This window comes from Streptomyces sp. NPDC047917 (assembly GCF_043204345.1).
GTDB lineage: Bacteria > Actinomycetota > Actinomycetes > Streptomycetales > Streptomycetaceae > Streptomyces > Streptomyces sanglieri.
In genome coordinates this window covers 459,664-517,334 of record NZ_JBIDCA010000003.1, presented here as the reverse complement: position 1 = coordinate 517,334, position 57,671 = coordinate 459,664, and the positions used below count along the sequence as shown (strand labels likewise).

At 71.1% G+C, this 57,671-nt stretch carries 46 protein-coding genes (2 of these 46 only partly in view); 13 read left to right on the top strand and 33 right to left on the bottom strand.

Going from position 1 to position 57,671, the window contains the following annotated elements; translation table 11 throughout:
• The 9 genes from ACGF8B_RS09110 to ACGF8B_RS09070 form a co-directional block, all read right to left on the bottom strand.
• A protein-coding gene (locus ACGF8B_RS09110) for an urease subunit alpha (protein ID WP_392736187.1) crosses the window boundary here: on the bottom strand, nt 1-1,111 show its 5' portion. Its footprint begins 593 nt before the window's first position; only the first 1,111 of its 1,704 coding nucleotides appear in the window; it begins with the start codon at nt 1,109-1,111; its stop codon lies off the left edge, out of view.
• A 1-nt stretch (nt 1,112) separates the two neighbouring features.
• Nucleotides 1,113-1,433, bottom strand: a complete 321-nt coding sequence (locus ACGF8B_RS09105) for an urease subunit beta (protein WP_392736185.1) — start codon at nt 1,431-1,433, stop codon at nt 1,113-1,115.
• A complete protein-coding gene (locus ACGF8B_RS09100) occupies nt 1,430-1,732 on the bottom strand; it encodes an urease subunit gamma (RefSeq protein WP_392736183.1) in 303 nt (100 codons plus the stop codon). Before ACGF8B_RS09100 ends, ACGF8B_RS09105 begins: the two co-directional genes overlap by 4 nt.
• Nucleotides 1,733-1,975: 243 nt before the next feature.
• Nucleotides 1,976-5,734 (bottom strand): S8 family serine peptidase, encoded by a 3,759-nt coding sequence (locus ACGF8B_RS09095; protein WP_392736181.1) that lies wholly within the window; start codon nt 5,732-5,734, stop codon nt 1,976-1,978.
• Between the two features lie 103 nt (nt 5,735-5,837).
• Nucleotides 5,838-6,989: an XdhC family protein gene (locus ACGF8B_RS09090; RefSeq protein WP_392736179.1), complete on the bottom strand. Its 1,152-nt coding sequence runs from the start codon at nt 6,987-6,989 to the stop codon at nt 5,838-5,840.
• 70 nt (nt 6,990-7,059) lie between these two features.
• Complete coding sequence (locus ACGF8B_RS09085; RefSeq protein ID WP_392736177.1) at nt 7,060-8,511, bottom strand: NCS2 family permease; 1,452 nt, start codon at nt 8,509-8,511, stop codon at nt 7,060-7,062.
• Between the two features lie 450 nt (nt 8,512-8,961).
• Complete coding sequence (pucD, locus tag ACGF8B_RS09080; RefSeq protein ID WP_392736175.1) at nt 8,962-11,346, bottom strand: xanthine dehydrogenase subunit D; 2,385 nt, start codon at nt 11,344-11,346, stop codon at nt 8,962-8,964.
• 2 nt (nt 11,347-11,348) lie between these two features.
• A complete protein-coding gene (locus ACGF8B_RS09075; protein WP_392736173.1) occupies nt 11,349-11,942 on the bottom strand; it encodes a (2Fe-2S)-binding protein in 594 nt (197 codons plus the stop codon).
• 2 nt (nt 11,943-11,944) lie between these two features.
• Nucleotides 11,945-12,835 (bottom strand): FAD binding domain-containing protein, encoded by an 891-nt coding sequence (locus ACGF8B_RS09070; RefSeq protein WP_392736172.1) that lies wholly within the window; start codon nt 12,833-12,835, stop codon nt 11,945-11,947.
• 270 nt (nt 12,836-13,105) lie between these two features.
• Between ACGF8B_RS09070 and ACGF8B_RS09065 the strand changes: the two genes are divergently transcribed.
• Complete coding sequence (locus tag ACGF8B_RS09065) at nt 13,106-14,857, top strand: PucR family transcriptional regulator (protein ID WP_392736171.1); 1,752 nt, start codon at nt 13,106-13,108, stop codon at nt 14,855-14,857.
• 162 nt (nt 14,858-15,019) lie between these two features.
• A complete protein-coding gene (locus ACGF8B_RS09060) occupies nt 15,020-15,805 on the top strand; it encodes a hypothetical protein (RefSeq protein WP_392736169.1) in 786 nt (261 codons plus the stop codon).
• Nucleotides 15,806-15,869: 64 nt separating this feature from the next.
• Here ACGF8B_RS09060 and ACGF8B_RS09055 read toward each other — a convergent pair whose 3' ends face one another.
• Nucleotides 15,870-16,613, bottom strand: coding sequence for a GntR family transcriptional regulator (locus tag ACGF8B_RS09055; protein WP_392736167.1), 744 nt, complete (start codon nt 16,611-16,613; stop codon nt 15,870-15,872).
• A 146-nt stretch (nt 16,614-16,759) separates the two neighbouring features.
• On the opposite strand from ACGF8B_RS09055, the gene ACGF8B_RS09050 reads away from it, so the two are divergent.
• Nucleotides 16,760-17,608, top strand: coding sequence for a (2Fe-2S)-binding protein (locus ACGF8B_RS09050; RefSeq protein ID WP_392736165.1), 849 nt, complete (start codon nt 16,760-16,762; stop codon nt 17,606-17,608).
• A 192-nt stretch (nt 17,609-17,800) separates the two neighbouring features.
• A complete protein-coding gene (locus ACGF8B_RS09045; protein ID WP_392736163.1) occupies nt 17,801-18,877 on the top strand; it encodes a DUF2637 domain-containing protein in 1,077 nt (358 codons plus the stop codon).
• Nucleotides 18,878-18,956: 79 nt separating this feature from the next.
• Here ACGF8B_RS09045 and ACGF8B_RS09040 read toward each other — a convergent pair whose 3' ends face one another.
• Nucleotides 18,957-19,400 (bottom strand): ATP-binding protein, encoded by a 444-nt coding sequence (locus tag ACGF8B_RS09040; protein WP_392736487.1) that lies wholly within the window; start codon nt 19,398-19,400, stop codon nt 18,957-18,959.
• Nucleotides 19,401-19,713: 313 nt separating this feature from the next.
• On the opposite strand from ACGF8B_RS09040, the gene ACGF8B_RS09035 reads away from it, so the two are divergent.
• Complete coding sequence (locus tag ACGF8B_RS09035) at nt 19,714-20,112, top strand: ribonuclease domain-containing protein (RefSeq protein ID WP_392736161.1); 399 nt, start codon at nt 19,714-19,716, stop codon at nt 20,110-20,112.
• Nucleotides 20,113-20,207: 95 nt separating this feature from the next.
• Nucleotides 20,208-20,597 (top strand): barstar family protein, encoded by a 390-nt coding sequence (locus tag ACGF8B_RS09030; RefSeq protein WP_392736159.1) that lies wholly within the window; start codon nt 20,208-20,210, stop codon nt 20,595-20,597.
• 99 nt (nt 20,598-20,696) lie between these two features.
• On the opposite strand, the gene ACGF8B_RS09025 is transcribed toward ACGF8B_RS09030, so the two are convergent.
• Complete coding sequence (locus tag ACGF8B_RS09025; RefSeq protein WP_392736157.1) at nt 20,697-23,081, bottom strand: M9 family metallopeptidase; 2,385 nt, start codon at nt 23,079-23,081, stop codon at nt 20,697-20,699.
• A gap of 341 nt (nt 23,082-23,422) precedes the next feature.
• Here ACGF8B_RS09025 and ACGF8B_RS09020 point away from each other — a divergent pair, with 341 nt between their 5' ends.
• On the top strand, nt 23,423-24,901 hold the full coding sequence (locus ACGF8B_RS09020; protein WP_392736155.1) for an aminopeptidase P family protein: 1,479 nt from the start codon (nt 23,423-23,425) through the stop codon (nt 24,899-24,901).
• A 223-nt stretch (nt 24,902-25,124) separates the two neighbouring features.
• Here the strand turns inward: ACGF8B_RS09020 and ACGF8B_RS09015 are convergent, their stop codons facing one another.
• From ACGF8B_RS09015 to ACGF8B_RS08985, 7 genes are all read right to left on the bottom strand, one after another.
• Nucleotides 25,125-25,853, bottom strand: coding sequence for a GntR family transcriptional regulator (locus ACGF8B_RS09015; protein ID WP_392736153.1), 729 nt, complete (start codon nt 25,851-25,853; stop codon nt 25,125-25,127).
• 88 nt (nt 25,854-25,941) lie between these two features.
• Nucleotides 25,942-26,886 carry an ornithine cyclodeaminase family protein gene (locus tag ACGF8B_RS09010; RefSeq protein ID WP_392736150.1) on the bottom strand — a complete coding sequence of 315 codons (945 nt, stop codon included), beginning with the start codon at nt 26,884-26,886 and terminating at the stop codon, nt 25,942-25,944.
• The gene (locus ACGF8B_RS09005; RefSeq protein WP_392736149.1) at nt 26,883-27,884 is read right to left on the bottom strand and encodes a proline racemase family protein; all 1,002 of its coding nucleotides are present in this window, start codon (nt 27,882-27,884) and stop codon (nt 26,883-26,885) included. The genes ACGF8B_RS09010 and ACGF8B_RS09005 overlap by 4 nt, the downstream gene beginning before the upstream one ends.
• A gap of 155 nt (nt 27,885-28,039) precedes the next feature.
• The gene (locus ACGF8B_RS09000) at nt 28,040-28,948 is read right to left on the bottom strand and encodes a dihydrodipicolinate synthase family protein (protein ID WP_342286460.1); all 909 of its coding nucleotides are present in this window, start codon (nt 28,946-28,948) and stop codon (nt 28,040-28,042) included.
• Nucleotides 28,949-29,177: 229 nt separating this feature from the next.
• Nucleotides 29,178-30,644, bottom strand: coding sequence for an NAD(P)/FAD-dependent oxidoreductase (locus tag ACGF8B_RS08995; RefSeq protein WP_392736147.1), 1,467 nt, complete (start codon nt 30,642-30,644; stop codon nt 29,178-29,180).
• Nucleotides 30,625-30,951 carry a (2Fe-2S)-binding protein gene (locus ACGF8B_RS08990; RefSeq protein ID WP_392736145.1) on the bottom strand — a complete coding sequence of 109 codons (327 nt, stop codon included), beginning with the start codon at nt 30,949-30,951 and terminating at the stop codon, nt 30,625-30,627. Before ACGF8B_RS08990 ends, ACGF8B_RS08995 begins: the two co-directional genes overlap by 20 nt.
• Nucleotides 30,948-32,156: an NAD(P)/FAD-dependent oxidoreductase gene (locus ACGF8B_RS08985; RefSeq protein ID WP_392736144.1), complete on the bottom strand. Its 1,209-nt coding sequence runs from the start codon at nt 32,154-32,156 to the stop codon at nt 30,948-30,950. Before ACGF8B_RS08985 ends, ACGF8B_RS08990 begins: the two co-directional genes overlap by 4 nt.
• Nucleotides 32,157-32,311: 155 nt before the next feature.
• Between ACGF8B_RS08985 and ACGF8B_RS08980 the strand changes: the two genes are divergently transcribed.
• On the top strand, nt 32,312-35,431 hold the full coding sequence (locus tag ACGF8B_RS08980; protein ID WP_392736142.1) for an alpha-mannosidase: 3,120 nt from the start codon (nt 32,312-32,314) through the stop codon (nt 35,429-35,431).
• Nucleotides 35,432-35,520: 89 nt separating this feature from the next.
• Here the strand turns inward: ACGF8B_RS08980 and ACGF8B_RS08975 are convergent, their stop codons facing one another.
• From ACGF8B_RS08975 to ACGF8B_RS08965, 3 genes are all read right to left on the bottom strand, one after another.
• On the bottom strand, nt 35,521-37,263 hold the full coding sequence (locus tag ACGF8B_RS08975; RefSeq protein ID WP_392736141.1) for a pyruvate dehydrogenase: 1,743 nt from the start codon (nt 37,261-37,263) through the stop codon (nt 35,521-35,523).
• Between the two features lie 65 nt (nt 37,264-37,328).
• Nucleotides 37,329-39,101, bottom strand: a complete 1,773-nt coding sequence (locus ACGF8B_RS08970) for a protein phosphatase 2C domain-containing protein (protein WP_392736139.1) — start codon at nt 39,099-39,101, stop codon at nt 37,329-37,331.
• 127 nt (nt 39,102-39,228) lie between these two features.
• The gene (locus ACGF8B_RS08965; RefSeq protein ID WP_392736136.1) at nt 39,229-42,996 is read right to left on the bottom strand and encodes a S8 family serine peptidase; all 3,768 of its coding nucleotides are present in this window, start codon (nt 42,994-42,996) and stop codon (nt 39,229-39,231) included.
• Nucleotides 42,997-43,206: 210 nt separating this feature from the next.
• Here ACGF8B_RS08965 and ACGF8B_RS08960 point away from each other — a divergent pair, with 210 nt between their 5' ends.
• The 3 genes from ACGF8B_RS08960 to ACGF8B_RS08950 all read left to right on the top strand — a co-directional run bounded on the left by ACGF8B_RS08960 (nt 43,207) and on the right by ACGF8B_RS08950 (nt 47,382).
• Nucleotides 43,207-44,196, top strand: a complete 990-nt coding sequence (locus ACGF8B_RS08960) for a helix-turn-helix domain-containing protein (RefSeq protein ID WP_392736134.1) — start codon at nt 43,207-43,209, stop codon at nt 44,194-44,196.
• 128 nt (nt 44,197-44,324) lie between these two features.
• Nucleotides 44,325-44,807, top strand: a complete 483-nt coding sequence (locus tag ACGF8B_RS08955) for a DUF456 domain-containing protein (RefSeq protein ID WP_392736131.1) — start codon at nt 44,325-44,327, stop codon at nt 44,805-44,807.
• Nucleotides 44,808-45,051: 244 nt separating this feature from the next.
• Nucleotides 45,052-47,382 (top strand): glycoside hydrolase family 95-like protein, encoded by a 2,331-nt coding sequence (locus ACGF8B_RS08950; protein ID WP_392736485.1) that lies wholly within the window; start codon nt 45,052-45,054, stop codon nt 47,380-47,382.
• A gap of 6 nt (nt 47,383-47,388) precedes the next feature.
• On the opposite strand, the gene ACGF8B_RS08945 is transcribed toward ACGF8B_RS08950, so the two are convergent.
• Together ACGF8B_RS08945 and rsgA are read right to left on the bottom strand one after the other, a co-directional pair.
• A complete protein-coding gene (locus tag ACGF8B_RS08945) occupies nt 47,389-48,741 on the bottom strand; it encodes a DNA-3-methyladenine glycosylase 2 family protein (RefSeq protein WP_392736484.1) in 1,353 nt (450 codons plus the stop codon).
• Nucleotides 48,742-48,845: 104 nt separating this feature from the next.
• Nucleotides 48,846-50,021, bottom strand: a complete 1,176-nt coding sequence (rsgA, locus tag ACGF8B_RS08940) for a ribosome small subunit-dependent GTPase A (RefSeq protein ID WP_392736128.1) — start codon at nt 50,019-50,021, stop codon at nt 48,846-48,848.
• A gap of 387 nt (nt 50,022-50,408) precedes the next feature.
• On the opposite strand from rsgA, the gene ACGF8B_RS08935 reads away from it, so the two are divergent.
• Entirely contained in the window at nt 50,409-50,909 is a 501-nt protein-coding gene (locus ACGF8B_RS08935) for a DUF5949 family protein (RefSeq protein WP_392736126.1), read from the top strand.
• A gap of 155 nt (nt 50,910-51,064) precedes the next feature.
• Here the strand turns inward: ACGF8B_RS08935 and ACGF8B_RS08930 are convergent, their stop codons facing one another.
• From ACGF8B_RS08930 to ACGF8B_RS08905, 6 genes are all read right to left on the bottom strand, one after another.
• A complete protein-coding gene (locus ACGF8B_RS08930) occupies nt 51,065-51,475 on the bottom strand; it encodes a rodlin (protein ID WP_384753860.1) in 411 nt (136 codons plus the stop codon).
• Nucleotides 51,476-51,594: 119 nt separating this feature from the next.
• Nucleotides 51,595-51,795 carry a hypothetical protein gene (locus tag ACGF8B_RS08925; protein WP_392736123.1) on the bottom strand — a complete coding sequence of 67 codons (201 nt, stop codon included), beginning with the start codon at nt 51,793-51,795 and terminating at the stop codon, nt 51,595-51,597.
• A gap of 265 nt (nt 51,796-52,060) precedes the next feature.
• On the bottom strand, nt 52,061-52,471 hold the full coding sequence (locus tag ACGF8B_RS08920; RefSeq protein WP_392736120.1) for a rodlin: 411 nt from the start codon (nt 52,469-52,471) through the stop codon (nt 52,061-52,063).
• 185 nt (nt 52,472-52,656) lie between these two features.
• On the bottom strand, nt 52,657-52,947 hold the full coding sequence (locus tag ACGF8B_RS08915) for a hypothetical protein (protein ID WP_342281341.1): 291 nt from the start codon (nt 52,945-52,947) through the stop codon (nt 52,657-52,659).
• A 250-nt stretch (nt 52,948-53,197) separates the two neighbouring features.
• Nucleotides 53,198-53,431: a chaplin gene (locus tag ACGF8B_RS08910; RefSeq protein ID WP_392736117.1), complete on the bottom strand. Its 234-nt coding sequence runs from the start codon at nt 53,429-53,431 to the stop codon at nt 53,198-53,200.
• Nucleotides 53,432-53,736: 305 nt separating this feature from the next.
• A complete protein-coding gene (locus tag ACGF8B_RS08905) occupies nt 53,737-54,138 on the bottom strand; it encodes a rodlin (protein ID WP_392736115.1) in 402 nt (133 codons plus the stop codon).
• Between the two features lie 530 nt (nt 54,139-54,668).
• Here ACGF8B_RS08905 and ACGF8B_RS08900 point away from each other — a divergent pair.
• Complete coding sequence (locus ACGF8B_RS08900) at nt 54,669-55,550, top strand: chaplin (RefSeq protein ID WP_392736112.1); 882 nt, start codon at nt 54,669-54,671, stop codon at nt 55,548-55,550.
• A 101-nt stretch (nt 55,551-55,651) separates the two neighbouring features.
• Here ACGF8B_RS08900 and ACGF8B_RS08895 read toward each other — a convergent pair whose 3' ends face one another.
• The 3 genes in view from ACGF8B_RS08895 to ACGF8B_RS08885 are tightly spaced (each overlapping or abutting the next) and all read right to left on the bottom strand, a layout consistent with a single transcriptional unit that may run on beyond the window.
• Nucleotides 55,652-56,587, bottom strand: a complete 936-nt coding sequence (locus tag ACGF8B_RS08895) for a dihydrodipicolinate synthase family protein (RefSeq protein ID WP_392736109.1) — start codon at nt 56,585-56,587, stop codon at nt 55,652-55,654.
• A complete protein-coding gene (locus ACGF8B_RS08890) occupies nt 56,584-57,573 on the bottom strand; it encodes an ABC transporter ATP-binding protein (RefSeq protein ID WP_392736107.1) in 990 nt (329 codons plus the stop codon). The genes ACGF8B_RS08895 and ACGF8B_RS08890 overlap by 4 nt, the downstream gene beginning before the upstream one ends.
• A protein-coding gene (locus ACGF8B_RS08885) for a dipeptide/oligopeptide/nickel ABC transporter permease/ATP-binding protein (RefSeq protein WP_392736105.1) crosses the window boundary here: on the bottom strand, nt 57,570-57,671 show its end. 1,866 nt of this gene lie beyond the right edge of the window; only the last 102 of its 1,968 coding nucleotides appear in the window; the start codon falls outside the window, past its right edge — the gene reads right to left on this strand; its stop codon occupies nt 57,570-57,572. The genes ACGF8B_RS08890 and ACGF8B_RS08885 overlap by 4 nt, the downstream gene beginning before the upstream one ends.

The following is a 57,671-nucleotide window of genomic DNA, read 5'->3' as shown; positions in this document are numbered from 1 at the left end:
CGATGCGGCCCATGGCCTGGGCGTCCGAGGAGGTGATGGAGAGTGCGCCGATGTCGTGCAGGACGTCCTCGGCCGCGATGGTGGTGGCGCGGATGCGGGACTCGGCGAAGGCGAGGTCCTCGGGGACGCGCGGGTTGAGGTGGTGGCAGACCATCAGCATGTCGAGGTGTTCGGCGACGGTGTTGACGGTGTGCGGCAGCGTCGGATTGGTGGACGCCGGAAGGATGTTGGGGTGCGAGGCGACGGTGATGATGTCGGGTGCGTGGCCGCCGCCCGCGCCCTCGGCGTGGAAGACGTGGATGCCGCGTCCGGCGATGGCGTCGAGGGTCCCTTCGACGTAGCCGGCCTCGTTGAGGCTGTCGGCGTGCAGGGCGACCTGGAGGCCGTGTGCGTCGGCGGCCTTCAGCGCCGCGTCGATGGCGGCGGGGGTGGCGCCCCAGTCCTCGTGGACCTTGTAGCCGCCGGCCCCGCCGAGCGCCGCCTCGCGCAGGGCCTCCTCGCCGACGGTGGAGCCCTTGGCGAAGAGCATGACGTTGAGCGGGACCCGGTCCAGGGACCGGTGCATCATCGCGAGGTTCCAGGCGCCGGGGGTGACGGTGGTGGCCTTGGAGCCCTCGGTGGCGCCGGTGCCGCCGCCGATGACGGTGGTGGTGCCGGTGGCGAGGGCCTCGTGCAGGGTCTGCGGCATGAGGAAGTGGACGTGGGTGTCGACGGCTCCGGCGGTGAGGACACGGCCCTCGCCGGAGACCACGTCGGTGCCGGGTCCGATGACCAGGTCGGGGTGGACGCCGTCGCTGATGTCCGGGTTCCCGGAGCGGCCGAGCGCGACGATGCGGCCGGCCCGGACGCCCACGTCGGTCTTGACGATGCCCCAGTGGTCGAGGACGACGACATTGGTGATGACGAGGTCGAGGGCGCCGTCGGCGCGTGCGGCGGTGGACTGGGCCATGGATTCGCGGATGGACTTGCCGCCGCCGAACACGGCCTCGTCTCCGCCGAAGCAGCGGTCCTCCTCGACCTCGATCCAGAGGTCGGTGTCGGCGAGACGGACGCGGTCGCCGGTGGTGGGTCCGTAGAGCGACGCGTAGGCGGCGCGGGTCATTTGTGCCATGTCACATGCCATCTATTCGGGCGGCGCGGGTGCCCGGCACGACGATGCCGGGCACCTTCCGGCGGCCCCCCAGCTCGACGAGGGTGACCTCGGCACCCACTCCGGGCTCGAAGCGCAGAGAAGTACCGGAGGGAATGTCGAGCCGGAATCCTTCGGTCAGGGACCGGTCGAAAGAAAGTGCCGGATTCGCGTCGGAGAAATGCAGATGCGAGCCGATCTGAATAGGACGATCACCGTCGTTCACCACGGTCACATGCAATTGAGTACGAGTGTCGTTGATTTTCAGTTCACCGGGACCGGTCCGGATCTCACCGGGGATCACGGGATCGGCGAGGTGATCGTGACGAGCTTGCGCCCGTCCGGGAAGGTCGCCTCGACCTGGACGTCATGCAGCATCTCAGGAACACCTTCCAGCACGTCAGCGCGGGTGAGGACATTCCGTCCCGCGACCATCAGGTCGCTCACGAGGGCACCCTCGCGAGCACGTTCCACGGCCCAGCAGGAGAGCAGCGCGACGGCCTCGGGGTAGTTGAGCCGAACGCCACGATCCCGTCTGTCACGAGCGACCATTCCGGCGACGCTCAGCAGCAATTTCTCCGTGTCGGACGGAGTGAGAAACATTGGGAAACCTCCATGGCGGCAGTCCCCGGAATTCCCGGAATCGCCCTGGCCACGTTCCTCTTATAAGCCTCCCGACCACGCCGTGGCAACTTGCACCGCTCCGCGATAAGTCCCTTTCTGCCCTTATCGCCCACCATATACGGGCAAAGTAGACAAATTTTGTCCATCAAGAAACAGTAAAGAGAGGCGGCCGTGCACCCCGGCGCGGGGTTCACGGCCGCCTCAAGAGCAAAGCTCAGCAGGTCACTTCAGGCCGAAGGCCCGGATGATCTCCTGGTCCACGCCCAGGCCGTCGGCCGCCTCGGCGTGCGCCTTCAGCGAGACGAACGAGCCCGCCTTCTTCGGGGTCTTGAACCGGGCGGTCCAGGAGCCGGCCGCGTCCTTGCGGAGCTGCACCGCCTCCCAGGTGTCCCCGTCGTCGTAGCTGACCGACAGCGAGGCCCCGGAGGCCTTCACCGCACCGTCCAGCCACTCCTGCGTACCGGAGGAGAGACCGACCTCGGTCCACTTGCCGGCCCTGACGTCCCCGGCCAGGTCGGTGTCGACCTCGTAGTCCAGCTGGAGCATCGGGATGTCGGCCTGGAACGGGCCGTTCTCGTCCATGGCACCCGAGACGAAGTTCCACTCGGTGTGGGTGCGGGTGGACGTCCGCCACCGGTCGCTGTCGCGGGCGGAGTCGAGGACGAAGCGGTACGGCAGCTTCTCGGGCGAGACGTCCCAGGCGAAGCCGGCTCGCCCCGCGGCCTTCTTGATCAGGGTGTCGCCCTGGAAGAAGGCCGTGGTGGTGGTGTCGTACTCGTCCTCCGGCATGGCGCCCGAGTGGCCCGCTCCGGAGTCCGTCCACGGGGTGAAGTTGTACTGGATGTCGTTGTAGACGGACCGGAACGGACCCCAGTAGCCGGTGCCCAGGCGCGGCCGGGTGATCGGGGCGAACCACTGGGCCGGGTAGGTGCGGCCCGCCGTGTAGTCCAGCTCGCCGCTGCGCATCTCCTGCGCGGAACCCGACTCGTCGGCGTTCAGGACCGAGTGGTTCTCGTACCAGAACGAGGCGCCCGGCAGCGGGGTGACCCACTCCTCGCGGGTGCCGGGGAACTTCTCGTACTCCTCGAAGCCGATCCCCGGTCCGTAGTCCGGGATGTCGTAGCGGTAGCCGCCGCCGAGCACGTCCTTGTGGCCGTAGAAGGTGTTCTTCACCTTCGCCAGCCGGCCGGCCGACGGGGCGTACGCCAGTGAGCGGTCCGGGACGACGCCGTCGTGGCGGTCGACCAGGTCGTACACGTAGCGGGCGAACCTGCGCTGCTCGATCGTCACCTTCGAGCCGTGCCGGGCCGTCTCGATCAGCTTCTCGCCGGCCAGGCGCTGGACCGAGGCGACCGGGACGGCGGTCTCGGTGCCGTAGGGGGCGTACGTCTCCATCGCGACGCCGTCGCCGTCGTTGACGACGAAGAGCGCCTCGGCGCCCGCGGCCACCGCGTTCGCGGCCCGGTCCTCGGGGGCGACCGCGTCGCTGCGGCGGACGACGACCGCCTTGCCCTTGGCGTCCAGGCCCTTGTAGTCGGCCGCCGCGCCGTTGCCCGCGAAGACGGCGGCGAGCTTCTTCCTGCCGCTCTCCGCGACCGGCGAACCGCCCTGCACGGTCACCGGGACATCACGGCCGCCGGCCGTCAGGTCGATCAGCTTCTCGCCCTGCCGCCAGCGGGTCAGGAACGAGAAGCTGCCCTGGGTGACCTTCTCGGTGGGGCTCGCCCACAGCTGGTCGTACGTCAGCGGGATCTGGTACGCGTCGCGCTGGACGGTGCCGTCCGGTGCGGTACGTGCCATGTCGTAGCGCAGCTGCCGGGTCTCGGTCTCCTTGGGCGTCCGCACGCTGACCTTGCGGGCCTCGGAGGCGTCCAGGGTCACCGTGGACGGCTTGTCCAGGATGATCTCGGGGGCCGCGAGGAAGGCGAGGGCCCTGGAGTCCGCGCGGTCACCGGCGATGTCGGCGGCCGTCCACGCGGTGTAGTTGCCCGGCGGGAGCCGGAGCGTGGTCTCGCCCGACACCTGGACCGGCATCAGCTGGGGGTCGCCGAGGGCACCGAGGACGACGACGCCGTCCATCGGCTTGCCGCCCCGGTCACGGAGCTGGAGTTTCAGGTCGTACAGCTCCTGCTCCTTGTTCAGGGCGAAGCCGGTGTGGGCGACGGTGGTGCCCGCCGCGTCCTTGGCGACGACCTGGCCGGAGAACTGGGTGTTGTTCGCGACCTTCGACGGGTCCAGCGAGAGCACGGCCTCGGCGGTGGAGCCGGCCGGGACGGTGAGCTGCTTCGCCGAGAGGGTGTACGCGTCGGCGTCCGTGTCCGTCGCCAGAGCGAGCGTGACGTCCTTCGCACCCGTGTTGCGGTACGTGATGGTCCGCTCGGCGACCGGGTCGGACGGGGAGTGCGGCCAGTCGTAGGAGGCGACCGCGACGGAGCCGGTGGCCTCGATCGTGGTGTCGACCGCCGCCTTCACATCGAGCCGGCCGGTGCCCTGCTCGTACGGGGTGTGGTCCGTCAGCTGCTTGGACGAGCTCATCAGCGCGTCCTTGATCCGCTGACCGGACCAGTCGGGGTGACGCTGCTTCAGGATCGCCGCCGCGCCCGCGACGTGCGGGGTCGCCATCGACGTACCGGACATCGACTGGTACATGCCCTCGATGCCCGGGACCGACTGCGAGGCGGCCGCGTTGATGTCCACGCCCGGTGCGGACAGGTCGGGCTTGAGCCCGTACGACCTGACCAGCGGGCCCATCGAGGAGAAGTCCGCGCGGTTGTCCTGCTTGTCTACGGCGGCGATGGTGAGCGCCTTCTGCGCCGAGCCGGGCGAGCCGATGGTGCCCGCGCCGTAGGCGTTGCCCGCGGCGATCACGAACAGCGGACCGCCGTCGGCGGAAAGCGCGTCGACGGCCTGGGACATGGGGTCGGAGCCGTCGTCCGGAATGCTGGAGCCGAGGCTCATGGAGACGACGTCGGCGCCCTCGGCCTTCGCCCACTCCATGGCTTCGATGATGCCGGAGTCGGCACCGGAGCCCTCGTCGCTGAGCACCTTGCCGACGATCAGGCCGGCGCCCGGGGCGACGCCCTTGTTGACGCCCTCGGAGGCCGCGCCGGAGCCCGCGATCGTGGAGGCGACGTGGGTGCCGTGGCCGTTGCGGTCGACGACCTCCTCGCCCGGCACGAAGCTCCTGGTCTCCAGGATGCGGTCCTTGACGTCCGGGTGCGTCGCGTCGATGCCGGTGTCCAGGACGGCGACCTTGGAGCCCTTGCCGTCGTACCCCTCGGCCCAGGCCTGCGGGGCGTTGACCTGCGGCACCGAGTCCTTGAGCGCCGCCTCGGCCCGGCCGTCGAGCCAGAGCCTGGTGATGCCGCCGTCCAGCGAACGGGCCGCGGGGGTGGTGGTTATGCCGTTCCAGAAGGTACGGGCGGTGTCCTTGTCCGCCTTCAGCGCGGCGCCGTGGATGCTTTCGAGGGTACGGACCTTCTCGGCGCCTCGCGGGGCGGCGGGCAGCGAACGGCCCTTGCCCGCCGGGTAGGTGGCGATCATCGGGATGCCGCCCGACCGCTTGTCGTCGTACCCCATCTTCGCGAGCGCGGAGACGTTGAACAGTCTGCGGTCCAGCTTCCCGGCCGCGAGCAGTGCGGTGGCCTCGTCGGGCAGTACGTAGATGTCGTCGCCGGCCTGCTGGACGTGCACTCCGCCGAACGCGCCGTCGGGGCGGTCCACGGTGACGGTGTCCTGCTTGCCGGCGCCGTCGGTGTAGTGCACGACATCGCCCGTGAGCAGGGTGATGTCGTACTCCTGGACGGAGGGGACTCGGCGGTCGGCGGGTCGGGGCGTGTCCGCGCCCGCGGCGGAGGCGGCACCGGCTGCGGGGACCAGAGCGCCGCTCATGAGGGCGACCGCGGTCGCCAGCAGCAGCGCCCTGCGCCCGGTACGGGCGGATCTCGCCCGGCCGGAGGCGGAGGAAGGTGAAGGAGTCATGCTGCTGATCTACCGGCAAATGCGCGGCTACGGCCGAGTTGGCACTGGCGTGAAGCCGCCGTGGCGGCAACCCGCCCTGGGCGGACGGGTTCCGGGGGCCGGTTCAGGCCACCGAAGTGATCACTCCGGTGGGCGGCTGACCGGCCTCGTGATGGATCGGCGTGTGCGCGCCCTTGAGCGGTACGCCACTGCCGCCGCGCCGGTCGGCGACGATTTCCGCGGCGATCGAGAGCGCGGTCTCCTCGGGGGTGCGCGCTCCGAGATCGAGACCGATCGGCGAGTGCAGCCTGGCCAGTTCCAGCTCCGTGACTCCGACGTCGCGCAGCCGGTCGTTGCGCTCCAGATGGGTGCGGCGCGAGCCCATCGCCCCGACATAGGCGACCGGCAGCTTCAACGCGAGTTCCAGCAGCGGGACATCGAACTTGGCGTCGTGGGTGAGGACGCACAGGACGGTGCGCGCGTCGACCTCGGTCTCCGAGAGATAGCGGTGCGGCCAGTCGACGACCAGTTCGTCGGCCTCGGGGAAGCGGGCCTTCGTCGCGAAGACCGGGCGGGCGTCGCACAATGTCACGTGGTACCCGAGGAACTTGCCCGCGCGGACCAGCGCCGAGGCGAAGTCGATGGCCCCGAAGACGATCATCCGGGGCGGCGGAACGCTGGATTCGACGAGCAGGGTGATCGGCCGGCCGCAGCGCGAGCCGTCGGTGCCGATGGTGACGGGGCCGGTGCGGCCCGTGTCCAGCATGGCGCGGGCGTCGGCCGCGGCGGTGCGGTCCAGCTCCGGATGCCCGCCGAGCCCGCCCTCGTACGAGCCGTCGGAACGGACGAGCAGGGGGCGGCCGAGGAGTTCGGCCGGCCCGTCGGTGATCCTGGCGAGCGCCGCCGCCGTCCCCCGGGCGGCGGCGGCGAGCGCGGCGGCCAACACCGCCCGTGCGGGGTCGTCCGCACGGACCGGTGTCACCAGGATGTCGATGACGCCGCCGCAGGTCAGTCCGACCGCGAAGGCGTCCTCGTCGCTGTAGCCGAACCGTTCGCGCACCGCGGTGCCGTCGGCCAGCGCCTGCTCGCACAGTTCGTAGACCGCGCCCTCCACACACCCGCCGGAGACGGAACCGATCGCCGTGCCGTCGCGGTCGACGGCGAGCGCGGCTCCGGGCTGCCGGGGCGCACTGCCGCCGACCGCCACGACGGTGGCCACGGCGAATTCGCGTCCCTGCTCGACCCACCGGTCCAGCTCCTCGGCGATGTCCAGCATGGCGTCTCTCCTTCTACGGGTGTGCGGAGGGGCGGGCGGGGGCCCGGCACGGGCCGCTACCGCTCGGCTGCTACTTGGCGCCGATCCAGCTCTCGATCGGGCTGAGCGCGAAGTACACGACGAACACGGCGGTCAGTACCCACATGAAGACGCCCACCTCACGGAACTTGCCCTGCGCCGCCTTGATCGCGGCGAAGGAGATCACTCCGGCGCCGACACCGGCGGTGATCGAGTAGGTGAACGGCATCAGTGCCACGGTCAGGAAGACCGGCACGGCGACGGCGCGGTCGCTCCAGTCGACGTGGCGGGCGTTCTGCATCATCATCGCGCCGATGACGACGAGCGCCGCGGCGGCGATCGGTCCCGGCACGATCTGGGCGAGCGGGGTGAAGAACAGTCCGGCGGCGAAGAGCACACCGGTGACAACGGAGGACAGGCCGGTACGGGCGCCTTCACCGACACCGGTCGCGGACTCGATGAAGACGGTCTGGCCGGACGCCCCGGAGACGCCGCCGATCGCGCCGCCCGCGCCATCGATGAACAGGGCCTTGGACAGGCCCGGCATCCGGCCCTTGCTGTCGGCGAGTCCGGCCTCGGTGCCGACCCCGATGATGGTCGCCATCGCGTCGAAGAAGCCGGCCAGCACCAGGGTGAAGACGATCATGCCGACGGTCATCACGCCGATGTCGCCCCAGCCGCCGAACTCGACATGGCCGAAGAGCCCGAAGTCGGGCATCGAGACCGCGCTGCCCTGCAGTTCGGGTGCGCTGCCGCCCCAGGCCTTGGGGCTGATGTCGGTGACCGCGTTGACGATGACGGCGAGGACCGTGCCGACGACGATGCCGATCAGGATCGCGCCGGGCACATTGCGGGCCTGGAGCATGAAGATGAGCAGCAGGGTGACGCAGAAGAGGAGTACCGGCCAGCCGGTGAGCTGCCCGCCGGTACCGAGCGTGACGGGGGCGCCCTTGCCGACGAAGCCGGCGTTGACCAGGCCGATCAGCGCGATGAACATGCCGATGCCGATGGTGATGCCGTGCTTCAGGGCCAGCGGTATCGCGTTCATGATGATCTCGCGCAGCCCGGTGACGACCAGCAGAACGATCACGGCGCCGTACATCACGCACATGCCCATGGCCTGCGGCCACGTCATGTGGGGTGCCACCTGGGTGGCGAGCACGCCGGAGACGGAGAGTCCCGCGGCGAGGGCGAGGGGCACCTTGCCGATGAAGCCCATCAGCAGGGTGGAGACGGCCGCGGCCAGGGCGGTCGCGGTGATCAGTCCGGCGTGGCTGAGCCGGTCGCCCGCCGCGTCGGGCCCGGACAGCAGGAGCGGGTTGAGCAGGAGGATGTAACACATCGCCATGAAGGTGGTGATGCCGCCGCGCACTTCGCGTGCGACGGTGGAGCCACGGTCGGAGATGTGGAAGTACCGGTCGAGCCAGGATCTTCCGGCGGGGACGCGCGAGCCTGAGGCCGCGTCTTCCGCACTTGTCCTGGGCTCCACTGACTGCTGGGTCATGATGCCTGACTCCCAAGGTTCACAGGGGCACCCGCGATGAAGAATCGATATGCGGGATTTGGGATGACTGCGCTGGCGGCACGACCCGGGGGACGGCCCGAGGCGAACTGTTCATGCAGAGTGGAATGTGACGTGTGACGTGGTGTTAGCGGTGTGACGTGGTGTTGGCGATGTGACGTCGTACTGACGGTGCGACGTGGCACTGGCGATGTGACGTCGTACTGACGGCGTGACGTGTTGCCGGTGGTGCGACGCGACACGCACGATGTGGTGTGACGTGCTACATGTGCGGCGTCACCCTCCCTGCGGCTGCTGCCGCGCTGCGGGTACTGCCGTGTGTCGCGGTACTGCGGTGCTGCGGTATTGCGGAACTCCGGGCGGTGCGGGCGACGGAAGTGTGACGTTCCTGGGAGGCACGCACCGCCCGGAGAGTTCGGTCGGAGCCGCGGCTCAGGCGCCGGTGAGGTGCTCGGGGCGTACCGGCGTCCGGTTGAGCTCCAGGCCCGTCGCGTTCCGGATCGCCGCGAGGACGGCCGGGGTCGACGACAGGGTGGGGGCCTCGCCGATGCCACGCAGCCCGTACGGGGCGTGCTCGTCGGCGAGTTCGAGCACGTCGACGGGGATGGTCGGCGTGTCGAGGATCGTGGGAAGCAGGTAGTCCGTGAAGGACGGGTTCCTGACCTTCGCGGTCGTGGGATCGACGATGATCTCCTCCATCACCGCGATGCCCATGCCCTGGATCGTGCCGCCCTGGATCTGGCCGACGACGGAGAGCGGGTTGAGCGCCTTGCCGACGTCCTGGGCGCAGGCCAGTTCGATGACCTTGACCAGGCCGAGTTCGGTGTCGACCTCGACGACCGCGCGGTGGGCGGCGAAGGAGTACTGGACATGGCCGTTGCCCTGTCCGGTGCGCAGGTCGAACGCCTCGGTGGGCCGGTGGCGCCACTCCAGCTCGATGTCGACCGCCTCGTCCTCCAGCACATCGACCAGGTCGGCCAGCACCTCGCCGCCGTCGGTGACGACCTTGCCGCCCTCCAGGAGCAGTTCGGCGGTGGCCCAGGCGGGGTGGTACGTACCGAACTTGCGGCGCCCCATCTCCAGGACCTTCTCGCGGACGGCCTCGCAGGAGTGCTTCACGGCGCCGCCGGTGACGTAGGTCTGGCGGGACGCGGAGGTGGAACCGGCCGAGCCGACCCGGGTGTCGGCCGGGTTGATGGTGACCTGCGAGACGCCGAGTTCGGTTCGGGCGATCTGGGCGTGCACGGTGACACCGCCCTGCCCGACCTCCGCCATGGCGGTGTGCACGGTGGCGACCGGTTCACCGGCGACGACCTCCATGCGTACCCGGGCGGTGGAGTAGTCGTCGAAGCCCTCGGAGAAGCCGACGTTCTTGAGACCGACCGCGTAGCCGATGCCGCGCACCACGCCTTCGCCGTGGGTGGTGTTGGAGAGTCCGCCGGGCAGCGCGCGTACGTCGGCCGGCTCCCCGGCCACCTCCCACTGCCGCTCGGGCGGCAGCGGCCTGGCCTTGACCCGTCGCAGCAGCTCGGCGACCGGGGCGGGCGAGTCGACGACCTGTCCGGTCGGCAGCAGGGTGCCCTGCTCCATGGCGTTGAGCTGCCTGAACTCGACCGGGTCCATGCCCAGTCCGGCCGCGAGCTTGTCCATCTGCGCCTCGTAGGCGAAGCATGCCTGTACCGCGCCGAAGCCGCGCATGGCGCCGCACGGCGGGTTGTTGGTGTAGAGCGCGATGGCCTCGATGTCGACGTCGTCGATGACGTACGGGCCGACGGAGAGCGAGGAGGCGTTGCCGACGACGGCCGGGGAGGCGGACGCGTAGGCGCCGCCGTCCAGCACAATGCGACATTTCATATGTGTCAGCTTGCCGTCGCGGGTGGCACCGTGCTCGTACCAGAGCTTCGCCGGGTGCCGGTGGACGTGGCCGAAGAAGGACTCGAACCGGTTGTAGACGATCTTGACCGGCTTGCCGGTGCGCAGGGCGAGCAGGCAGGCGTGGATCTGCATCGACAGGTCCTCGCGGCCGCCGAAGGCCCCGCCGACACCGGAGAGGGTCATGCGGACCTTGTCCTCGGGCAGGCCCAGGACCGGTGCGATCTGGCGCAGGTCGGAGTGGAGCCACTGGGTGGCGACGTACAGGTCGACGCCGCCGTCCTCGGCGGGCACGGCCAGTCCGGACTCGGGGCCGAGGAATGCCTGGTCCTGCATGCCGAAGACGTACTCACCGCTCACGACGACATCGGCGCGGGCCGCCGCCGCGTCCGCGTCGCCGCGGACGATGGGCTGGCGGTGGACGATGTTGGGGTGCGGTACGTGCCCCGCGTGGTGGTCGTCGCGGCCCTCGTGGACGAGGATCGCGTCGGGGGCGGTCGCGGAGGCCTCGTCGGTGATGACGGGCAGTTCGCGGTAGTCGATCCTGATCTTCGCGGCGGCACGGCGGGCCGTCTCCGGGTGGTCGGCGGCGACGAGCGCCACCGGTTCGCCGTGGTGGCGGACCTTGCCGTGGGCGAGGACCGGGGTGTCCTGGATCTCCAGGCCGTAGTTCTTCACCGTGCTCGGCAGGTCGTCGTAGGTGAGTACGGCGTAGACGCCGGACGTGGCGAGCGCCTCCGAGGTGTCGATGGAGACGATCTCGGCGTGCGCGACCGTGGAGCGCAGGGTGTGGCCCCAGAGCATGTCCTCGTGCCACATGTCGGAGGAGTACGCGAACTCGCCGGTGACCTTGAGGATGCCGTCGGGGCGGAGCGTGGACTCGCCGATGCCGCCCTTGGTGCGGGTGCCCTGGTTGATGCTGGTGGGGTTGCCGGTTACGCCCATCGTCAGACCGTTTCTTCCGCGCGGGCGGCCGCGAGGCGGACCGCGTCGAGGATCTTCTCGTAGCCGGTGCAGCGGCAGAGGTTGCCGGAGAGCGCCTCGCGGATGTCCGCGTCGGACGGTTCCGGGTTGCGCTCCAGCAGCTCGTCGGCGGCGACCAGCAGGCCGGGGGTGCAGAATCCGCACTGGACGGCTCCGGCGTCGATGAACGCCTGCTGGATCGGGGAGAGCTCACCGGTCTCCCGGGTCTCCTCGCCGGCCGGCCGGGCCTCCCACCGCCGGGCCCTGTCGAGCGCCGTGCCGCACGCGCCGGAGGCGCAGCCGCTGCCGGGGTGCTGCTCGGAGCGGTGGGCGGCGAAGTCCGCGAGGCCCTCCACCGTGACGACCTCGCGGCCCTCCACCTGGCCGGCCGCGACCAGGCAGGAGCAGACCGGGACACCGTCGAGGCGGACCGTGCAGGAGCCGCACTCGCCCTGCTCGCAGGCGTTCTTCGAGCCGGGCAGGCCCATCCGCTCGCGCAGCACGTAGAGGAGGGACTCGCCCTCCCAGACGTCGTCCGCCTCGTGCCTGCGACCGTTGACCGTGAAATTGACGCGCATGATCAGGCAGCTCCTTCGGTGCTGCGGCCGTTGCCGCGGTACGACTCCCAGGTCCAGCCGAGGGTGCGGCGGGCCATGATCCCGACCGCGTGCCGGCGATAGCTCGCGGTACCGCGCACGTCGTCGATCGGGTTGCAGGCGCCCGCGGCGAGCGCGGCGAACTGCTTGGCGACGGACGGCGTGATGATCGCGCGGCTGTCCCAGAACCCGCCCTCCTCCAGCGCGGCGTTCAGGAAGTCCTCGGCCTCCTTCGCCCGTACGGGCGTGGGAGCGGCCGATCCGATTCCGGTGCGCACCGTGCGGGTCCCGGGGTGCAGGGCCAGGCCGAAGGCGCAGACGGCGATGACCATCGCGTTGCGGGTGCCGACCTTGGAGTACTGCTGCGGACCGTCGGCCTTCTTGATGTGCACGGCCCGGATCAGCTCGTCCGGCGCGAGGGCGTTGCGCTTGACGCCGGTGTAGAAGGCGTCGATCGGGATCATCCTGGTTCCGCGCACGGACTCGGCCTCGACCTCCGCGCCCGCGGCGAGCAGTGCCGGGTGGGCGTCCCCGGCGGGCGAGGCGGTGCCCAGGTTGCCCCCGACGCCGCCGCGGTTGCGGATCTGCGGCGAGGCGACGGTGTGCGAGGCGAGCGCCAGTCCGGGCAGCTCGGCGCGCAGGTGCTCCATGATGTGGCTGTACGGGACGGAGGCGCCGAGCCGTACGTTCTCCTGGCCCACCTCCCACTCGGACAGCTCTCCGATGCGGTTCAGGTCCAGGAGGTACTCGGGCCGCCGGTGGTCGAAGTTGATCTCGACCATCACATCGGTGCCACCCGCGATGGGCACAGCCGTCGGGTGCTCGGCCTTGGCGGCGAGCGCCTCCTCCCAGCTGGCGGGGCGAAGGAAGTCCATGAGTGGCTCTCTTCTTCTCAATCGGGTCGTTCGCTGGGGGCTGGGGACGGCCGGCCCTCGACTGGTCTTTCGGTTCGTTCATGTTGTTGTTGACGCGGTGTGGGGCCAAGTACACAAGCCGTGCTCCACCCGGTGCAGTCACCGAAACCATGAAGGAGTTGGCTGGTCGATCTCCGCGTCTTGTAGATTCGAACGAATGGCGGGGATCGGTGACCTCACCGCAATACCCAGTTTTCACCCGCACCAACGAAAGAGATCGGCGGCGACGAGATGCGGCTGCGCGCACTGCTGGAGACCGACGCGCTGGGCCTGCGGCTGCTCGGCGGCGAGGACGAGCTGGACCGTTCGGTCCGCGGCGTGATGACCACCGACCTGCGGGATCCCAGCCGCTACCTGTCGGGCGGCGAGCTGGTCCTCACGGGTCTGGCCTGGCGCCGGGACGCGGCGGACTCGGAGCCGTTCGTACGGATCCTGGCGGGTGCCGGTGTCGCCGGGCTCGCGGCGGGCGAGGCGGAGCTCGGCGACATCCCCGCCGATCTGGTGGAGGCCTGTGCCCGGCACCGGCTGCCACTCTTCGCCGTCCATGAGACCGTCGCGTTCGCAACGATCACCGAGCATGTGGTGCGCCAGGTGTCCGGGGAGCGGGCGGGCGATCTGGCTGCGGTCGTGGACCGGCACCGCAGGCTGATGACCTCGGGGCCGGCGGGTGGCGGTCCCGAGGTGGTGCTCGATCTGCTCGGGACCGACCTCGACCTGCACGCCTGGGTGCTCTCCCCCACCGGCCGGCAGATCGCGGGCGCCGGTGAAACGTCACTGCCCGGCCCGGTCGGCGCGGCGCTCGCCGGCCACCATCTGGCAGCCACCCGCACCGGCCGCCGCGCCCCGCACCGGGCCACGGTCGACGGCACCGCGTATTCGCTCTTCCCGATCCGGAACACCGGCCGCGGCGCCCTTCCGGCCTCCCGCGATGTCCGCGAGTCGGTGCTCTCGGACTGGCTGCTGGCGGTCGAGGCGGACGCGAGCGACTGGCCGCCGGCCCGGCTGGACCTGCTCCAGGGTGTCACCCAGCTGATCGCCGTCGAGCGGGACCGCCGCGACGCGGCGCGCACGGTACGCCGCAGGCTCGCCCAGGAGGTCCTGGAGCTGGTCCAGACGGGTGCCCCGCCGGCCGAGATCGCCGCCAGGCTGCGGGTGGCGGCCCCGGTGCTGCTGCCGGGGCTCGGGAGCGCGCCGCACTGGCAGGTGGTGGTGGCGCGGGTCGAGTGGAGCGACGCGGAGGGCCGGGCCGCCGGCGGCGCCCAGGCGGGCTCCGGGACCTCCGGTTCCGAGATCGCGGGCGGCCCGGTCGCCCAGGCGCTCCTGGAGGAGATCCTGGTCGACCCCGCGGTCTCCGGCCCCGACTCGGCGGACCGGATCGCGGTCGCCCACACGGGCGAGGAGGCCGTCGCCCTCGTACCGCTGCCCGCCGTCGCCGCGCCCGTACCGGACCGGGACGGCGAGCGCGCCGAGGGGCCGGACCGGGATCCGGCGCTCCACGCCGATGTGCTGCTGGCCGCCGTCCGCGAACCGCTCTCCGCGGGCCTCGCCGACGACGGGCGGCTGACCCTGGGTGTCAGCGCGGCCGTCCATTCGCCCGAGGGGCTGCGCGGCGCCCTGGAGGAGGCCCGGCACGCCCGCCGGGTGGCGGCGGCCCGCCCCGGCCGGGTCTGCGCGGCCGGCCACCACGAACTGGCCTCGCACGTGCTGCTGCTGCCGTTCGTGCCGGACGACGTGCGCCGCGCGTTCACCGCACGCCTGCTCGATCCGCTGCGTGACTACGACCGGCGCCACCGCGCGGAGCTGATCCCCACGCTGGAGACGTTCCTGGACTGCGACGGTTCGTGGACCCGCTGCGCCGCCCGGCTCCACCTGCACGTCAACACGCTGCGCTACCGGGTCGGACGAATCGAGCAGTTGACGGGACGCGATCTTTCGCGGCTGGAGGACAAGCTCGATTTCTTCCTCGCCCTGCGTATGAGCTGATTTCCCGGGCCTGTCACGGCTGTTGGCCGCCCTGTTCGTTTGTGAAAACTTTCACCTGAGATTGAACGAACCCTTGGCCCGGCATGCGGATCCGTGCTGAGATGCCGCCAGACTCAACAGCTCGATGGCGCGCTCGGGGAGGGCAATGTGGCGCATACCGCCATGTCTGGTTCCGGAACGACAGCAGATGACGATCCGCCGCTCCAGACAGCGGTATGGCGGCTTCGGTCGCGCGCCTGCTGGACGGACGCCGCCGCGCTGCTCGAACCCGGCGCCGCCACCGATCCGGCCGCCGCGCTCCAGCGGACCGCCCTGCTGACCGAACGGTGCCTGTACACCGGAAAGGGCTGGACCGACGCGGAGGACGCGCTGCGCACCGCGGAGGCGCTGGCCCACGACGACGCCGAACGCGGCGCGGCCGCCTGTGAACGCGGCCATCTGGCCTACGCGTCGACACTCCTCGGGGTACGGGACCGGGCCGACGAGGCCAGCGTCGCCCTGAGCCGGGCCGCGGCACTGCTCGCCCCGTCCGCACCGGGCCGCCCGCTGCTGGACTTCCGGCGGGGCCTGATCGCGCAGAACATCGCCGATTCGCCGCAGGCGGCGCGCGCCGCGTACCGCAGGGCCCACGCCGGGGCCACCGCCCAGGGCGACGCGCTGCTGCTCTCCTCCACCTGGCGCCACCTCGCCCTGCTGTCCCTGCGCGAGGGCGAACTGGCGGAGGCCCGGCACGGCTTCGCGGAGTCCCTGCGGATCAGGGAGGAGCTGGGCTATCTGATCGGTACGGCCCCGGCCCTCATCGCCCTCGCGGACTCCGAGCCGGAGCCGGAGCTGGCGACCCGGCTGCGCGCCGAGGCGGGCCGGCTGTTCCGGCTGCTCGGCGGCGTACCGACGTGGCTGGCCCCGCATCTGGACCCGCCGCCCGCGGAGGCCGTCGGGGCGAACTGAGCCCGGGGTCCGGCCGGTCATCGCCCGGCCGGACCCGGACCGCGGCCGGCACCCGGCCGGGCGGTCAGGCGCCGGCGAAGTGCTCGCGCACGAGCGACTGGACGACGGGCAGGTCCTGGGCGATCAGCGCGTCGAGCAGCGCGGTGTGTTCGGCGGCGTCGGCGAGGAGATCGGCGCGGCGGGCGGCGGGGTTGTTCTCCAGTGGCCACTGGGAGCGGCGGTGCAGCTCGTCGGCGACCGTCACCAGTTGCTCGTTGCCGCAGAGCCCGAGAACCGCGCCGTGGAAGGCCCGGTCGGACTCGGCGTAGCTCGCCCGGTCGCCGACGGCCGCGGCGGCCACCGTGGCATCGGCCAGCGGGCGCAGGGAGCACCAGGTGCCGGGCGGGACGGTACGGGCCAGCCGCAGCATCACGGGGACCTCGATCAGGGCCCGCACCTCGGCCAGCTCGGCGAGTTCGCGCGGGCCCCGCTCGGACACCCTGAACCCCCGGTTCGGCACGACCTCGACGGCGCCCTCGACGGCCAGCTGCTGCATCGCCTCGCGGACCGGGGTGGCCGAGACCCCGAACCGGGCGCCGAGGGCCGGAGCGGAGTAGACCTGGCCCGGCACCAGCCGGCCGTCGACCAGCGCGGCGCGCAGCGCCTCCAGGACCTGGCCGCGAACGGAGTGCCGCTGCACCGCCGGCCGCGGGGCGGGCGGCTCGCTGTGGGTGTGCTCGCCGCGCGCCTGTTCGGGCACCCGGACGACCGCCGGGGCGGTCGCGGGGGCGGCGGTCCCGTACGCCTCACGCGCTCTGCCCTGCTCCACTCGGACCTCCTCGGCCTGCCGTGGGCGCGGCTCGCGTGCGCCATGCCCCTTGTGCACGATAGGCGCAGGACGCCGCAGTTCAAACATCGATCCGTTCGGGTAAGGTAAGGCTAACCTGCAAACGGTCGCGATTCGGTGGTCCCTGCATGACACTCCCCGCCCTGCTCCCCGGCACCACGGCGTCCGCCGTGACGGACGCGTACGCGCGCCTCGCGGAGGTCTTTCCCGGCCTGCGTGCCCAGGTGCTGACGGACGGCGAGACCGCCCCCGGCGGTGCCGGCTGGGTGGGCGCGGCCGAGCTCGCGGCCGGGGGCGCGGCGCTCGACGCCTTCCTCGACTGGGACCACGCCCAGGTGGTCCGGGACTACGGGCAGCAGCCCCGCCCCGACGTGGTCGCCAGCTTCGGACTGCACCGCTACGCCTGGCCCGCCTGTCTGCTGGTGACGGTGCCCTGGTTCCTGCACCGGCGGGTGCCCCGGGTCCCCGTCGCGGATGTGTCGTTCCAGCGGGCACTGGGCCATCTGACCCTCCGGGTGAAGGAGTTCGCCTGCCTGCCGGACGATCCCGCCGCGGTACTGCCGGGCGCCCGGGTGGTGCCCGACGAGGCCGCGCTGCGGGCCGAGGTGCTGGCGGCGGTGGCCGACCACATCGGGCCGGTGCTCGACGGCTTCGGACCGCGGATGCGGCGCGGCCGGCGCGCGCTGTGGGGCATGGCGACGGACGAGATCGTCGAGGGCCTCTGGTACGTCGCCCATCTGCTCGGCGAGGAGCGGCGGGCGATGGCGGAGCTGGAGGCGCTGCTGCCGGGCACCACGAAGCCGTACGTCGGGAACGCGGGCTTCCGTGAACTGACCGGGCCGAACGGCGAGTCGCTGCCCACCCGCGACCGGGCGAGCTGCTGCCTCTTCTACACGCTGCGCCCCGAGGACACCTGCGTCACGTGCCCTCGTACCTGCGACGCCGACCGCGTGCGGAAGCTGACACCCGCTCACTGATCAACACCACTCGCGCGAGTAGTACAATTCGAACGCAACTCATCGGCCGCGTACAGTCATTCGACCGGATCCCCGTCATCCGTACGCCGTGCCGACCCAATGGCGTTCTCTTGCCCCGAAACCCCCGTGCGCATGAGGGGGTTTCGGCAATCATGGCGCCCGAAATGCCCTACGCAATGCAAGGGACCGCGCATGAGACTGACCGACATATCGCTGAATTGGCTGCTTCCGGGCGCCGTGCTGCTCGTGGGAGTCCTGGCGGCGGTGGCGGTGGTCGCACGCGGCAAGCGTGCCGCTGACACATCCGCGGCCGACGACAGCTGGGAACGCAGCGAGGAGCGCCGCAGACGCAAGGAGGCCATGTACGCCACCGCCTCGTACGTCCTGCTGTTCTGCTGCGCGGCGGTCGCCGCCGCGCTCTCCTTCCACGGGCTCGTCGGCTTCGGCGAGCAGAACCTCGGCCTCTCCGGGGGCTGGGAGTACCTCGTCCCGTTCGGCCTCGACGGGGCGGCCATGTTCTGTTCCGTACTGGCGGTGCGCGAGGCCAGCCACGGTGACGCGGCGCTCGGCTCGCGCCTGCTCGTATGGACGTTCGCCGGTGCCGCCGCCTGGTTCAACTGGGTGCACGCGCCGCGCGGGATCGACCACGCGGGCGCCCCGCACTTCTTCGCGGGGATGTCGCTCTCGGCGGCCGTGCTCTTCGACCGGGCGCTGAAGCAGACCCGCCGGGCCGCGCTGCGCGAGCAGGGCCTGGTGCCCCGCCCGCTGCCGCAGATCCGGATCGTACGGTGGCTGCGCGCCCCCCGGGAGACCTTCGGCGCCTGGTCGCTGATGCTGCTGGAGGGCGTACGCACCCTGGACGAGGCGGTCGACGAGGTACGTGAGGACAGGCGGGAGAAGGAGCAGAACCGCCTCCGCAGGAAGGACCAGGAGAAGCTGGACCGGGCCCACATCAAGGCGCTGAACCGGCAGAACCGGGCCTGGCGCCGGGTCGGCCGGGGCGGCACCCAGGTGGACGTCCAGGCCCTCCCCGCCTCGCCGGGCTCCGCGCAGTCCGTCGTGGAGCCCGCCATATCCGAGCCGGGACAACTGCCTCTGCGCCCCCGGCCATCCCTGCAAGCCGTGACGGGTCCGAGCACCGGCGGCTCGGACCGGAGCACCGGTGATCCGGTCACCGTCGACCTGACCGCCGAGGACGACACCCAGGCGCTGCCCCGGCTCGATTCGCTGGAGCAGAAACTGAAGGATCTGGAGCAGCAGTTCGGCTGAAGCCGGCAAGCCCTGACGGCCCGGTACCTTCCGGTCCGTCAGGGCTTTTCGCTGTCCCGGTGCCGCTCTTGACGCCGGGTCAGGCTCCTTCGCCGTCCAGTTCGAACCAGACGACCTTGCCCAGTGCGTGAGCACCGACGCCCCAGGCGTCCGCCAGGCTCCGTACCAGGAGCAGCCCCCGGCCGTGCGTACCGTCGTCGGCGTCCGGTACGTACGACAGCGGCAGTCCGGACACGAAGTCCCGCACTTCCACCCGCAACCTGGCGGGCGCCATGCTGACCGTGACGACCGCGCCGTGCGGGGTGTGGATCAGTGCGTTGGTCACCAGCTCGCTGAGCAGGAGCTCCGCCACCTGAGCCGGCTCCTCCTTCCACCGGTAGCGCAGGAACTCCCGTAACGCGCCTCTGACTTCGCTCACGGACGCCAGGTCGGTGCGGGCCAGTCTGCGGTGCAGCCGGACCGGCCGCCGGTCCCGCGACCCCCGCTCGTGTGCCCCCGGCTCGTGCGCGGCCTCGCCCTTCATGGAATCGGCATCTCCCTGACGCTCCATCGTCTCCCCCGCCCGCACAGTGCATCGCCCCCTGCTCGTGGTCCCGGCTTCCCCGGGTGTGTGCTGCTCGTCGGACTCCTTCGCGGAAACACGTTCACCGGGATGCATGCCCCACAGACGGGCCGCCACGCTTGTCGACTCATCAATAAGTGAACAGAGGAGCGGATCCGGCCCGCGGACCTCCGGACATCTGCACGTCACATTTCCTACCCCCGGGTTAACTTCCAAAAAATTCACATCGGTTGGCGTTGACGGGACCATGTCTACGCGCGTCATCATGGTGGCTATGCGAATCCCCCCACGGATCACCACGCTCGGTGGCGCAGCCGCCCTCCTGTCCGCCCTGCTCGTCGGCGGCCCGGTCACCGCGGCCACCGCCTCGACCCCGTCCACCGATTCGGTGGGCAGCATCTGCTATTCGGCGCTGCCCTCCCAGGCCCACGACACCCTCGATCTGATCGACGCGGGCGGACCGTTCCCGTACTCCCAGGACGGCACCGTCTTCCAGAACCGGGAAGGCGTCCTGCCCGGCCAGAGCACCGGCTACTACCACGAGTACACGGTCATCACGCCCAACTCCCCCACCCGTGGCGCACGTCGGGTCGTCACGGGCGAGCGGTCGCAGGAGGACTACTACACCAGTGACCACTACGCCACCTTCGACCTGATCGACCAGGGCTGCTGAAGCCCGGCCCCTCCGGACCGATCCGCGCCGTAGCCCCCCACCTGCGGCGCGGATCAACGGACCCGGAGAAGTGGATGGACTTGTACCCTCCACCCATGACCGTGACCTATGTGATCGAAGGCTCCCGGGTCACCGGCCTGGAGCAGTTCTGGACAGTGATCGGCGAGGCGGTGAACGGACCGGGCGGGTATTTCGGCCGCAACCTCGACGCGCTCGCGGACTGTCTCGGCGGTGGCATGGGCACGCCTGACGACGGCGACTTCACCTTCGAGTGGCGGGACCACGCCGCCTCCGCGCGGGCCCTGGGCCACGAGGAGACAGCACGGCATCTGCGGCAGAGCCTGGACCGGACTCACCCCACGAACCGGGCGGCGGTCCAGCAGCGGCTGGACGAGGCCCTGGCGGGCCGGGGCCCGACCCTCTTCGATCTGATCGTGGCGGTCCTGACCGACGGTGCGGCCCCGGACAGGCTGCTGCTCTCGTGAGTCCCGCGCCGTGACCGGTGGACGCCGGCCGGCGTGACGGCGCCGGCCGGCCGAGCGGCATCACCACTCGGCCGGCCGACACCATGGGGGTCGTAGGGATCAGAACTCGGTGGTGACCTTGGCGCCGTCGAACGCCTCGTTGCCGTAGAGGCTGATGAAGTGGTAGCCCGGCGCCGGGTTGTTGATGGTCAGGGTGTGCTCGTTGCCCGCCCCGGCCGACTTGTCGGTGTTGACCTCGGTGGTCGCCCAGTCCTGCGAGCTGTAGTAGAGGTCGGCGTCACCCGTGCCTCCGGACGAGGTGATCTTCAGCTGGGTGGTGCCGGCCGGGATGACGACGGCCAGGTAGGCGTAGTCGCCCTTGACGGCCTTCAGCCCGCTGCGCATGCAGTTCCGGTCCAGCATCCTGGTGTCGGCGGCCTTGCACTCGGTGATCTCGCCGGGCGGGTTGGTGGACCCGCCGCCGCAGGCACCGGCCGCGCAGGCGGCCAGCCAGGTGTTCCAGTCGGCGTCGTAACGGTTGCCGATGGTCGACGTGAGCAGGGTGCGGGCACCGTCCCAGTCACCCTTGCGGTAGAGACCGAGCAGGGTGTCGACGTCCGAGCGGTGGGACTCAAGCATGTAACGGACGGCCAGGTAGCCCCAGTTGTACACGCGGGTCTGGTCGGCGTTCTCATAGGTGGTGTCGAACAGGGTACTCAGGGGGTAGGTGCGGTTCGCGGCCTGGGCGATGGCATCGTCGTAGGTGACCTTGCGGTACGAGTAGGAGACGAACTCCGCGAAGCCCTCGACCCACCACACGGTCGGCGTGGTCATTCCGGCCTCGAAGTCGCCGTACATGTCGAAGCGGCCGTCGAGGTAGTGCGTGTACTCGTGGTTGAGGTTCCAGATCTGGAAGTCGGGACGGGCCCACTCGGCCTCGTAGGCGATGAACCGGGGCTGGTTGCCCTCGGCCTTGGGGTCGCCCTCCAGGTACATGCCGCCGTTGTTGGTGTCGATACCGAAGATCACGCCGGCGTAGGTCTGGTAGTCAGCGCTGGAGTCGAAGGCGATGACCTCGATGGTCTTGTTGTTGTCATCGGCGACCGCGCCGTTGTCCCGGGCCACCTCGTGGAAGTAGGAGTCCTGGTTGTTCAGACTGGTACAGCTGGCCTCCAGCTCCGCCGCAGCCATGTCCTGCGCCCGGATGGTGATGCTGTCGCTACAGGTGTGCTTGACCGGCAGGACGGTCTTCTCAAGACGCTCCGCGAGGTTGCAGGCGTCGTACTTCGCGCAGTTGTCCTTGTCGTAGGCGTCGACCATCTTGGCCAGGTTGACCCAGAGCGGGGCGGTGGGACCGTCGATGGAACTCTTGCCCATCAGGTCGATCGCCGGCGGGCTCGCCTTGTCGCGCAGCGAGTCCTCCTTGAGGAAACGACCGAGCTCCAGCCCCGCGTTGGCGGCCAGGAACGAATTCTTGGTGCCCAGCAGATCGAGGTGGTTCGCCGCGAAGTCGTGCAGCGAGGTCAGCACGCTGGGGTCGGCCTCGACGGCGGTGATGAACTCCGGCACCTGGTGACCGCGGAACATCACCGTGTACACGCTGTTCACGGCGTTGAGCATGTACCACGAGTCGTTGTACGACTCGTCGTAGCCGGCCAGCATCTTCTTGACGATGTTCAGGTAGCGGGCGTTCTGCTCGGCGCTGTCGACGAGGATGATCGCCTCGGACAGGCTCTCGCCGTTGGCGTCGGTGACGTCGAAGGCGTGCGAGGAGCCGAAGAAGCCGTCGAGCGCGCCCTGGATGGCCGTGCGCAGGCGCGGCCCGTACTCCCCGACGGTGTCGGGGTCGTAGTACTGGACGAAGTAGCCGGCCCGGAGGAACAGAATCAGTTGGGGCATGCCGGTGCTGTCGTCACCCGGGTAGGAGGCCGACGCGTCGCGCATCGCATCGGCGACGGTGACCATCTGGTCCTCGCGGAAGGCGTTGTAGCCGTCCTGGCCCTGGATGCGGAACAGCGTGTTGACGCAGTCGGTGGTCGCCGCCTTGACCTTCTCGACCAGGGCGCTTCCGGTGTTGTTGGTGAAATCGGTGATGTTGCACTCGGCCGCGGCCCTGCCGAGCTTCTTGGCGCGGCGCTTCTCGGCCTTCATCGAAGGTGCCTGGTGGCTCGGAAGCGCGGTGGCCTGGTCGTCGTAGTCCCGCTTGAGCGCGTCCTTCGACGCGGACAGCGGCGGCTGGTCGGCGGCTTCGAGCGGCTTGCGCCGGACGTGAGCGGCATCGTCGGCGGGTGCCGTCAGCGACTCGGCGGTGGGGCCGCCGGGCTCCTCGGTCCGGGGTTGTGCCCCCTTCTTGGCGGTGTCCGAGGAGTGGGGGGTCACGGTCGACACGGCGGGGTGTCGCTCGACGGCCTGGCTCGGTGCCGTGAACAGTCCCACGCCCAGGCATGCCGCCAGGACCACAGTGGACAATCCGGTTATCTTCTCTCGAACCCTCGGGTTCTTCACGTGCCGCCTCCCAGCGGAGTGGTGACCGCGCGACAGGGCGCGGCTGTGGGGGAATGCAAGGGGCCGGAACGGGACGGGTCCGACTGCACTCACGTCGTGACATGAACACGCGTCCTGCCCTCTTGCGCGCTGTACAATGGCACATGTCACATGTTCTTTGGAACCCCTCTCGCGCACATTCATCCGCGCGACAACTTCTCGTCGCAGCACGGGACATGACACGTGGCCCGAGCGCACCGGCCGCCATCACCGGCTTTCGACCATCGCGCCACCCACCACCGCGTCCCCGGAGAGCCGGAATCCCGGCCCCGGTCCCGGCCCCACAGAGCCCCCGAGGAGCAATGCCCGTGTCCCGTTCCTTCTCCGCGCCCCGCACCGGCAGCCACGACCTGCCGGTGTCACCCGCCCTGGACGCCTTCATGGGCACCGGGTGGGCCGAGTCCCCGCTGCCGGAGGACCTTCGCGTCCCCTCCATCGGCGCCACCCCCGCCCGCCGCGCCCGGCTGGCCGCCCGCTTCCCCGGTGAGCGCCTGATCATCCCGGCCGGTGCGCTCGCGGTCCGCTCCAACGACACTGACCACCGCTTCCGGCCGCACACCGGATACGCCTGGCTCACCGGCCTCACCGGCGAGGACCAGGCCGGTCACGTGCTCGTCCTGGAACCGGACGGCGACGAGCGGCACGAGGCGGTGCTGTACCTGCGGCCCCGGTCGCCGCGCACCGGCCAGGAGTTCTACCGTGACCGCAGATACGGCGAGTTCTGGGTCGGGCGCAGGCCCGACCTGGCGGAGGCGGCCCGGCTGACCGGCATCCGCTGCGCGCATCCGGATGCCTGGGAGAAGCTGCTCACCGGGCCGCAGCCGCCGGTCCGGGTGCTGTCCGGGGTCGACCCGTCCGTCGATGAACTCCTGCGTACCTGCCGCGCGTTCCCGCTCGGGCGCTCGGCACCGGCCGGGCTCGAAGCGGTGCTCAGCGAGCTCCGGCTCGTCAAGGACCCCTGGGAGGCCGGACAGTTGCAGCAGGCCGTCGACGCGACGGCGGTCGGTTTCGAGGACGTGGTACGAAGCCTGCCGCAGGCGCTGCGCCACCCGCGGGGCGAGCGCTGGATCGAGGGCGTCTTCGATCTCCGGGCCCGGTCGGAGGGGAACGGACCGGGCTACGCCACGATCGCCGCCGCCGGAGCGCACGCCTGCGTGCTGCACTGGACCCGCAATGACGGCCCGCTGGAACAGGGGCAGTTGCTGCTCCTGGACGCCGGGGTGGAGACCGACTCGCTCTACACCGCCGACATCACCCGCACCCTGCCGTTGTCCGGCCGCTTCTCCCCGGTGCAGCGAACGGTCTACGAGCTGGTGCTGGCAGCACAGGAGGCCGGCATCGCGGCCCTGCGTCCCGGGGCGCGGTTCCGCGACTTCCATCTGGCCGCCATGCGGGTCATCACCGAGGGGCTGCACGAGTGGGGCGTGCTGCGGATGTCGGTGGACGAGGCGCTCGACCCGGACAACGGCTTCTACCGCCGGTACACGCTCTGCAGCAGCGGTCACATGCTCGGCATGGATGTGCACGACTGCGCACAGGCGCGCGCCGGGGCCTATCTGGACGGACTCCTGGAGCCCGGTCAGGTACTGACGGTGGAACCCGGGCTCTACCTCCAGCCCGACGACGAGACGCTGCCCCAATCGCTGCGCGGGATCGGGGTGCGGATCGAGGACGACCTCGTGATCACGGCCGACGGTGCCCGTCTCATGTCGTCGGCGCTGCCCCGCACCGCCGACGGCATCGAGGAGTGGATGGCCACGCTACTGGAGTCCCGGGACTGAGCCAGGACCCTGCGCACCGTTTCAACGACTGCCCGTCGGGCGGTCGTTGAGCGGCGCGTCGAAACGTCCGGCGGCAGGATCCTGCAAGGGCTCCATGAGCCCAGGGCTCCGGGAGCCGCGTGAGCCGCTTGAGCCCAGGGCTCCTGGGGCTCCTGGGGCTCCTGGGGCTCCTGGGGCTCCTGGGGCTCCTGGGGCTACGCAGCCCCCGGACGGAATCGGCGGATCAGGCCTCCGCGGCCGGCAGCGACACTCTTCGGATCCGCTCGCCTTCCGCCGCGGTCTCGGCGGCCTCCTCCTCGGCCCAGAGATTTCTGACATGTGACATATGCGAGAGCATGCATCTCTCGGCACGCTCCGCGTCGCCCGCGATCAGAACGTCGAGCAGCTGGGCGTGCTCCTCGGCCGATGTGACCAGCAGACCGGACTGGTCGAGCCGGTTGAGTCCGAAGAGACGCGATCGCTTGCGAAGATTGCCGACCTCCTCCACCAGGCGGCGGTTTCCCGCCAGGCCGAGCAGTTCCAGATGGAAGCGGCGGTCGGCCTCCAGGTAGCCGATGATGTCGTGCTCGGCTGCGGCCGCGACGATCGCCTGGGCCAGCGGACGCAACGCCTCCAGCTCCCTGGTCCGGCCCATCCGGGCGATGCGGCCGATGGTGGGGACCTCGATCATGACCCGCAGCTCGGTGAAGTCGTCGAGGTCCTGTTCGGTCAACTCCGTTATCCGGAAGCCCTTGTTGCGCACCGCTTCGACCAGGCCCTCGCGTGCCAGGTCGAGCATGGCCTCGCGCACCGGGGTCGCGGACACTCCGAAGTCGGCGGCGAGCGCGGGGGCGGAGTAGATCATGCCCGGCCGGAGGTCGCCCGCGATCAGGGCCGCCCTGAGGGCATTTGCCACCTGGTCACGCAAGTGCTCCTGCGCGGAGATGGCGTTGAGCGTCGTCAGGCGGGCCATATCTGTTCCTCCAGCGCCGTGCGGGGCCTCAGAATACAATGGCACGATTCGGTCAGGGCCCATCGCTCCGAGGCTGTGGACAACTCGCTCAGGGCGCCGAATCACGGTGCACCGCGGCGGCGACGGCGAGGTCCTCCCAGCCCATTCCGACGCTCTTGAAGAACCGTGGTCCCCCGAAGCCGGCCGGTGCTCCGCCGGGAGCGCGTCCCGTCACCAGTTCGGCCAGGTTGGCGTGGATGTCCTCGGCCCGGAAGGCTCCCTCGGCCATCGGGACCAGCAGGTCGCCCGCCTCCGACAACGCGGCCGACCGCGATTCGACGACGACGGCGGAGCGTGCCACCAGAGCTGTGTCGACCTCCCGGGCATCGGGGGTGTGGGAACCCACCGCGACGACCGTCGCGCCGTCCGGCACCAGGTCACCGTCGAACAGCGGGACGGCGGAGGTCGTGCAGCAGAGCACCAGATCGGCCGTGGCGACTTCACGGTCGCCGGGCGCCTGCGCCGTACGGGCGTCCACGCCGAGGCGGCGGGCGTGCGCCGCCAGTGCTTCGGCCCGGTGCGGGGTGCGGCCGACCACGGTGACCCGTTCGACCTGACGTTCCGCGAGCACCGCGTCGAGGTGTCCGTACGCCTGGGGGCCCGTCCCGAAGAGCACCAGATGATGCACGACGGGGCCGGTGAGGTGGCGGATCGCGAGAGCGGACACGGCCGGGGTGCGCAGGGTGGTGAGCGCGGCCCCGTCCAGCAGGGCGAGCGGCAGCAGGGTGGGTGCGTCGAGCAGCAGATAGCTTCCGGTGATCCGGGGCAGGTCGCGGGACGGGTTGTCCGGGGCCACCCCGGCGATCTTCACGCCGGTCACCTGCTGTGTGGTGGCGGGCATGATCAGCAGCTCCCCGCCGGGCACCGTGACATGGTGCCGGGCGGGGGCCGTCTCCGGATCCAGTCCCCCGCTCAGCGCCGCCTCCAGTGCGTCCACGGCTCCGGTGGGTCCCAGGGCCTGGATGTCGTCGGCGCCGAGCAGGGGGAGGTTCACAGCAGGAATCCTTCGGGGAAGGGGTCGGACGGGTTCAGGAAGAATTGTGCGGTACCGGTGATCCAGGCGCGGCCGGTGACGGTGGGGACGACGGCCGGCAACCCGCCCACGGTGGTCTCCTGGACCAGGCGCCCGGTGAACGAGGTGCCGATGAACGACTCGTTCACGAAGTCGGTGTCCAGGGGGAGTTCACCGCGTGCGTGCAGTTGCGCCATGCGTGCCGAGGTGCCGGTCCCGCAGGGCGAGCGGTCGAACCAGCCGGGATGGATGGCCATCGCGTGCCGGGAGTGGCGGGCGTCGGACCCGGGCGCGACGAACTGCACGTGCTTGAGACCGTGGATGTCCGGATCCTCGGGGTGGACGGGCCGCTCGGTGGCGTTGACCGCGTCCATCAGAGCGAGTCCGGCGGCCAGGATGTCGTCCTTGCGGGCCCGGTCGAAGGGCAGCCCCAGGTCGGACAGCTGCACCATCGCGTAGAAATTGCCGCCGTAGGCGAGGTCGTAGCGCAGCGCCCCGTGGCCGGGCACGTCCACCGTCCGGTCGAGCGCGACGCTGAACGCCGGAACGTTGGTCAGGGTCACCCCGGTCGCCGCGCCGTCCTTCACCTGTACGTCCACGCTGACGAGCCCGGCCGGGGTGTCCAGCCGCACGGTGGTGACGGGTTCGGTGACCTCCACCATGCCGGTCTCCACCAGAACGGTCGCCACCCCGATGGTGCCGTGCCCGCACATCGGCAGATAGCCGGAGACCTCTATGAACAGGACGCCGTAGTCCGCGTCCGGCCGGGTGGGCGGCTGGAGGATCGCGCCGCTCATCGAGGCGTGGCCGCGCGGTTCGTACATGAGCAGGGTGCGCACGGCGTCCCGGTGCTGCTGGAAGTGGAGGCGCCGCTCGGCCATCGTCGTACCGGGGATGGTGCCGATGCCTCCGGTGATGACCCGGGTGGGCATGCCCTCGGTGTGTGAGTCGACGGCATGGAAAATGTGACGTGTCTGCAAGGCTCCCCCTGGTTGGTCGGGTCGGACACGAAGAACACTGGAAGCGGACGGAACGGGTCTTGGCGAAAGGGGCCGGGCCGCGCGCTCCGTCCGGGCGTACGGCCGGCCCCGCCTCTGCTGCGGCCGCGCACCGGCCCCGGCAAAGGCCCCCGGTCTCAGTGGAGGCCCCCGGCCAGCGCCTTCTCCGTCGCGGCGCGTACGGCGGCCACGTCGTCGGCGGGAAGGGGGAACCGCGGCGGCCGGGTACGGCCCCCATGGCGTCCGGCGACGTCCATGGACGCCTTGATGGCCTGGACGAACTCCGGCTTCGAGTCCCATCGGAGCAGCGGGTGCAGCTCCCGGTACAGCGGCAGGGCGGTTGCCATGTCACCGGTGACAGCGGCCCGGTACAACTCGACACAGCAGGACGGCAGCATGTTCGGGCAGCCCGCGATCCAGCCGACGGCCCCGGCGAGCGCCAGTTCCAGAAGTACGTCGTCGGCGCCCACCAGCACGTCGAGCCCGGGGGCCTGTTCGGCGATCTCATAGGCCCGGCGGACGTCACCGCTGAACTCCTTGACGGCCACGATGCTGCCGTCCTGGTGCAGGCGGGCGAGCAGCCCCGGCGTCAGGTCCACCTTGGTGTCGTACGGGTTGTTGTACGCGACGACCGGCACCCCGGCCTCGGCCACATCGGCGTAGTGGGCGCGCACCGCCGCCTCCTCGCAGCGGTACCCGTTGGGCGGCAGCAGCAGCACGGAGCCGGCCCCCGCCGCCGCGGCCTGTTCCGCCCAGCGCCTCGATTCCGCGCTGCCGTAGGCGGCGACGCCCGGCATGACGCGGTTGCCGTCGCCCGCGGCCTCGACGGCGACCCGGACCACCTGCTCGCGTTCGCTGTCGGTCAGGGTCTGGTACTCCCCCAGCGAGCCGTTGGGCACCACCCCGTCGCAGCCCGCCTCGATGAGCTGCCGTACATGGTCGGCGTAGGCGTCGTAGTCGATGGTGCAGTCGTCGCGCAGGGTGATCGGGGTGGCGACCATGACTCCGTGCCAGGGACGGGTGCGCGAGTCGGTGTTCGTCTGCATAGTGGCTCCTTGAGAGGTGTGACATGTCACGGTGTGGCGGAAACGTGAACCGCGGGAACGCGAGACCGCAGTGGTGCGAAACGGCGGGAACGCGAGACCGCAGTGGTGCGAAACGGTGAGAACGCGAGACCGCAGAAACGGAAGGGAACGCGGAAGCTGGAAGGAAGGACTCGGGGCAGGGCACAACGGTCGGCGCGCAGAGCGCCCCTGGGGGTGGTCCGGACCCGGCCTACCCGGGACCGGACAGGCCGGCGAGGGTGGAGAGTTTCACCGGGCAGGCCAGCGGGCGCCGGTCGGGTCCGCCCGGCTCCTGTCCACCGCCGTGCGCGGCGGCGAGTTCCCGGACGGCGAATCCGCACGTCCGGCCCTGGCACCATCCCATCCCGGCCCGGGTGAGCAGTTTGACGGTCCTGGTGTCACCGGCTCCCAGCTCCTCGCACGCGGTGCGGATCCGGCCCGCGCCGACCTCTTCGCAGCGGCACACCTCCGTCCCGTCGGCCGGCCACTCGCGCCAGCCCGGCCCCGGTCGGTGCACGGCCCCCATCAGATCGGCGAAGGCCCGCAGACGACGGCGGGAGCGGTGCAGCGCGACAGCCCTGCGGGCCTCCCGCCTCCGCACTCCGCCCCGGACCTCGCGGACGATGGAGAGTGCCGCCAACTCGCCCTCGGACAAGGCGAGTTCGACGCCCCCTACGCCACCTGTCTCGCCGGCCGCCCAGACTCCGGGAACGGTGGTCCTGAGCTGTTCGTCGAGGGTGACCGCGTGCGTGCCGTCGGGGCCGGGCCGTGTATCGCAGCCGGCTGCCACGGCGAGGTCGAGCTGCGGCATCAGCCCGTGTCCCACGGCGAGCGCGTCGCAGGGGATCCGGCGGCCGGTCCCGGCGACGGGCCGCCACCGGCGGTCCACCCTGCTGACGGTCACCGCCTCCACCCGCTCGTCCCCGTGCACCTCGGTGACCGCCCGGTGGCTCAGCACCCGCACCCGGGCGCGGGCCAGCTCCGCCGCGAACCGGGCCCCTTCCGCCGCCTTGCCCGGGTTGGCCGCCAGCACCCGGGGAGCACGGGCGTACGCCCCGTAGCCGGCGGCCTCGACCAGCGCCGGGACCTGTGCCCCCGCGCGGGTCAGCGAGAGGGCGACCGCCTGGAGGAGCGGCCCGCTGCCCGCGACCACGATCCTTCTTCCCGGCAGCACCAGCCCCGACTTCAGCATCGCCTGGGCCCCCGCCGCGCCCACCACGCCTGGGAGTGTCCAGCCGGGGAAGGGCAGTTGGCGTTCGTGGGCGCCGGTCGCGAGGAGCATCCGCCGGGCCCGGACAGCGGTGCGGATCTCCTCGTCCGCCCCGGTGACCGCGTGCAGGATCCAGTCGCCGTCACCGGTTCGTTCGACCGTCCACACCTGGTGGCCGGTGAGGTGGCGGATCGTGCCGGTGTCGCGGTGTGCGGCCAGCCGGGCGGAGAGTTCCGTGAAGGTGCGCCAGCCGTGGTGCAGGGCCCCGGGCCGGGTGGCGCCGAGTCCGTCGGCCGGGCTGCGGTAGTACTGCCCGCCGGGTGCGGCGGCCGCGTCCAGCAGGACCACGTCGAGCCCGTGGTCGGCGGCGGTGACGGCCGCGGCGAGGCCCGCCGGTCCGGCGCCCACCACGGCGAGCTCGACGTGGCCGGTCTCCCGCGCCCCGGGCTCATCGGTCGAGTTCGGCATGGCCGTCCCCCTCCTGCGTCACTACCGCGTCGCCCGGTGCCGCGGGCAGCAGGCAGGCGCGCTGGTTGGGCCGGCCGTTGACGGTGGCCAGACAGTCGTAGCAGGCGCCGATCCCGCAGAAGGCGCCTCGCGGCCGCCCGTTCACCCGGGTGGTGCGCCAGGTCAGGATGCCCGCCGACCAGAGTGCGGCGGCGATGGTCTGGCCCGGCAGCGCGCGGACCGGGCGGCCGTCGAAGGTGAGCTGGAACTCCGTCTCGGGCGCGGCCCCGACGAGTTCGGCGGGGGTACGTGCGCGGGTGCGTCTCACTGGGTCCTCTCCTGGGGCGGGGGCGCCCCGCTCTCCACCCTCATGTGACATGGCATGTGGTCGAACCGATCGGGGGCGAAGGGTCCGAGGTCGAGTGCGGGCCGCTCTCCCCGGATCGCGTCGGCGATGAGCTGTCCGGTCGCGGGCGCCAGCCCGATCCCGGCACCCTCGTGGCCGCAGGCGTGGAAGAGCCCCGGCACCCTGGGGTCCGGCCCGATCGCCGGGAGGTGATCGGGCAGGTAGGGGCGGAATCCGTGGTAGGCGCGCATCACCCGTACGTCGGCGAGCGCGGGAAAGAGCGCGGCGGCGCCCGCCGCCAGCCGGGAGATCACCTCGACGGACAAGGTCCGGTCGAAGCCGACCCGTTCGCGGCTGGCCCCGATGAGCACCGGCCCCGCGGGCGTTCCCTCCACTACCGGCGAGGTCTGGAGCGCCGCGGACCCGCTCGACACGTCGGCCACGTACTCCGCGGCGTAGACCTTGTGCCGGATCAGCCGGGGCAGTGGTTCGGTGACCAGCACGAACCCCCTGCGCGGCAGGACCGGCAGGTTCACATCGGCCAGCGCGGCCAGATCGCCGCCCCAGGTGCCCGCCGCGTTGACCACGACGGGGGCGTGCAGTTCACCCCGCGCCGTGCGGACCCCGCGTACGGCGCCCTTCCGGTCCCGGAGGATCCCGGTCACCTCCTCCCCCGGGCGCACCAGCGCACCCGCCCTCCTGGCGGCGCTCAGCAACTCGGCAGCGGCCAGAGCCGGTTGGACCTGGGCATCCTGCGGGTAGTGGCAGCCACCGGACAGGTCCGGTGCGAGATGGGGCTCGATGTCGCGGAGCCGGTCGGAGGTGACGTGGTACGCCTCGACACCCGCCGCCCGCTGGGCATCGGCCGTGCCGGTCAGGGCGGCCAGGGATTTCCCGGATGCCGCGACGACGACACCGCCCTTGAGTTCGTACTCGATGCCCGTGGGCAGTTCTTCGGACAGCCGCCGCCACAAGGAGGCGGACAGCAGGGCGAGTTCCAGTTCCGGTCCGGGCACTTTGTCGGAGACCAGGAGGTTGCCCTCGCCGGTTCCGGTGGTACCGCCGGCCACCGGCCCTCGGTCGACGACGGCTACGGAGAGTCCGGACCGGGAGGTGTAGTAGGCGCAGGCGGCGCCGACCATTCCGGCCCCGACGATGACGACATCCAGGGGGCGTCTCGTGAGCACGGCAGTAATATGTCACATTGCTCAAGGGTCGCCAAGGGTGCGCACAGGGCCAGTTGATCAACCATCACTCCCCCGCACCGCCCGCGGGGGTGCCGGATCGGCAGCCGGGGAAGTGGAGCCATGAACCCCGAAGGCGCCGACCGCTTGGAGCCGTGATGCACGACGACCGCACCGTGGTGGAGGACCGCCTCGAACGAGCCCTTCACCAGTTCATCCGCCCCGCCCAGTACCCGGCCCGCACGCCGCTCGCACTCTCCGTCCGGCACATCCCCGGCGACCCCGTCCCGGTGGACCGGGTACTCCGGGAACCGTTCGAGCCGTTCCGTACCGGCACCGAGTGGGGGAAACCCTGGTCCACCAGCTGGTTCCGGCTGGAGGGGACCGTACCGGCAACGTGGGCGGGGCGCCGGGCCGAGGTCGTCGTGGATCCCGGCTTCTCCGGTCAGGGACCGGGGTTCCAGGCCGAGGGCATGCTGTACGACACCAGCGGCGTCCCGCTCAAGGGCATCCATCCGCGCAATCGCCATCTGACGGTGGCCGCCCCGGCGGCGGGCGGCGAGCCCGTCGAGCTGCTGCTGGAGGCGGCGGCCAACCCCGCCGTGCTGGAACACGGCTTCGCGCCGACACGGCTCGGGGACGTGCGGACGGCCGGCGACCGGCCGCTGTACCGGTTCGCCTCCGCGGACCTGGCGGTGCTGGACGAGGAGGTCTGGCATCTTGTCCTGGACATCGAGGTGCTCTGCGAACTGATGCGGGAACTCCCCGTCGAACGCTCCCGGCGCCACGAGATCCTGCGCGCCCTGGAACGCATGCTGGACGCGCTGGATCTGCACGACGTGGCGGGAACGGCGCGGGCCGGCCGGGAGCAGCTGGCCGAAGCGCTGTCCCGCCCGGCCGCGGCGAGCGCGCACCGGATCTCGGCCGCCGGTCATGCGCACATCGACTCGGCATGGCTGTGGCCGCTGCGCGAGACGGTGCGCAAGGCGTCGCGCACCTTCGCCAATGTCACCGCGCTGGCCCGGGACTATCCGGAGCTGGTCTTCGCGGCCTCGCAGGCACAGCAGTACGCCTGGGTGAAGGAACACCAGCCGCACATCTGGGAGCGCGTCAAGCAGGCCGTGGCCGACGGGCAGTGGGCGCCCGTCGGGTCGATGTGGGTGGAGTCCGACGCCAACATGCCCGGCGGTGAGGCGCTGGCCCGGCAGCTCGTGCACGGCAAGCGGTTCTTCCGGCAGGAGCTGGGAGTGGAGACCGAGGAGATCTGGCTGCCGGACACCTTCGGCTACACGGCGGCCTTCCCGCAGCTGGCCCGGCTCGCGGGGGTGAAATGGTTCCTGACGCAGAAGCTGTCCTGGAACCAGAGCAATAAAATGCCACATCACACCTTCTGGTGGGAGGGCATCGACGGGACCAGGGTCTTCACCCACTTCCCGCCGGTGGACACCTACAACGCACAGTTCCACGGCAGCGAACTCGCCCACGCCGAACGCAACTTCACCGAGAAGGGGCCTGCCACTCGCTCCCTCGTCCCGTTCGGCTGGGGCGACGGCGGGGGCGGCCCCACCCGCGAGATGCTGGAGAAGGCGCGCAGGCTCCGGAACCTGGAGGGCTCCCCCAAGGTGACCGTCGAGCGGCCGGCGGCGTTCTTCGCGGCGGCCGAGGAGGAGTACGGGGCGCGGGCTCCGGTCTGGTCGGGCGAGCTGTACCTGGAACTGCACCGGGCCACGTACACCACCCAGGCCAAGACCAAACAGGGCAACCGCCGCAGCGAACACCTCCTCCGGGAGGCGGAGTTGTGGGCGACGACGGCGGCACTGCGCGACCCCGGACACCGCTACCACTATCCGTACGAGGCGTTGGACCGGCTGTGGAAGACGGTCCTGCTGCATCAGTTCCATGACATCCTGCCCGGCTCGTCGATCGCCTGGGTGCACCGCGAGGCCCGCGAGACCTACGAGCGGGTGCGGTCGGAACTGGCGGATCTGGTGGCGGACGCGGTGGCCGCGCTGAGCGGGGCCAAGGGGCTGGTGGCGCTCAACTCGTCGCCGTACCAACGCCGTCAAGTGGTCGAGCTGGACCCGGAGGCGAGTGCGGTACTGCCGTCCGGCGCGCAGGTGCAGCACCTGGGAGACGGCCGTACGGTGGTGCCCGCCGAGGCACCCGGGCTCGGCGCGGGTCCGCTGAACGGCTCGGCGGCGCCGGGGCACCCGGTCTCCGCGACCGGTTCCGCGGACGGGGGTCTCGTGCTCGACAACGGGCTGCTGCGGTTGGTGATCGACGCCGACGGGCTGATCGCCGCCGTCCGCGATCTCGGCGCGGGGCGGGACGTCCTCGTCCCCGGCCACCGGGCCAACCTTCTCCAGCTGCACCCGGACCACCCCAACCACTGGGACGCCTGGGACATCGACCGGCACTACCGCCGCACCCGGACCGATCTCACCGATGCCGACTCCGTCGACCTGGTGGAGGAGGGGCCGTTGCGGGCCGCGGTCCGGGTCCGGCGGTCCTTCGGGCAGTCACATGTCACACAGGAGATCCGGCTGAGCGCCGGCAGCCGTCGGATCGACATCGACACCGAGATCGACTGGCGGGAGTCGGAGAAGGTCCTCAAGGCGGCCTTCCCGCTCGATGTGCACGCCGAACGGTCCACCTCCGAGATCCAGTTCGGCCATGTCCACCGCCCCACGCACGACAACACCAGCTGGGACGCCGCCCGTTTCGAGATCTGCGCCCATCGCTGGCTGCGGGTCGCCGAACCGGGGTACGGCGTGACACTGCTCAACGACTCGACGTACGGGCACGACGTGACCCGGACCCCGCACCCTTCGGGGCTGGGCACGACGGTACGGCTGACGCTGCTGCGCGCCCCGCACAGCCCCGACCCGGAGACCGACCTCGGCCGGCACCGGTTCAGGTACGCGCTGGCGCCGGGCGGCGGGATCACCGACGCGGTACGGGAAGGGCTCGCGCTCAACCTGCCGCTGCGGGCGGCGGTGGCACCGGTACTGCCGTCGCTGGTCGACACGGGGCATCCGGCGGTCACGGTGGAGTCGGTGAAGCTCGCCGAGGACCGCGGCGGCGATGTGATCGTGCGGCTCTACGAGTCGGCGGGCGGCCGCGCCGGCACCACCCTGCGGGTCGGCTTCCCCGTCGTGCGGGCCCAGGTCACCGACCTGCTGGAACAGCCGTTGCGCGAGGCGGACACCGACGAGCACGGTCTCGTACTGTCGCTCCGGCCGTTCCAGATCCTGACGCTGCGCCTGACCCCGGCGTGACGGTTGCGGAACACCGCACCGCCCCCTCCCGGGCCCTCGTTCAGCGGAGGGCACGTTCGGGGGCGGGCCCGTGCGGCGGCGGCGTACGTTCAGGGGCGGGGCACGTTACGCAGGTTGGAGCGGGCCATCTGGACCATTCGGCCCACTCCCCCGTCCAGCACGATCTTGCTGGCGGAGAGCGCGAAGCCGGTCACCATCTCGGCGCTGATCTTCGGTGGGATGGAGAGGGCGTTGGGGTCGGTGACGACATCGACGAGCGCGGGGCCCTTGTGCTTGAAGGCCTCCTTGAGGGCGCCTTCGAGCTGCTTGGGCTTCTCCACCCGCACGCCGTACGCCCCGCACGCGCGGGCGACCGCGGCGAAGTCCGGGTTCTTGTTGGCCGTGCCGAACGACGGCAGTCCCGCGACCAGCATCTCCAACTCGACCATGCCGAGGGACGAGTTGTTGAACAGCACGACCTTCACCGGCAGGTCGTACTGCACCAGGGTCAGGAAGTCGCCCATCAGCATGGTGAATCCGCCGTCGCCGGACATCGAGACCACCTGACGGTTCCGGTCGGTGAACTGGGCGCCGATGGCCTGCGGGAGTGCGTTGGCCATCGAGCCGTGGCTGAACGATCCGATGACGCGGCGCTTGCCGTTGGGGGTGAGATATCGCGCGGCCCACACATTGCACATTCCGGTGTCGACGGTGAACACGGCGTCGTCGTCGGCCAGTTCGTCCAGCACCGAGGCGACGTACTCCGGATGGATCGGGATGTGCTTCTCGACCTTGCGGGTGTACGCCTTGACCACGCCCTCCAGCGCTTCGGCGTGCTTCTTCAGCATCCGGTCGAGGAACCTGCGGTCGGTCTTCTCCTTCACCTGCGGCGTCAGACAGCGCAGGGTCTCGCGGACATCGCCCCAGACCGCCAGATCCAGCTTGGAGCGGCGGCCCAGGTGCTCGGGGCGCACATCGACCTGGACGATCTTCACATCGGTCGGGAGGAAGGCGTTGTACGGGAAGTCGGTGCCGAGCAGGATCAGGAGGTCGCACTCGTTGGTCGCCTCGTAGGCGGCGCCGTAGCCGAGCAGACCGCTCATGCCGACGTCGTACGGGTTGTCGTACTGGATCCACTCCTTGCCGCGCAGCGCGTGCCCGACCGGGGACTTCACCCGTTCGGCGAACTGCATCACCTCGGCGTGGGCACCCGCCGTGCCGCTGCCGCAGAACAATGTCACACGCTTCGCCTCGTCGACCATCCGGCGGAGCCTGTCGATCTCCTCGTCACCGGGCCGGACCGTCGGCCGCGAGGTGACCAGCGCGTGCTCGATGGACTTCTCCGGGGCGGGCTGCGATGCGATGTCACCCGGCATCGTGACGACGCTGACCCCGCCCCGGCCGATCGCGTGCTGAATGGCGGTCTGGAGCAGCCGGGGCATCTGCTGCGGGTTGGAGATCATCTCGTTGTAGTGGCTGCACTCCTGGAAGAGCAGCTCCGGGTGGGTCTCCTGGAAGTAGCCGAGCCCGATCTCGCTCGACGGGATGTGCGAGGCGAGGGCGAGCACCGGTGCCATGGAGCGGTGGGCGTCGTAGAGGCCGTTGATGAGGTGCAGATTGCCAGGACCGCAGGATCCCGCGCAGGCCGCCAGCTCGCCCGTGACCTGGGCCTCCGCGCCGGCGGCGAAAGCGGCGGTCTCCTCGTGCCTGACCTGGATCCAGTCGATGGCCCGGTTGCGGCGGATCGCGTCGACGACCGGGTTGAGGCTGTCGCCGACGACACCGTACATACGCCTGACGCCCGCCCGGACGAGGATGTCGACGAACTGCTCCGACACGTTCTGCTTGGCCATGGGTGCGTACCCTTTCCGCGCTTCGGCTTCCGGACTCCGCATCCATCAACCCATGGCGGACGCGGTTACGCCTCCCAGACGCCCGCAGCCGTACGGTCGTCGGCGTACCCCTTCACCCGGAGCTGGATGTCCGCGAGAAAGGCCACGAGCCCAGGTGCCTCCTCGGTCATCCAGCGTGCGGCGAGCTCCTCGGCCAGGGCGGGCTCGCCGCGCATCGGTTCGGCCAGCCCGGGGCCGCACAGCAGCAGGGCGTCGCCCGGCCGGGCCACCGACCCCCGGAAGCGGAACGGTTCTGCGGGCGGGGCGGGCGGGGCGGGCGGGGCAGGTGGGTCGGGCGGAGACTCGGCATACGGGCCCGGAGGCGTCGTGGCGGCCGGGTCCGTGGTGAGGTGGTCGCCTTCCGCCCCGCCCGCGTGTGACGGAGCCCCGAACCCGGGCCCGGGGTCCGTGACACCGGTCCCGGCGCCCCCGATGTCCCCGGCGACGTTCCCGGCTGCCGGGATCTCAGGTTCGAGATCGTGCCAGACTCCGCCGCGCAGCCGGAAGAGACCACCGGCCCCGACACCGAAGAAGACCCGTGTACGGCAGTCCGGATCCGCCGGCAGCAGAAGACAGCGCAGCCCCGCCGTGTACTGCTGCGGCTCCACCCCCAGCTCGGCGGCGCGGGCCCGCAGCTTGCCGTACGTGCGGTCGGTGAGGCGGTTGAGCCCGGACTTGAGCTCCCCGCGGCGGCCCGCCCTTATGTCCTCGGAGAGCCGGACGTGGCTGCGGCCGACCGCTGCGCCGATCCAGCGGCAGGCATCGGCCGCCGCCAGGTGTGCCGAGTCGGCGGCGCGGGCCCCGGTCGCGACGGCGACCAGGACCAGGGCGCGTTCGTCGGTGCCGAAGCGCGCCGTGAGCAGCGCATCGCGGCGGGGCTCGCCGCGAAACCGCGCGGAGTCCCCGCGCACGGAGGCGGCGCGCAGGGTGTAGGTGCCGTATCGGGCACCGTCGAGCACGGTGTCGGCGACCAGGCCGTCCAGCTCCTGCGGGACGGTGGGGGGCAGCGCGGTGGGCTCGGGGTCGTAGGTGGGCGGCCGATCACCCACATGGCCGATCACGGGACGGACGACCGAGCCGGCTTCACGCTCCGCCTCCGGCACGGGTGGGACGGATACAGCGGGTGTGCCGGATACGGCGGGTGTGCCGGACGCCGCGGATGTGACCGATGTGACGGATGTGATGGGCGCGCCGGCGGGTGGCGGTGGAGCGGAGGGCTTCGCGGCCACCGGCCGCCTGGGCAGAGGCGGCGCCGGGGGCGGAGGCGGCGCGACCGGCGGCGGCTCCACGGCCTGCGCAGACGCGGGCGCAAACACCGGCTCGGACGTCGATGGAGGCGCAGGCGAAGGGAGCGGCGGATCCACCGGAATCGCCGGCACGGCGAAGGTACGCGGCGGCGTCGGGCCGGCCGGGGCAGCGGCAGGCGGCTCCCACGGAGCCCGCTCCCGTACGGTCTCCTCCCGCACCGGCCGGGACACCACCACCGGGTCCGCCCCGGGCTTCACCTCGGAAGGCGCCCCCGCACGCCCGCCGGCTCCGTCACCGGCCGCTACGCCGAGCCCACCGCCGCACCCACTCCCGGCACCGCTCCCCAACCCACCATCGAATCCCCCTCCGGAAGCCCCGCCCCCGGCACCGGCTCCGGCCCGGCCCGGCCTCACCGCGTCCGACGCCGAGTCGAAGCGGTCGTCGAGACTGTCGGGTGCGTCGCTCGTCCCGGTGTCCCGGGCGCTCTCGTCGTACAGCCTCCGCCACCAGTCGTCCTCGTTGGCGGCGGGCTTCTCCCCCTGCTGACTCATGCCCTTATTGTCGACCGCGAGGGCCGTACGAAAACGGGTCATCCGGAAATAGTGACTGCGAACATGGGTCCGCCGGGCGGCCCCACCCCCCACGGGAAGGACGCCCGGCGGACCGGTCAGTCGGTGATCAACGCACGGCGTACGCGTCGTTCACGGTCTGGATGACGGAGTTGCCGTTGGCGTCCGTCAGTTCGGTCTTCAGGGTGACCGGCTTGCCGGCCGCGCCCGCGTGGTTCACGGTCGCGGTCCAACGGCCGCCCTGCTGTGCGGTGGTGGCGTCGTTCCAGGTCTCGCCACCGTCGTACGAGTACGAGACCTTGGCGGCGACCAGCTTGCCGGGCGTGTAGCCGGCGTGACCGCTGACGCTCAGGCCGATCTTCTGACCGTCCTTCGCCGCGAGGGTCTTGAGCCCGTCCGTGTCCAGGTCGTAGCCGGGGAAGAGCAGCGGGATCCCCTGGGAGTAGACGTTCTCGTCCCGCTTCGAACGGAACTTCCAGGTGGTCTCGGTGCTGGTGGACCGCTTCCACACGGCGGCGGGCTGTCCGAACCTGGAGGTCATCATGGTCAGTTCGTACGCGGCGTCCTCCGCCGGGACGGTGAACACCCCGGACGGCCAGCCGGTCTCGCCGATCAGCTTGCCACCGCTGCTCAGGCTCATGTTGCCGACGTCGCCGAAGGAGCCCTGGAGTCCGGCGTGCTCGCTGTCGCTCCAGAAGCCCGGGGCGACGCCGATCAGGTTGTCCTGACGCTCGCCGGCGAGCTGGAGCTTGCCGGCGGCGTCGCGCGGAGCGGCCGGGACCGGGATGCCCCGGTACCAGTTCTCCGTGCGCTTCGAGCCCGCCTCGTAGGTGCGCGGCTGGTCGGTCATCAGCTCGCCCCAGGGGAAGCTGGAGGAGAGGTACCGCACCCAGGCGGTGTCGCCCGCCGAGTAGTACTCGGTGCGCTTGCCGGGGGCGGCGACGACGTCACTGGCCGCGGAGAAGACACCGCCGTACGGGCGGTTGATGATCATCGTGTCGACGTAGTCGGCGGCGACGCCCATCGCCTCGTAGCCGGCCGTGACCCTGCCGAGCTTGGTGTCGCGGACCTTGTAGGTCCGGTCCGAGGTGATCGGGCCGGTCTCGGGGAACGCGAGGTTGTAGACGAACGGGCTGACCGCGGTGGCCTTCCAGCGCAGCTCGACCGTGCCGTCGGCCAGGGCGGCCTTCAGCGCGGCGGCCTCGTCCGCCTCGATGCCGAGCGCGGGCAACACCGCCTGGGCGTAGCCGACGGTCGGGTGCCACGGTCCCGCGGAGGGGCGGTGGGCGATGACGGCCTTGGCGCCCGCGGCCTTCGCGTCGCGCGTCAGGGCGTACAGGTTGTTGTCGTCGTCACCGACCTCGACCAGGGCGATCTTTCCGGCGACGCCCGCGGCCTTCAGCTCGTCGGGGGTTCCGGTTCCGGCGTCGACGAGTGCGGCCTCGCCCGTGCCGTCGAGGTTGACGGAGCCGTTGCCGGCCACCGTCGGGTGCAGTTCGGCACCGCCGACGACCGAGAGCTTGTCGATCTGCGGGGCGTAGGCGCGCCAGAAGCTGTCGAACTCGAAGTCGCCGTCGCTCGCCCTGCCCTGCACGTCGGCCAGGTAGTTCTTGACGTCGGAGCCGGCGGTGACGGAGCCCGAGTGCAGCCAGACGTCGTCCCAGCTGCGGCCGAACGCCAGCGTGGTGGAACGGTTCTCGGTGGTGCGGTCCTCGGTCCTCACCTGGATCCGGTGGGCCTTGCGGGCGTCCAGGACCAGGGTGGTGTCCTTGGTGACGTTCAGCTGCGGCCGCGCGAGGTAGGCGAGGGACTCCTCCATGTTGCCGGTGGCGTCCGCCGGGTCGGGCGAGGAGACGAAGCTGGACACGAAGTACGCGCCGGGGCGCACCTGGTAGACCTGGTCGGTGGCGCCGTCGTTGAAACGGCGCTCGCCACTGGAGGTGTCGGTGCCGATGACGTCCAGCGAGGAGGCGCCGGCGGCGGGCCTGCCGGTGCGGTCGACGAGCTTGACCCGCAGGGTGACGGTCTCGGCTCCGACGTACAGCGAGAACGGAGTGGAGACCTTGGCGCCGCCGGGGCCGGTGGCCAGCACCCGTCCGGTGACATCGCCGTACTGGGCGGCCTTCAGCTTCGCCGTCGGGTCGATCCGCAGCGGGACCTTGACGGTGGCTCCGGCCGGCACGGTGACGGTGCGGGCGTCGAGCTCGGCGACGGAGGAGCGGACGGCCGAGCCGTCGTTCCCGGTGACGCCCCGGACGCTCAGCGAGAGCTTGACCGGCTTGGTGCCGGAGTTGGTGTACGGGAGGTCGACCGTGGTGCGGTCGGTGCGGTCCTGCGGCCAGTTGAAGGTGCCGCCCTGGACGGCGGGGGCGCCGACGACGGTGGTGTCGATGGCGGCCTTGACGTCGAGGCGGCCGCCGCCGGTCTCGCGTACGTCACCGGGGATGTCGCTCTTCGCGGACGACACCAGGGCCGCCTTGATCTGCTGGGCGGTCCAGTCCGGGTGGCGCTGCTTCACGATGGCCGCGGCGCCCGCGACATGCGGGGTGGCCATCGACGTACCGGACATCGACTGGTACGCGTAGATGCCGCGGCCGCCGGCCGCGGCGGCCGAGATCGCGACGCCGGGGGCGGCGATCTCGGGCTTGAGGGTGTGCGATCCGATCGCGGGGCCGCGGCTGGAGAACTGGGCCGTGGTGTCGTCGCGGTCGACGGCTCCGACGGTCAGCACGCTCGGGGCGCAGCCGGGCGAGGAGACGGTGTTCAGCGTCGGGCCCGCGTTGCCGGCCGCGATCACGAACAAGGTGCCCTTGTTCTGCGCGAGTTCCTCGGCGGCGACGCTCATCGGGTCGGTGCAGTCGGTCGGTTCCTGGCTGCCCAGGCTCATGGAGACGACGTCGGCCTTCTGGTCGACGGCCCACTGCATGCCGGCGATGATCCAGGACTCGGCGCCGGAGCCGCTGTCGTTGAGGACCTTGCCCGCGAGCAGGTCGGCGCCGGGGGCGACGCCCTTCTTCTTGCCTCCGCTGGCCGCGCCGGTGCCGCCGACGGTGGAGATGGTGTGGGTGCCGTGGCCCTGCCGGTCGTCGGTGGAGTCGGAGTCGGTGAAGTTCTCCGAGGCGGCGACCCGGCCCTTGAGGTCGGGGTGTTCGGCGTCGACACCGGTGTCGAGGACGGCGACCTTGGTGCCCTTGCCGTCGTATCCGGCGGCCCAGGCGAGGTCGGCGCCGACCTGCTTGGTCGACTTATCGAGGGTGGCCCGGACCTTGCGGTCGAGCCAGAGCTTCTTCATGCCGGAGGCCGAGCGGGAACGGGTGTTGGTGACGTCCGCCCAGAAGTCGGCGGCCTTCTCCTTGTCCGCCTTGAGCGCGACGCCGTCGATGGCGTCGAGCGCGAGTCCGCGCTTCGCGCCGCGCGGGGCGGCGAGCGCGGCGCGGGCCTGGCCCTTGCCGTAGACCGCGATCAGGGGCAGCGACTTGGTGTGCGCGTCGTCGTAGCCCTGCCGGATGAGGCCGGTGACGTTGAAGAGTTCCTCGTCCACCTTGCCCGCGGCCAGCGCGGCGACGGCGGTGTCGGGGTAGGCATAGAGGTTCTTGCCGGACTGCCTGGTCTGGAGGAGGGGTACGGTCCCGTCCTCGCGGGGCAGAGCGGTGACCGACGCGGCCCCCGAACTGTCCGTGCTCACCAGGACCTTGTCGCCGGTCACCAGCGTCACGGTGACGGGCTTGGCCTGCTTGGCGTCGGCGGCGGCGCTGCCGGTCAGTGCTCTCTTCCCCGTCGCTCCGTCCTGCGGCTGTGCCGCGGACGGTGCGATCGCGGTGACGGCCAGGACGGCGGCGGTGGCCGCCCCCAGTGCCGTGCGCGATATCGGACGCATCGCTCTCCCCAAGTGAATCCGGAACCAATCCGCGCAAACCGCAGTCTTCCGGAGGTTGTTGGTACTTCGGTGGCGCCACATTGGCAGAGCGACGAGCGATAAAGGGATGATGTACACGGCGGGTTTACGCCGTGGCCGCTTTCCGCCATGGACGGACGCCCGGCGACAGCGACATCGTGCGGAATCACTGCGTCCGGGAGGGGTCCGGGGATGCTGGGAGCCATAGGGCTCGACGAGATACAGGAGTCGGCGTACCGAGCGCTCGTGGCGGTGGGGGCCGCGGAGGTCGCCGATCTCGCGCACCGGCTGGCGCTTCCGGAGCCGGACACCGAGCGGGCTCTGCGGAGGCTGGAGCAGCACGGTCTGGCCGCGCAGGCCTCGGCGCGCACGGGGCGTTGGGTGGCGGCTCCGCCGGGCGTGGCGCTCGGAGCGCTGCTGACCCAGCAGCGTCATGAGCTGGAGCAGGCGGAGCTGGCGGCGGCGTTGCTCGCCGAGGAGTACCGGGCGGAGGCCGCCGAGCCGGCCGTGCACGATCTGGTCGAGGTGGTGACCGGGGCGAGCGCGGTCTCGCACCGCTTCCACCAGTTGCAGCTCGGCGCGGCGAGCGAGGTGTGCGCCCTGGTCACCGGGAAGCCGATCGCGGTCAGCGGGATGGAGAACGAGGCGGAGGAGCGGGCCGCGACACGCGGGGTGTCCTACCGGGTGGTGGTCGAGCGCGAGCTGCTCTCGCTGCCGTCCGGGATCACGGAGCTGTCGGCGGCGCTGAGCCGGGACGAGCAGTGCCGGGTGATCGACCGGGTGCCGACCAAGCTGGTCGTCGCCGACGGTTCACTGGCGATGGTGCCGCTGACCGGGCGCGGCGCCGAGCCCGCCGCCCTGGTGGTCCATGCCTCCGGGCTGCTGGAGTCGCTGATGGGGCTCTTCGAGGCGGTGTGGCGCGAGGCGATGCCGCTCAGACTGGGCGAGGGCGACCGGCCCCAGGACGAGGCGACGGGGCCGGATCCGACGGATCTGGAGATCCTGTCGCTGCTGCTGGCCGGGCTGACGGACGCGAGCGTGGCGAAACAGCTGGAGCTGGGGCTGCGGACCGTACAGCGACGGGTGAAGGGCCTGATGGAGCTGACCGGCGTGTCGACCCGGCTGCAGCTGGGCTGGCACGCCTACGAGCGGGGCTGGGTCGCCCGCACCCCACGGTTCTGAACGGTCCGGCACGGCCGCCGCGACTGCGCACCGCTACCGCTCCGACACGGCCCTGAGCTGCGCCGACGGCCGCCGTCCCCGGGGTGCGCTGACGGGCGGGACCGGCCGGACTCCGGCACGCTGGTGAGATGAGTGTGTGGCAACTCGTCGCCGTCGGGCTCGTCATGCTCCTCGGCCTGCTGGGCGTACTGGTGCCGGGGGCGCCGGGGCAGGCGATCGTCTGGGCCGCCGTGCTGTGGTGGGCGCTGACCGACATGACGCCGGTCGCCTGGGGCGTACTCATCGGCGCCACCGCGCTGCTGCTGCTGAACCAGGCGCTGAAGCCGCTGCTGCCACCGCGCCGCCCGCACGAGACGGGGGCGCCGCGCAGGACCCTGATGCTCGGCGGGGTCGGCGCGATCGTGGGCTTCTTCGTGGTGCCGGTGATCGGGGCGGTCGCCGGTTACGTGGGGACCATCTACGGGGCGGAGCGGCTGCGGCTCGGCAGCCACGGGGCGGGGTGGACATCGGTGCGCTCGGTGATGCGGGCGACCGGCTGGTCGGTACTCGTCGAGCTCTTCGTGTGTCTGCTGGTGACGGGAGCCTGGCTCGGCGCGGTGATCTGGGGCTGACCACCTCCCACTCTGGTGACATCTGGCTGGACGGTGTCCAGATACACGGAAACACATCGGATCTCTCCTGCTCCATTGACGGAGCAATGGCCTGTGCCTACCTTCCCTGAGGGTATAGCTCGGATGAATTGAAGCGCCTGCGTACGAGTCGCCAGGAGAAGCCTTGCCCACAGCACCGGACCCCTCCCGCCCGCCCCGCACCGAAGCCTCATCCCCGTCCCGGCCCGCCCCTTCGCGCAGATCAGTGCTCGCCACCGGCACCGCGATCGGCGGTGCGCTCGTGGCCGCCGGGACCCCCGTCCCCGCCCTCGCCGCCACCCCGGCCGCCTCCGCCACCCCGGCCGCCTCCGCCGCCCCGGCCCCCACCACCGTGCACTCCCCCGGCGACAGCTGGCGCACGGTCCTCGACGACGCCGACCTGCTCTGGCGGAAGCTGCCGAAGACCTGGTACGAGGGCCCGTATCTGGGCAACGGCCGCCTCGGCTCCGGCATCTACGCGGAACCCGGCGCCACCACCCGGGCCGTCCGCTTCAACGTCCAGCACTCCGAGGTCCAGGACCACCGCCCAGAATTCGGTTCGCTCTTCGGCCTCGCCCGCCTCCCCATCGGCCACTTCACCCTGGAGCCGGTGGGCACCATCACGGGCATCGAGTGGTGGATGCGGTTGCGCACCGCGGAGCTCGAAGGCACGGTCACCACGACCGCGGGAACCCTGAAGCTCCGCGCGTTCGTCCACTCCACCAGCGATCTGCTCGCCGTGGAGATCACCCCGAGCGCCGGCGAACAGGGCTTCCGCTGGGTCTTCCACCCCGCCGAGGCGATCAGCCCGCGTGCCGCCTTCAAGCCGGTCCCGGACGGCTACACCGGCAATCCTCCCGCCGTGACCGAGCAGCACGGCGACACCACCGCCGCCGTCCAGCCACTGCTCGCGGGCGGCCGGCACGTCACCGCCTGGCGCGAACGCACCCGGGGCACGGTCCGCACCCTGTACGTCACGGTCGCGCACTCCCACCCCACGGACACCGCCCGTGACCACGCGCTGCGCACCGTCAGGACCGCGTCCGCGTTCCCGTACGGTCCGCTCGCCGCACCCCACCGCACCTGGTGGGACCGGTTCTACCGCAAGAGCTTCCTCTCGCTGCCCGACGCCCGGTTGCAGCGCTTCTACTGGATCCAGCTCTACAAGACCGCGTCGGCGGCCCGCAAGGACGCCCCGGTGATGGCCACCTCCGGCCCCTGGCTGGAGCCCACGCCCTGGCCCAACACCTGGTGGAACCTCAACGTCCAGCTGGAGTACTGGCTGATCCACGGCTCCAACCACCTCGAACTGGACGCCGTCACCCGGGCCCTGAGCGAATTCCGGGACCAGCTCTCGCGGGAGGTCGCCGCCCCCTACCGGACCGACTCGGCCGGCATCCCCCGGACCACCGACCCGCAGCTGGTCAACGGCGCCGCGGTGACCGACGGCGGCTACGGGGTCGGCATCCCCGGCCAGGACCCGCCCACCCCCGAGGTCGGCAATCTGACCTGGGCGCTGCACAACGTCTGGCTCTCCTACCGCCACACCATGGACGAGTCGGTCCTGCGCGACACGCTCTTCCCGCTGCTGCGCAAGGCCGTCAACTACTACCTGCACTTCCTCACACCGGGCACCGACGGAAAGCTGCACCTGCCGGCGACGTTCTCCCCCGAGTACGGCGTCAACGCCCCGGACTGCAACTACGACCTGATGCTGCTGCGCTGGGGCTGCCGCACCCTGCTCGAATCGGCCGGCCGGCTCGGCGTCCGCGACCCGCTGACCGCCCGCTGGCAGGAGGTCCTCGCCAGGCTGGCGCCGTACCCGGTCGATGCCAACGGGTTCATGATCGGCGCCGGGGTGCCGTTCGCGAAGTCGCACCGCCACTACTCGCACATGCTCGCGGTGTACCCGCTGTACGAGCTGACCGGCGCGACGCCCGACGAGCGCGCCCTGATCGAGAGGTCCGTCGCCCACTGGGTGGGCTTCGAGGGCGCCCTCCAGGGCTACACGTTCACCGGTGCCGCGTCGATGTCCGCGCTGCTCGGCAAGGGCGAGGACGCGCTGAAGTACCTGGGCGAGCTGATGAACCGCTTCATCCAGGCGAACACCATGTACAAGGAGTCGGGCCCGGTCATCGAGACCCCGCTCTCGGCGGCCCAGTCCCTGCACGACATGGTCTGCCAGTCGTGGGGCGACACGATCCGGGTCTTCCCGGCGCTCCCCGCCGCCTGGCGGGACCTGACCGTGCACGACTTCCGCACGCAGGGCGCCTTCCTGCTCAGTGCGGTGCGCGAGGAGGGCCGGACCCGCTGGGTGCGGCTGACCAGCGAGGCCGGCGCACCCTGCGTCGTACGCCACGGCATCGACGGCCCGGTGGAGGTCCGCGACCGGCACGGTCGTCCGCTGGACCATGTGACGACGGCCGACGGCACGGTACGGATCCCCCTGCGCAAGGGCGAATCGGCCCTGATCACGGCGCGGGGCGACCGACCGGACCTGACCATCCGCCCGGTGACGGCCAACGTCCCCGCACCGCGCTGGGGGCTGCCCGCGTAGGCCCGCTCACAGCAGTCCCAGGTGACGCACCGCGTACGAACGCCACGGCCGCCACCGGTCCGCCCCGGGCCGGCCGGCCGGATCCACATCCGGGTCACCGAGCGCACGCATCCTGATGAGGGCCGCGGCTGCCGGGGCGATCCCCGGCAGCCGCAGCAGCGCCCGCTCGGCCTCGTCGCGGTCGGCCCCGGCGTCCAGCCGTACGTCCCCGTCGGCGAGCGCGGCCGCCAGCGCCCGCAACTCCGGGCCGCCCGTCGCACCGGCCAGCAGCCCGGGCTCGGGAAACACATGCGTCAGCCCGCCGCACGGCACGTCCAGCACCTTCCCGTACGCCTCCACCAGCCGCTCCGACTCCGCCCGCCCCACCAGCGTCCGTACGGCGAACTCGTCCGGGTCCGCGGCGCCCGGCGAACGCAGCCCGGGGCGGGCGGCGACGCCCGCGGCGAGCAGCGGGTCGGCGCCGAGCCGCTCGTCGACGGCGTACGGATCGGCGTCCAGGTCGAACAGGCGCCGCAGCCGCTGGACGGCCGTCGTCAGGTCCCGCAGGTCCGTGAGGTGGATCCGGGCATCGAGCCAGGCCCCGGCGGACCGCTCGTCCACGGCCACGATGCCCGTACCGTACGGAAGCCGCAGAGTGCGCCGGTAGGTACGGGCCCCCGGCGTACCGCTGATCTCCTCGATCCGGGCGACCGGCTCTCCGGCCAGCAGGTCGAAGACCTCACGGGCCGCGTACGGTCCCCGGTGGGCGAGCCGCAGCGGGATCCCGGTGGTCCGCGCCTCCCGGACCGCCGCGCCCAGCCCCGTCCCGGCCTCGGCCCGCAGCGCGCTCGGCGTGCGGGCGTAGATCTGCCGGATCGTGTCGTTGAACTGGCGCACACTGGCGAAGCCCGCCGCGAAGGCGATCTCCGTCACGGGCAGCCCGGTCGTCTGGAGCAGCACCCGCGCGGTGTGGGCCCGCTGGGCACGGGCGAGCGCGACCGGGCCCGCGCCCAGCTCGGCGTTGAGCTGCCGCTGCACCTGGCGCGAGCTGTAGCCGAGCCGGTGCGCGAGACCCGGCACACCCTCCCGGTCGACCACGCCGTCGCCGATCATCCGCATGGCGCGGCCCACGACATCGGCCCGCACATTCCATTCCGCCGAGCCCGGAACGGCGTCCGGCCGGCAGCGCCGGCAGGCCCGGAAGCCCTGGCCCTGCGCGGCGGCCGCGGTCGGGTAGAAGCGGACGTTCTTCCGTTTGGGCGTGACGGCGGGGCAGCTCGGCCGGCAGTAGATCCCGGTCGTCTCGACGGCGAAGAAGAACTCCCCGTCGAAACGCGCGTCGCGGCTGCTCACCGCCTCGTACCTGGTCCGTTCATCCATCACACCGTCCAGTGTGCGGCACCCACCGGTACCGCACTGGCGGTTTCCGGACGTGGACCGGGCGGGTCCGCGGCCTTGGGCGGCCGCGGACCGGGAACCACCCTCTACCGCACCCGGCCCCGCTTCGCCTCCATGGCGAACCGGCCCTCGGCGCCCTTGCGCTTCCAGTCGCGCAGCATCTCCGACCGCATCCGGGCGTCGGTCTTGGCGACGATGCGCCGGTTCTCGCGGATCAGCTTGCGGAAGCTGTCCAGACGCCGTTCGTGCAGCGAACCGTCCTCGATCGCGGCGAGCACCGCGCAGCCCGGCTCCGACTCATGGGCGCAGTCGTGGAACCGGCACCGCTCGGCCAGCTCCTCGATCTCCGAGAAGACCTGGCCGACGCCGGCCTCCGCGTCCCAGAGCCCGACCCCGCGCAGCCCGGGGGTGTCGATCAGCACGCCCCCGGAGGGCAGGAGCAGCAGATTGCGGGTGGTGGTGGTGTGCCGGCCCTTGCCGTCGACGTCCCGCGCGGCCTGCACCTCCATCACGTCGTGGCCGAGCAGGGTGTTGGCGAGGGTCGACTTGCCGGCGCCGGAGGCCCCGAGCAGCACGCTCGTACCGCCCGAGACGACGGCGGCGAAGATGTCGACGCCCTCCCCCGTGGCGGAGCTGACGGTCAGCACCTGCACCCCGGGCGCGATGCCCTCGATGTCCTGGACGAGATGCGACAGCGTGGTGGCGTCCGGTACGAGGTCGGCCTTGGTCAGCACCACGATCGGCTCGGCGGCACCGTCCCCGGCCGGCCCCCCGCCTCCCAGCAGCGCGTCACCGCTGGAGCTGGACATGGCGAGCGCGAGGAAGCGCTCCACCCGCCCCAGGTCGAACTCGACCGCGAGCGAGAGGCAGATGACGATGTGGTCCACATTGGTGGCGAGCACCTGGCCCTCGGAGCGCTGCGAGGACGTCGAGCGGACGAAGGCGGTACGCCGCGGCAGCAGCGTCCGTACGAACTGCGGATCGCCGTCGGGGTCGACCGCGACCCAGTCGCCGGTGCAGACGATCCGCATCGGATCGCGCGGGACGACGAAGGCGGTGTCGGCGCGGAGCGTGCCCCGCGGGGTGACGACATCGCACTGCCCACGGTCCACCCGCACCACACGCCCGGGCAGCAGGCCCTGCTCGGCGTACGGTGCGAATTCGGCCGCCCACACGTCGTCCCAGCCGTACGGGGACAGCGGATGCGAAGCGGACGAGCCCTGAAGAGACGAAGCGGAGGAGGAGAAGGACTGGAAAGACAAGGGAGACCCTTCAAAGGGTGGCCCCGGCAACGCGCACACGGGCGCGCAGAGTTGCGGAGTAGGTCAGCCGGCGACCACGGGGGTGGGAATGATGCTCTTCGGGTTATGGGCAGCGCCCATCACAGTGACAGCCATCACGATCCTCACCTCCTGGTTCAAGCACGGGACCGACAGCCGGAGTTGATCTCCGCCGTCCGGAACAGTGGACACCATAGCCCGCGCCCACCGGCCGGCTCAACACATTTTTGCCGAAGCCTTCGAACGCGCCTCCCGAGCGCTCCGAACGGAGGCGGTCCGAGTCACTTCCACCGGAGATATACCGCTATCTCCCTCGATCAGGTGAAACACATGCACAACGACCGGTCCGGGGCCGTTATGGTGCCGAGCATGACCTCACCCCAGACCGCCACCGGCACGTTCACACAGGCCCAGTTGGGCACCATCACACTGATCGGATGGAGCGGCGAGCACCCCGCCGACGGCCACGATGTCGCCTTCCTGCTCGTCTACTCGCTGGGAGACGGCACGGACGGCCCCGCCGTCGGCGAGGCGGCCATGCGCATGTCCCTGGAGCGCAGCGGGCTGCCGGTCGGCAGCGGTCCGGTGTACGCCGCCGAGAACCCCGGCCTCCCGGTGAAGCTGCTGGTCCAGGCCGGGCAGGCCGTCCTCACCCTGCCCCACTTCACCGCGCAGTACCCCGCCCCGCCCGAGTGGCTGGCCGCGGCCGGCCAACGCGGCGAGGTGCACACCATGTTCGCCACCCGCCCGTGGCCCCAGGGCGCACCGGGCCGACCGGTGACCGAGGAACTGCTGCGGTCCTTCGCCGGCGACCCGGAGGTCATCACCACCTCCGCCCACTGCGTGGTCCCGGTACGGACCCTGGGCTGACCGCCCCCTCCACGCACGAGGATGCCCACCGCCCCCCGTGGCGCGGTGGGCATCCTCGTGCGTGGAGCCCTGGGGCGATGCCCCGGATTCTGCTGTGCACCGCGGTGCGGGCGACCGCGGGGGGAATCCCCGGGGCAGCCCGCACGTGGGGTGCGTCAGTCGTTGGCGACGCCGTTGCCCGAGAGCACCGGGATGTCGTCGACCAGGTGCGACAGCGGCTCGTCGCCCTTGGCCTGGACGGAGTTGTCGGCGCACTGCTGGTTCTGCGGCGAGGACAGCACGTCGATGTCCTGGACCGCGACCGGCACCAGCAGGCCGACGAGCGAACCGGCGTTGGCCTTGAGCGGCAGGCCGACACAGGCCTTGTTCAGCGTGCCCTGGACGAGCTGGACCTGCGGGCTTCCGTCGCCCCGGGTCACGCTGTTGCCGAACTCGGACACGGCGCCGTTGCCGTTGACCGACGTGGTGCCCCCGTCGTTGCCGATCGCCATGGCCGCGGGGGCCGCGGCTGCGGACAGACCGACCAGGGACACGGCCACTGCTGCGCCGGCCATCATCTTCTTCATCACGCTTCACCTTTCGGAGCGTCCCGTTGTGGAACGTACTGATCAACCCGCTACGGAAGCGTCGGTTCCGCAGTACCACTCAAAAGGGTTCGATCCGGCAAGAGTTCGACGGTTCGTGATCACCCGTCGACCGCTTCGCCGGAGGTGCGGGCCGCGGGAACCCGGCCGCCCGCGCACGGCCGGTCCGGCCCTGTCTGTGGCGCGGGCTCCGGGCCGCCGTGGGCCGCCTGCCACTCGGCGAGCAGCCGGTCGTAGATGGGTGTGCCGTCCGGCGCGTGCCGCTGCCGGTCGCGGGAGCGTTGACTGTCGTACTGGTCCATGTGTGGCACCTACCCGGTGCGGCGGATGACGCCTGCCCGCACTACGGCAACCGGCCCAGTCCACCCGCCCCTTCGAGGGGCCGCCGCACCCCGGGCACACGAGCGGGGCCGGCACGTCCGGGCGGCCGGAGAACGGCTGCCGCGTGGATGTGACGACCCCACAGGTGATGCGGTCACTACTTGCAGGCGGGCTCGAAGCTGCCCGCGGCACGCTCCCCTGCCGGTTCAAAGAAGCCGGCGAGGAGCGTCCGGAGCGGTACGGGCCTCAGTTGTTGCCGGCGCCGTTGCCGGAGAGGATCGGGATGTCGTCCAGGATGTGCGAGAGCGCCTCGTCACCCTTGGCCTGGGTGGAGTTCTCCGTGCACTGCTGGTTCTGCGGCGAGGCCAGGACGTTGATGTCCTGGACCGAGATCGGGATGGCCCCGAGGACCGAACCGACGTTGGCCTTGGCCGGCAGCGCGATGCAGGGCTTGTTGAGCGAGCCCTGGATGAGCGCGAACTGCGGGCTCATGTCACCGTGGGTGGCGGAGTTGCCGTACGACTGGACGGCGTCGTTGCCGTTGACCGACGTCGTGCCGCTGTCGTTGCCGATGGCCATGGCCTGCGGGGCGATCGCGGCGGAGACGCCGACGATCGAAGCAGCGACTGCTGCCGAGGCCATAATCTTCTTGATCATGAATTAGCCCTTCTGGGGTTTTCTGTTGCCCGCCTGTCCGGAGCGTCCTGATCAACTCACGACGACGGGGATGGTTGTGCCGATTCACTCGAACGGTGCTTTTACGTTCGGTTGTTCGCCGAATTCGCAGCACCGGAGGAATACGAGAGTCCGGGACCGGCGGGGAACTGCCGCGACGCTACCGGTCAGCCGCCGGCCGGCAGCCCGCCGATGAGCGGGGCCGCCCCCTTGGCCGCACCGGTGGCCTGGTCCGCCAGCTTGGTGACGGTGCCGTTCTTCTGCACCGACTCCGCGGCGCCGCCGACCGTGTCGACGATCGGGTCGACAGCCTGCGGGGCGCTCTCCACCACCTGGTTGATGCCTCCGTTGAGGCTGAAGTTGGGGGCCGTGGCGTTGGTGACGGCGAAGGCGGGAGCAGCCGTTCCGAGAGCAACCACGGAACCGGCAACGAACGCAGCAGTCTTCGCGTACTTCACTTTCGGGTTCCCTTCTGCAGCGGCATCTGTTCGGTCGCACACCCGCACCGCACGAGCCTTCTTTAGCCGTGCCATCTGCCGCTTTCGCCCTGGGTAACGATGCGGTTGCGACACGGCAACTGGATGGGGTCGCCCTTTTCTGCGGGACCACCCGATCGAATGCCGGGGAGAAAGAGGGATGGCCCCGGATCGCGTCGAAATGCGATCCGGGGCCATCCGGTCACGAGCGTTCAGCCCGTCCGACCATGGGTCAGACGTTGGCGCAGGTGTTGCCGAAGGCGGGGTTGATCAGACCGATCACGCTCACGGTGTTGCCACAGGCGTTGATCGGGATGTGCACCGGGATCTGGATGGAGTTGCCGGAGATGACGCCCGGGGAGAGGGCGGCGCCGCCCTCGGCGCCCGAGTCGGCGAAGGCGGGGGCGGCGGCACCCACGGCCATCAGGGTTCCGGCGGCAATGGCGGCAACCTTGGTGTACTTCACTTTGTTCCCTTTCTTCGACGGAGTCCGAGGCGGCCACGTCTTTCGTGCCGCACGAGCGCGATACCAATCACCCGTAACTCCGCCGCTGCAATTCATAACGATTTAAGACCGTAGTCGAAACTCTTCGGCCAGAAGATTCTCAGAAAATCGCCCGAATGACGCAATGTCGATCACTCGATATCACCGACGCGATCTTCCGACAATCCGATGCGTCCATTCCGGTGAATGGCAGCAACAGGCCCGGGCCGCGCGGAGGAGGAACGCCGGCGGCCCGGGCCTGTCGTTACGGCTGGATCGGCTGCGGATCAGTTGTTGCCGGCACCGTTGCCGGAGAGCACCGGGATGCCGTCCAGGATGTGCGACAGCGGCTCGTCGCCCTTGGCCTGGGTGGAGTTCTCGGTGCACTGCTGGTTCTGCGGCGAGGACAGCACGTTGACGTCCTGGACCGCGATCGGGATCAGGCCGATGAGCGAACCGGCGTTGACCTTGGCCGGCAGGCCGATGCAGGGCTTGTTCAGGCTGCCCTGGACCAGGCCGAACTGCGGGCTGCCGTCGCCGTGGGTCTCGGCGTTGCCGAACGACTGCGAGGCTCCGTTGCCGTTGACCGAGGTCGTACCGCCGTCGTTGCCGATGGCCATGGCCTGCGTCGCGCCCAGACCGAGGATGGAGGCGGCAACGGCACCCGTAGCCAGAACCTTCTTGATCACGATTAACCCTTCTCGTACTGGATGCCCCGTACCGGAGCCCCCTGCCCAACTCGCCACCGGGCGTTTGGTTCTCTCCATTCACCCGAATGCCCAGGGGTACGTACAGCAGTACGAAACGGCGCTCCGGAGGGGTGCTGACGGAATCGTTCCGCCTCGTTGCACCGCCCGCCCCCAGCGGTCTTTTCCGCCCGGCGCGTCAGGCGTCAATAACACGTCGCACGGAGCCTGAACCGGTCTGTTCACATACCCCATTCGGGTGGTTACACAATTTCCACGGCATTGCGAGTTTCCTCAACAAGTCCTCCTCGTTATGAGTGACACAAGCGTGCAGGTTCGGGCGCTTGACCGGCAGAAGCAGGACTCATCAACACGAAGAACGCCTCTTCGTGGTCTCTGCGCTTTCCGTGACCGCCGCTTGCCGAGTCATGCACGGGCGCCGCCGGGAGGGCCTCCCGGCGGTCTCCGCACCGGCCTGATGAATGAACAGCGAGCGTTCAGCTCGCGCGGAATGTCCTAAGAAGGGGCAACCAATGCGAAAAGCCTTGAGTAAGAGCTTGCTGGTGATGGCGGCGGCGTCAGGGATCCTGACCGCAGCCGGTGGATACGCGTTCGCGGATGCCTCTGCCGATGGCGCGGCCGTCGGTTCGCCCGGCGTCGGCTCGGGCAACAACGTGCAGGTGCCGGTGCATGTACCGGTCAACGTGTGCGGCAACACGGTGAACGTGATCGGCCTGCTGAACCCCGCGTTCGGCAACGAGTGCGTGAACAAGGGCGGATCCGGCACCGGGGACCAGGGGGCGAGCGCCGAGGGCGTCGCGGTCGGCTCCCCCGGCGTGCTGTCCGGCAACAACGTGCAGGTTCCCGTGGACGTTCCGGTCAACGTGTGCGGCAACACCGTCGATGTCATCGGTGCGCTGAACCCGGCGTTCGGGAACAAGTGCGGCAACGAGTCCGGCGGGCACGAGACCCCGCCGCCGGTCCACCCGCCGCACAAGCCCCCGGTGCACCCGCCGCACAAGCCTCCGGTGCATCCCCCGCACAAGCCCCCGGTCCACCCGCCGCACAAGCCGCCGACGACGCACAAGCCTCCGCACCACCACCACCCGGACTGCCCTCCCACGCACCACAAGCCGCCCACCCACCACAAGCCTCCGACGCACCACGAGCCGCCCACGCACCACCAGCCCCCGACGCACCACCAGCCGCCCACCCACCACCAGCCCCCGGCGCACCACCAGCACTGGGACCACCACCAGCACTGGAACCACCACACTCCGGCCAAGCACCACAAGCCGCCGCAGCTGGCGCACACCGGTGCCGACGCCAACCTGGGAATGGCCGGTGGGGCCGCCGCGGCCATGGTGCTCGGTGGAACCCTGCTGGTCCGCCGTACCCGCGTCTCGAAGGACTGACCTCAGCGGTGAATAGTCGCTAGACAGCGGAGCTGACAACAGCGGTCCGTCGTCGCAGCCGGGGCTGCGACGACGGACCGCTGTTCTTCGTCTCAGCCGGCTCACACCCGGCTGAGACCCGCCCGGTCCAGGCAGGCCGCGATCTCGGCGGTCTCCGCCGCGTCCAGGCGGCGCATCGGCGCACTCATCGCGTTCGTCCCGATGATCCCGCGCAGCACGAGTGCCGTCTTGAAGGCGCCGAGGCCCGCGGCGGTGGCGGACGCCGTGCCGGGGCGGGCCGCGCGGATGATGTCGAAGAGCGCGACCAGGCGGTCCTGTTCGGCCCTGGCCGCGGCCCAGTCGCCCCGGACCGCTGCCTCGTGCAGACGTACGTAACCGTGCGGGTCCACATTGCCGAGCCCGGGGACCGAACCGTCCGCCCCGGCCAGCATCATCGCGTCGACCACCAGTTCGTGCCCGGTGAGCACGGAGAACTCCGGGAGTTCACGGGCCCCGACGGCCAGGCGGCGGAACGAGCCGTCGTCACCGCTGGAGTCCTTCACCCCGGCCAGCACACCGTCCGCGGCGAGCGGCAGCAGCAGTTCCGGGTCGAGCTTGCTGTGTACGCAGACCGGTACGTCGTACGCCAGGACCGGCAGGTCGAGGGCTGCGGCGATGTCACGGAAGTGGCGGTCGATCTCGGTGGGGTGCGTGCGTGTGTAGAAGGGGGCGGTGACGACCACGGCGTCGGCGCCGAGTCCTTCGGCGGCGCGGGCCCGCTCGATCGCCCGGTCGGTGGTGGTCTCGATCGCTCCGACGAGTACCGGGACCTGGCCGGCGCAGGCGGAGGCGATGACCTCGATGACCTCGTTCTGCCGGCCCGGCGTCAGATAAGCGGTCTCGCCGGAGCTGCCGAGCGCGAACAGGCCGCTGACGCCACCGTCGAGCAGATGGCCCACGACCCGCTCCAGAGAAGGACGGTCGATCTCGCCGTCCTCTGTGAGCGGGGTGACGACGGGCGGGATCACGCCGGTCCAGAGGGGGTTCCGGGCGGTCATACGGTGCTCCTTGCGGATGGTACGGGGGACGCGGGGATCTGGGGGTGGACGCAGTGCCAGCGGTGTCCCTCCGGGCCGGACGTCGCGGCGGGGAAGGACGTGGCGCAGGCGTCGTCCGCCTTCCAGCAGCGCGTGCGGAACGGGCAGCCGGACGGCGGGTTGGTGGCGGAGGGGACAGGACCGGTGAGCACGATGCGCTCGGTGGACTCCAACAGGCTCGGCGTCGCGGAGAGCAGCGCCTCGGTATAGGGGTGCGCCGGCGCGCCCGCCACATCGGCCGCCCGCCCTTCCTCGACGATCCGGCCGAGGTAGAGGACGGCGAGGCGGTCGGCGAGGTAGCGCACGGTCTGGATGTCGTGCGAGATGAACACCATGCCGAGCCCCAGGCGTTCCCGCAGGTCGACCAGGAGGTTGAGGACCTGGGCCCGTACGGAGACGTCGAGGGCGGAGGTCGGTTCGTCGGCGACGATCAGTTCCGGTTCGAGGGCCAGGGCGCGGGCGATGGCGACGCGCTGGCGCTGGCCGCCGGAGAGCTGTCCGGGGAGCGCGGCGAGGGTGTGGGCGGGCAGGCCGACCAGGTCCAGGAGTTCTTCGACGCGCGCCTCGCGCGCCTCGCGGGTGCCCCGTCCGTGCACGTCGAGCGGGTCGCGGAGGATCCGGCGGACCGTGAGCCGGGGGTTGAGGGCGGTGGACGGGTCCTGGAAGACGACTCCCACGGCGGAGCCGAAGTCGTCGCGGCGCTCGGCCGCCGACATCGCCCACAGGTCGCGGCCGTGGAAGCGGACCTCGCCCTCGGTGGGCTTCTGCAGTCCGGTCAGTACCCGGGCCAGGGTGGACTTGCCGCAGCCGGACTCGCCGACCAGGCCGACGATCTCGCCGCGCCCGACCTCCAGCGTGGCATCGGTGAGGGCGTGCACGGCGTCGCGGCGGAAGAGCCCGCCGCTGCGCGCCTTGTGGCGTACGTGGACGCCGTCGATCCGGATCACCGGGCGCTCCCTTCCAGTTGTGCGGCCTTCGCGGGGTGGTGGCAGGCGAAGCCGTGGTCCTTCGTGGTGTCGGGTGCGGTGAGTTCGGGCGCGGTGGT

Coding starts and splice junctions, on each gene's coding strand:
- ACGF8B_RS09100 (WP_392736183.1), bottom strand. CDS start 1,732: ATGTTTCTCACTCCGTCCGACACGGAGAAATTGCTGCTGAGCGTCGCC.
- ACGF8B_RS09095 (WP_392736181.1), bottom strand. CDS start 5,734: ATGACTCCTTCACCTTCCTCCGCCTCCGGCCGGGCGAGATCCGCCCGT.
- ACGF8B_RS09090 (WP_392736179.1), bottom strand. CDS start 6,989: ATGCTGGACATCGCCGAGGAGCTGGACCGGTGGGTCGAGCAGGGACGC.
- ACGF8B_RS09085 (WP_392736177.1), bottom strand. CDS start 8,511: ATGACCCAGCAGTCAGTGGAGCCCAGGACAAGTGCGGAAGACGCGGCC.
- pucD (WP_392736175.1), bottom strand. CDS start 11,346: ATGGGCGTAACCGGCAACCCCACCAGCATCAACCAGGGCACCCGCACC.
- ACGF8B_RS09075 (WP_392736173.1), bottom strand. CDS start 11,942: ATGCGCGTCAATTTCACGGTCAACGGTCGCAGGCACGAGGCGGACGAC.
- ACGF8B_RS09070 (WP_392736172.1), bottom strand. CDS start 12,835: ATGGACTTCCTTCGCCCCGCCAGCTGGGAGGAGGCGCTCGCCGCCAAG.
- ACGF8B_RS09065 (WP_392736171.1), top strand. CDS start 13,106: ATGCGGCTGCGCGCACTGCTGGAGACCGACGCGCTGGGCCTGCGGCTG.
- ACGF8B_RS09060 (WP_392736169.1), top strand. CDS start 15,020: ATGTCTGGTTCCGGAACGACAGCAGATGACGATCCGCCGCTCCAGACA.
- ACGF8B_RS09050 (WP_392736165.1), top strand. CDS start 16,760: ATGACACTCCCCGCCCTGCTCCCCGGCACCACGGCGTCCGCCGTGACG.
- ACGF8B_RS09045 (WP_392736163.1), top strand. CDS start 17,801: ATGAGACTGACCGACATATCGCTGAATTGGCTGCTTCCGGGCGCCGTG.
- ACGF8B_RS09040 (WP_392736487.1), bottom strand. CDS start 19,400: ATGAAGGGCGAGGCCGCGCACGAGCCGGGGGCACACGAGCGGGGGTCG.
- ACGF8B_RS09035 (WP_392736161.1), top strand. CDS start 19,714: ATGCGAATCCCCCCACGGATCACCACGCTCGGTGGCGCAGCCGCCCTC.
- ACGF8B_RS09030 (WP_392736159.1), top strand. CDS start 20,208: ATGACCGTGACCTATGTGATCGAAGGCTCCCGGGTCACCGGCCTGGAG.
- ACGF8B_RS09020 (WP_392736155.1), top strand. CDS start 23,423: ATGCCCGTGTCCCGTTCCTTCTCCGCGCCCCGCACCGGCAGCCACGAC.
- ACGF8B_RS09015 (WP_392736153.1), bottom strand. CDS start 25,853: ATGGCCCGCCTGACGACGCTCAACGCCATCTCCGCGCAGGAGCACTTG.
- ACGF8B_RS09000 (WP_342286460.1), bottom strand. CDS start 28,948: ATGCAGACGAACACCGACTCGCGCACCCGTCCCTGGCACGGAGTCATG.
- ACGF8B_RS08995 (WP_392736147.1), bottom strand. CDS start 30,644: ATGCCGAACTCGACCGATGAGCCCGGGGCGCGGGAGACCGGCCACGTC.
- ACGF8B_RS08980 (WP_392736142.1), top strand. CDS start 32,312: ATGCACGACGACCGCACCGTGGTGGAGGACCGCCTCGAACGAGCCCTT.
- ACGF8B_RS08975 (WP_392736141.1), bottom strand. CDS start 37,263: ATGGCCAAGCAGAACGTGTCGGAGCAGTTCGTCGACATCCTCGTCCGG.
- ACGF8B_RS08970 (WP_392736139.1), bottom strand. CDS start 39,101: ATGAGTCAGCAGGGGGAGAAGCCCGCCGCCAACGAGGACGACTGGTGG.
- ACGF8B_RS08965 (WP_392736136.1), bottom strand. CDS start 42,996: ATGCGTCCGATATCGCGCACGGCACTGGGGGCGGCCACCGCCGCCGTC.
- ACGF8B_RS08960 (WP_392736134.1), top strand. CDS start 43,207: ATGCTGGGAGCCATAGGGCTCGACGAGATACAGGAGTCGGCGTACCGA.
- ACGF8B_RS08955 (WP_392736131.1), top strand. CDS start 44,325: ATGAGTGTGTGGCAACTCGTCGCCGTCGGGCTCGTCATGCTCCTCGGC.
- ACGF8B_RS08945 (WP_392736484.1), bottom strand. CDS start 48,741: ATGGATGAACGGACCAGGTACGAGGCGGTGAGCAGCCGCGACGCGCGT.
- ACGF8B_RS08935 (WP_392736126.1), top strand. CDS start 50,409: ATGACCTCACCCCAGACCGCCACCGGCACGTTCACACAGGCCCAGTTG.
- ACGF8B_RS08930 (WP_384753860.1), bottom strand. CDS start 51,475: ATGAAGAAGATGATGGCCGGCGCAGCAGTGGCCGTGTCCCTGGTCGGT.
- ACGF8B_RS08925 (WP_392736123.1), bottom strand. CDS start 51,795: ATGGACCAGTACGACAGTCAACGCTCCCGCGACCGGCAGCGGCACGCG.
- ACGF8B_RS08920 (WP_392736120.1), bottom strand. CDS start 52,471: ATGATCAAGAAGATTATGGCCTCGGCAGCAGTCGCTGCTTCGATCGTC.
- ACGF8B_RS08900 (WP_392736112.1), top strand. CDS start 54,669: ATGCGAAAAGCCTTGAGTAAGAGCTTGCTGGTGATGGCGGCGGCGTCA.
- ACGF8B_RS08895 (WP_392736109.1), bottom strand. CDS start 56,587: ATGACCGCCCGGAACCCCCTCTGGACCGGCGTGATCCCGCCCGTCGTC.